39 protein-coding genes are annotated in these 52,254 nt (G+C 72.7%); 21 read left to right on the forward strand and 18 right to left on the reverse strand.

What is annotated here, in order from left to right; translation table 11 throughout:
• Positions 1-445 precede the first annotated feature (445 nt).
• From EMA17_RS48475 to pssA, 3 genes are all read left to right on the forward strand, one after another.
• Positions 446-2,146, forward strand: coding sequence for an N-acyl-D-amino-acid deacylase family protein (locus EMA17_RS48475; RefSeq protein WP_126643636.1), 1,701 nt, complete (start codon positions 446-448; stop codon positions 2,144-2,146).
• Between the two features lie 394 nt (positions 2,147-2,540).
• Positions 2,541-3,203, forward strand: coding sequence for a phosphatidylserine decarboxylase (locus EMA17_RS48480; protein ID WP_078977923.1), 663 nt, complete (start codon positions 2,541-2,543; stop codon positions 3,201-3,203).
• On the forward strand, positions 3,190-4,038 hold the full coding sequence (gene pssA / locus EMA17_RS48485) for a CDP-diacylglycerol--serine O-phosphatidyltransferase (protein ID WP_078977922.1): 849 nt from the start codon (positions 3,190-3,192) through the stop codon (positions 4,036-4,038). Before EMA17_RS48480 ends, pssA begins: the two co-directional genes overlap by 14 nt.
• Positions 4,039-4,133: 95 nt before the next feature.
• Here pssA and recD2 read toward each other — a convergent pair whose 3' ends face one another.
• Positions 4,134-6,389, reverse strand: coding sequence for an SF1B family DNA helicase RecD2 (gene recD2 / locus EMA17_RS48490; RefSeq protein ID WP_126643637.1), 2,256 nt, complete (start codon positions 6,387-6,389; stop codon positions 4,134-4,136).
• 170 nt (positions 6,390-6,559) lie between these two features.
• Between recD2 and EMA17_RS48495 the strand changes: the two genes are divergently transcribed.
• The 3 genes from EMA17_RS48495 (at position 6,560) to EMA17_RS48505 (ending at position 9,839) form a co-directional block, all read left to right on the forward strand.
• Positions 6,560-6,988 carry a type II toxin-antitoxin system Rv0910 family toxin gene (locus EMA17_RS48495; protein WP_160161847.1) on the forward strand — a complete coding sequence of 143 codons (429 nt, stop codon included), beginning with the start codon at positions 6,560-6,562 and terminating at the stop codon, positions 6,986-6,988.
• 149 nt (positions 6,989-7,137) lie between these two features.
• Positions 7,138-8,475 (forward strand): M16 family metallopeptidase, encoded by a 1,338-nt coding sequence (locus EMA17_RS48500; protein ID WP_170222381.1) that lies wholly within the window; start codon positions 7,138-7,140, stop codon positions 8,473-8,475.
• Positions 8,472-9,839: a M16 family metallopeptidase gene (locus EMA17_RS48505; RefSeq protein ID WP_126643638.1), complete on the forward strand. Its 1,368-nt coding sequence runs from the start codon at positions 8,472-8,474 to the stop codon at positions 9,837-9,839. The genes EMA17_RS48500 and EMA17_RS48505 overlap by 4 nt, the downstream gene beginning before the upstream one ends.
• 40 nt (positions 9,840-9,879) lie before the next feature.
• Here the strand turns inward: EMA17_RS48505 and EMA17_RS48510 are convergent, their stop codons facing one another.
• A complete protein-coding gene (locus EMA17_RS48510; protein WP_126643639.1) occupies positions 9,880-10,554 on the reverse strand; it encodes a hypothetical protein in 675 nt (224 codons plus the stop codon).
• 77 nt (positions 10,555-10,631) lie between these two features.
• The gene (locus EMA17_RS48515) at positions 10,632-11,057 is read right to left on the reverse strand and encodes an ankyrin repeat domain-containing protein (RefSeq protein ID WP_126643640.1); all 426 of its coding nucleotides are present in this window, start codon (positions 11,055-11,057) and stop codon (positions 10,632-10,634) included.
• Between the two features lie 168 nt (positions 11,058-11,225).
• Between EMA17_RS48515 and EMA17_RS48520 the strand changes: the two genes are divergently transcribed.
• Both EMA17_RS48520 and EMA17_RS48525 read left to right on the forward strand, forming a co-directional pair.
• Positions 11,226-12,071: an arylamine N-acetyltransferase family protein gene (locus EMA17_RS48520; RefSeq protein WP_126643641.1), complete on the forward strand. Its 846-nt coding sequence runs from the start codon at positions 11,226-11,228 to the stop codon at positions 12,069-12,071.
• Between the two features lie 3 nt (positions 12,072-12,074).
• The gene (locus EMA17_RS48525) at positions 12,075-12,746 is read left to right on the forward strand and encodes an O-methyltransferase (protein ID WP_126643642.1); all 672 of its coding nucleotides are present in this window, start codon (positions 12,075-12,077) and stop codon (positions 12,744-12,746) included.
• A 99-nt stretch (positions 12,747-12,845) separates the two neighbouring features.
• Here EMA17_RS48525 and EMA17_RS48530 read toward each other — a convergent pair whose 3' ends face one another.
• On the reverse strand, positions 12,846-15,674 hold the full coding sequence (locus EMA17_RS48530) for a DUF6493 family protein (protein ID WP_126643643.1): 2,829 nt from the start codon (positions 15,672-15,674) through the stop codon (positions 12,846-12,848).
• Positions 15,671-17,119, reverse strand: coding sequence for an SWIM zinc finger family protein (locus EMA17_RS48535; protein ID WP_246127387.1), 1,449 nt, complete (start codon positions 17,117-17,119; stop codon positions 15,671-15,673). Before EMA17_RS48535 ends, EMA17_RS48530 begins: the two co-directional genes overlap by 4 nt.
• 499 nt (positions 17,120-17,618) lie before the next feature.
• On the opposite strand from EMA17_RS48535, the gene EMA17_RS48540 reads away from it, so the two are divergent.
• Positions 17,619-18,485: a Sco1979 family transcriptional regulator gene (locus EMA17_RS48540; RefSeq protein WP_126643644.1), complete on the forward strand. Its 867-nt coding sequence runs from the start codon at positions 17,619-17,621 to the stop codon at positions 18,483-18,485.
• A 51-nt stretch (positions 18,486-18,536) separates the two neighbouring features.
• On the opposite strand, the gene EMA17_RS48545 is transcribed toward EMA17_RS48540, so the two are convergent.
• The 3 genes from EMA17_RS48545 to EMA17_RS48555 all read right to left on the reverse strand — a co-directional run bounded on the left by EMA17_RS48545 (position 18,537) and on the right by EMA17_RS48555 (position 21,118).
• The gene (locus EMA17_RS48545) at positions 18,537-18,773 is read right to left on the reverse strand and encodes a DUF397 domain-containing protein (protein WP_020554482.1); all 237 of its coding nucleotides are present in this window, start codon (positions 18,771-18,773) and stop codon (positions 18,537-18,539) included.
• A gap of 435 nt (positions 18,774-19,208) precedes the next feature.
• Positions 19,209-19,664 carry an ATP-binding protein gene (locus EMA17_RS48550; protein WP_126643645.1) on the reverse strand — a complete coding sequence of 152 codons (456 nt, stop codon included), beginning with the start codon at positions 19,662-19,664 and terminating at the stop codon, positions 19,209-19,211.
• Positions 19,665-20,047: 383 nt separating this feature from the next.
• A complete protein-coding gene (locus tag EMA17_RS48555) occupies positions 20,048-21,118 on the reverse strand; it encodes a hypothetical protein (protein WP_126643646.1) in 1,071 nt (356 codons plus the stop codon).
• A gap of 289 nt (positions 21,119-21,407) precedes the next feature.
• Here EMA17_RS48555 and EMA17_RS48560 point away from each other — a divergent pair, with 289 nt between their 5' ends.
• The 6 genes from EMA17_RS48560 to EMA17_RS48585 all read left to right on the forward strand — a co-directional run bounded on the left by EMA17_RS48560 (position 21,408) and on the right by EMA17_RS48585 (position 32,025).
• On the forward strand, positions 21,408-22,424 hold the full coding sequence (locus EMA17_RS48560; RefSeq protein ID WP_160161848.1) for an acyl-CoA dehydrogenase family protein: 1,017 nt from the start codon (positions 21,408-21,410) through the stop codon (positions 22,422-22,424).
• The gene (locus tag EMA17_RS48565; protein ID WP_126643648.1) at positions 22,424-23,581 is read left to right on the forward strand and encodes an acyl-CoA dehydrogenase family protein; all 1,158 of its coding nucleotides are present in this window, start codon (positions 22,424-22,426) and stop codon (positions 23,579-23,581) included. The genes EMA17_RS48560 and EMA17_RS48565 overlap by 1 nt, the downstream gene beginning before the upstream one ends.
• 195 nt (positions 23,582-23,776) lie before the next feature.
• Entirely contained in the window at positions 23,777-26,275 is a 2,499-nt protein-coding gene (locus EMA17_RS48570) for a serine/threonine-protein kinase (RefSeq protein WP_160161849.1), read from the forward strand.
• A 97-nt stretch (positions 26,276-26,372) separates the two neighbouring features.
• On the forward strand, positions 26,373-28,232 hold the full coding sequence (locus tag EMA17_RS48575) for an extracellular solute-binding protein (RefSeq protein WP_126643650.1): 1,860 nt from the start codon (positions 26,373-26,375) through the stop codon (positions 28,230-28,232).
• 256 nt (positions 28,233-28,488) lie between these two features.
• Entirely contained in the window at positions 28,489-29,652 is a 1,164-nt protein-coding gene (locus tag EMA17_RS48580; protein WP_126643651.1) for a globin domain-containing protein, read from the forward strand.
• 96 nt (positions 29,653-29,748) lie between these two features.
• Positions 29,749-32,025 carry an FdhF/YdeP family oxidoreductase gene (locus EMA17_RS48585; RefSeq protein WP_126643652.1) on the forward strand — a complete coding sequence of 759 codons (2,277 nt, stop codon included), beginning with the start codon at positions 29,749-29,751 and terminating at the stop codon, positions 32,023-32,025.
• A gap of 223 nt (positions 32,026-32,248) precedes the next feature.
• Here EMA17_RS48585 and EMA17_RS48590 read toward each other — a convergent pair whose 3' ends face one another.
• A complete protein-coding gene (locus tag EMA17_RS48590; RefSeq protein ID WP_126643653.1) occupies positions 32,249-33,427 on the reverse strand; it encodes an FAD-dependent oxidoreductase in 1,179 nt (392 codons plus the stop codon).
• A 94-nt stretch (positions 33,428-33,521) separates the two neighbouring features.
• On the opposite strand from EMA17_RS48590, the gene EMA17_RS48595 reads away from it, so the two are divergent.
• Both EMA17_RS48595 and EMA17_RS48600 read left to right on the forward strand, forming a co-directional pair.
• Positions 33,522-34,730 (forward strand): carboxylate--amine ligase, encoded by a 1,209-nt coding sequence (locus EMA17_RS48595; RefSeq protein ID WP_126643654.1) that lies wholly within the window; start codon positions 33,522-33,524, stop codon positions 34,728-34,730.
• Between the two features lie 18 nt (positions 34,731-34,748).
• Positions 34,749-35,564 carry a glycoside hydrolase family 16 protein gene (locus EMA17_RS48600; RefSeq protein WP_246127388.1) on the forward strand — a complete coding sequence of 272 codons (816 nt, stop codon included), beginning with the start codon at positions 34,749-34,751 and terminating at the stop codon, positions 35,562-35,564.
• A gap of 34 nt (positions 35,565-35,598) precedes the next feature.
• On the opposite strand, the gene EMA17_RS48605 is transcribed toward EMA17_RS48600, so the two are convergent.
• The 7 genes from EMA17_RS48605 to EMA17_RS48640 all read right to left on the reverse strand — a co-directional run bounded on the left by EMA17_RS48605 (position 35,599) and on the right by EMA17_RS48640 (position 44,770).
• The gene (locus EMA17_RS48605; RefSeq protein ID WP_126643656.1) at positions 35,599-36,438 is read right to left on the reverse strand and encodes a polysaccharide deacetylase family protein; all 840 of its coding nucleotides are present in this window, start codon (positions 36,436-36,438) and stop codon (positions 35,599-35,601) included.
• A complete protein-coding gene (locus tag EMA17_RS48610) occupies positions 36,435-36,779 on the reverse strand; it encodes a hypothetical protein (RefSeq protein WP_126643657.1) in 345 nt (114 codons plus the stop codon). Before EMA17_RS48610 ends, EMA17_RS48605 begins: the two co-directional genes overlap by 4 nt.
• Positions 36,776-39,526 (reverse strand): glycosyltransferase family 2 protein, encoded by a 2,751-nt coding sequence (locus tag EMA17_RS53645; protein WP_218043272.1) that lies wholly within the window; start codon positions 39,524-39,526, stop codon positions 36,776-36,778. The genes EMA17_RS48610 and EMA17_RS53645 overlap by 4 nt, the downstream gene beginning before the upstream one ends.
• Positions 39,523-40,905: a lipopolysaccharide biosynthesis protein gene (locus tag EMA17_RS52400; RefSeq protein WP_160161850.1), complete on the reverse strand. Its 1,383-nt coding sequence runs from the start codon at positions 40,903-40,905 to the stop codon at positions 39,523-39,525. Before EMA17_RS52400 ends, EMA17_RS53645 begins: the two co-directional genes overlap by 4 nt.
• Entirely contained in the window at positions 40,902-42,380 is a 1,479-nt protein-coding gene (locus EMA17_RS48630; RefSeq protein WP_126643659.1) for a glycosyltransferase family 2 protein, read from the reverse strand. The genes EMA17_RS52400 and EMA17_RS48630 overlap by 4 nt, the downstream gene beginning before the upstream one ends.
• Positions 42,377-43,186 carry a glycosyltransferase family 2 protein gene (locus EMA17_RS48635; protein WP_126643660.1) on the reverse strand — a complete coding sequence of 270 codons (810 nt, stop codon included), beginning with the start codon at positions 43,184-43,186 and terminating at the stop codon, positions 42,377-42,379. Before EMA17_RS48635 ends, EMA17_RS48630 begins: the two co-directional genes overlap by 4 nt.
• Positions 43,187-43,471: 285 nt before the next feature.
• Positions 43,472-44,770: a DUF5685 family protein gene (locus EMA17_RS48640; RefSeq protein WP_126643661.1), complete on the reverse strand. Its 1,299-nt coding sequence runs from the start codon at positions 44,768-44,770 to the stop codon at positions 43,472-43,474.
• A 148-nt stretch (positions 44,771-44,918) separates the two neighbouring features.
• Between EMA17_RS48640 and EMA17_RS48645 the strand changes: the two genes are divergently transcribed.
• The 3 genes from EMA17_RS48645 to EMA17_RS48650 all read left to right on the forward strand — a co-directional run bounded on the left by EMA17_RS48645 (position 44,919) and on the right by EMA17_RS48650 (position 46,774).
• Positions 44,919-45,461, forward strand: a complete 543-nt coding sequence (locus EMA17_RS48645; protein WP_160161851.1) for an arsenate reductase/protein-tyrosine-phosphatase family protein — start codon at positions 44,919-44,921, stop codon at positions 45,459-45,461.
• A gap of 265 nt (positions 45,462-45,726) precedes the next feature.
• On the forward strand, positions 45,727-45,864 hold the full coding sequence (locus tag EMA17_RS52405; RefSeq protein WP_160161852.1) for a hypothetical protein: 138 nt from the start codon (positions 45,727-45,729) through the stop codon (positions 45,862-45,864).
• A gap of 28 nt (positions 45,865-45,892) precedes the next feature.
• Complete coding sequence (locus EMA17_RS48650; RefSeq protein WP_126643663.1) at positions 45,893-46,774, forward strand: acyl-CoA thioesterase; 882 nt, start codon at positions 45,893-45,895, stop codon at positions 46,772-46,774.
• Between the two features lie 14 nt (positions 46,775-46,788).
• Here EMA17_RS48650 and EMA17_RS48655 read toward each other — a convergent pair whose 3' ends face one another.
• Positions 46,789-48,168 (reverse strand): NADP-dependent succinic semialdehyde dehydrogenase, encoded by a 1,380-nt coding sequence (locus EMA17_RS48655; protein ID WP_126643664.1) that lies wholly within the window; start codon positions 48,166-48,168, stop codon positions 46,789-46,791.
• Between the two features lie 149 nt (positions 48,169-48,317).
• Between EMA17_RS48655 and EMA17_RS48660 the strand changes: the two genes are divergently transcribed.
• A complete protein-coding gene (locus EMA17_RS48660; RefSeq protein ID WP_126643665.1) occupies positions 48,318-48,653 on the forward strand; it encodes a glyoxalase superfamily protein in 336 nt (111 codons plus the stop codon).
• 17 nt (positions 48,654-48,670) lie between these two features.
• Here the strand turns inward: EMA17_RS48660 and EMA17_RS48665 are convergent, their stop codons facing one another.
• Entirely contained in the window at positions 48,671-51,685 is a 3,015-nt protein-coding gene (locus EMA17_RS48665) for an NACHT domain-containing protein (protein WP_160161853.1), read from the reverse strand.
• Positions 51,686-52,254: the final 569 nt, after the last annotated feature.

The following is a 52,254-nucleotide window of genomic DNA, read 5'->3' on the forward strand; positions in this document are numbered from 1 at the left end:
GGTGAGCAACACGGCCGTCTCACCGCAAGCCCGGAGTCTCGGAACCCCGCACGCCGCCGCCGGCCCACCCCGCGACCCGGACCAGCCCCGCACCGGCCACCCGCAACCCAAAGCCCAACGCCCGCCGAAAAAGACCCGACCCACCCGGAAACGCACGCCCGGCGAACCCGACCCGACCGCCCACCCCGCCCGCCGCTGCAGGCCGCTTTTCAGTGAGCGACGCGCCCGTCTCGCCGAAAGCCCCCGCCCCGGAGCCCCGCACGCCGCCGGCGGCCCACCCCACGACCCTGGCCGGCCCCGCTCCACCCCTCCCTCCCGCCCCCGTGCCAACCGTTCGCCTCCCTTGAATAGTTCACCAGGTTAAGTTACAACACGTAACGTAAATCCACAGGGGCGCTGGCAATCCGGCACAGGTAATCCGGCACAAGTGATAGGGAGAAGGCCCATGGCCGATCTGCTCGTACGCGGAGGCACTGTCGTCGACGGGACCGGAGCGCCTCCTACCCCCGCCGACGTGCGGATCAGGGGCGGCGTGATCGTCGAGGTCGGGCCCGGGCTGGTCCCGGTCGGGAACGGTGAGCGGGTCGTCGAGGCGGACGGGGCCTATGTCGCCCCCGGGTTCATCGAGGCGCATACGCACGTCGACGGGGCCATGTGGTGGAACCCGGATCTGGATCCGCTGCCCGCCTACGGCACCACCACCGTCGTGTTCGGCAACTGCGGGATGTCGGTGGCGCCGTTGCGGGAGAGTGCACGTGGGCCCGTGCTCGATCTGTTCTGCTTCCTGGAGGACCTTCCGCTCTCCGCCTTCCAGGACAAGGTGCCGTGGACGTGGGAGCGCTGGCCGGAGTACCGCCGCGCGGTCGAGGGGCAGGCGGTATCGGTCAACGTGGCCGGGTTCGTCGGGCATCTGACCCTGCGCACCACGGTGATGGGCGCGGAGGCGTCCTGGGCGCGTGCGGCGACCGCCGAGGAGATCGCCGAGATGGCCGCGCTGCTTGACGAGTCGTTGACTCATGGAGCTATCGGCTTGTCGACCAATGTCTTCGACAAGGACCGCTACCTCGAGCCCGTGCCCACGCGGCTCGCCGAGGACGCCGAGTTCGAGGCGCTGGCCGACGTACTCGCCCGGCACCCCGGGGCCACCCTCCAACTGATCACCCGGTTCAACGAACCGGACAACATCGACGCCGACGTGGAGCGCTTCGCCCGCATCTGCAAGCCGCGCGGGATCCGGGCCCAGTGGACCGCCATCCCGTCCACCGTTCGGGAGGACTACCTGCGCGAACAGACCATCGCGCTGCACCGCAGGCTGCGCGCCGAGGGCGTCGACTTCTGGCCCAACGTGCCGCACAAACCGCTGGAGCCGTTCTTCAATTTCGAGCGTGCGCTCACCTTCCAGCGGGTCGCCGCGTGGAACCACTGGATCAACGGTCCGGCCGAGACCAAGCTCGCCACCCTGGCCGATCCGCAGTGGCGGGCCCAGGCCCGCGAGGACTGGGACAACCGGGTCTCGTCGTCGACATCTCGACTGGATCGTCCCGAGTCGCTGATCCTGGCCATCTCGGAGACCGGGCACGGCCCGCTGGGCATCTCGCTCAAGGAGTACGCCGACCGGGAGGGGCTGCACATCTCCGACGCGCTGGCCACCTGGATCGGCCACAACGGGATCCTGTCCTGCCTGCGCGGCATCCCGGACGCGTTCGACGAGCCGGTCGTGGCCGGCCTGTTCGCCGAGCCGCACACGCTGACCAACATCAACGACTCCGGCGCGCACCTGCAACTGTTCTGCGGTTCCGGCGAGAACGTCTACCTGCTCACCCGCTACGTGCGCGACACCGGCCTGCTGAGCGTCGAGCAGGCGGTGCACAACCTCACCGGCAAGCTCGCCGGCTTCTTCGGCCTGGGCGACCGGGGCGTGATCGCCCCCGGCCTGGCCGGCGACCTCGTGGTGTTCGCGCTCGACGAGATCGAGGTGCGGCCCGAGGAGAAGCGCTACGACAATCCGGACGGCTCGTGGCGCTTCACGCGCGGACCGGCCGGGGTACGGGCCACCATCGTGCGCGGCGTGCCCACCGTGCTCGACGCCGAGCCCACCGGGGAGCGGCCGGGCACGATGGTCGGACTTGTCTCGTTGCCCGACTGACGGAACGTCACATAACTCCCCTTACCCTTGGAACACGGCGGCGGGTCACCGATCCTCCGCCGTGTCACGGTTTTGTGACGATCCGGCCTGGCCTTCACCATGGGGCAGGCGCCACAGGGACGCTACGGCCAACGTGATCGATGCCACGGACCGCGTACGGGGAGCGGGACCCGGGGCCTCTTCACAGCGGGCATGCGCGGAGGGCAACCTTGTGGATACGGGCAACCGGTTCCACGACCGAAAATGGCTCGATCAGCGTCCGAAATACGCTGGTTTGGGCAATGTCGGTACGTCGTGAGCAATCACCGCCGGAAGCGCGATGGCCCTCCGTCTAGGTAGCATCCGCCGAGTGCCGCCCGTTACCGACGGGCACGCCCCCCGACAAAGGTTCTCGATGAGTGACGATTCCCCCTCGCCGGCTTCGGCGGGGTTCGTGCCGACGCAACGGCCGCGCCTGGCCAAGGGAGCTTCTCCCTGGCTGGTGCCGACGGCCGTGACCGGCGCGTTGACCGGTTTGGCCGCACTGCGCAACCGGCGCTGGGCCCTCGCGGCCGTGCCGACGCTGGCGCTCACCGGTGGCATGCTGTGGTTCTTCCGTGACCCGGAGCGCGTCATCGGCGACGGCGTGATCGCCTCGGCCGACGGCGTGGTCCAGAGCATCGACCCCTGGCCCGACGGCCGCACCCGGGTCGCGACGTTCATGAGCCCGTTGAACGTGCACGTGAACCGTGCGCCGCTCGACGGCGTCGTGAAGTCCGTGGAGCACAAGGCCGGCGGATTCGTTCCGGCGTTCAACAAGGAAAGCGAACACAACGAGCGCGTTGTGTGGATCTTCGACACCGCGATCGGCGACGTGGAGCTGGTGCAGATCGCCGGCACCGTCGCACGGCGCATCGTGCCGTACCTGGAGCCGGGTACCGAGGTCGCCCGCGGCGACCGCATCGGCCTGATCCGGTTCGGCTCGCGCGTGGACGTGTACCTGCCGCCGGGCGTCGAGCCCGCGGTGACCGTGGGACAACGGACGACGGCGGGAGAGACACGTCTTGACCGGGACTGACTACGACGATACGGCCGACCTGGATGTCGCCGAGCTGAACATCCTGGGCACCCCGGTCGAGGACGATCCGCAGGCGTGCCTGTCCTCGCGGATCTCGGTCGCCGACGTGCTCACGCTGGGCAACGCGGCCTGCGGGTTCATGGCGATCTACTTCCTCGCCTGCTCGGTGATGGCGCAGCGCGGCGGCGACGTCGGCGTCTCGGCCGAGCGCGGCATGGCGGCGGCCGTCGTGCTGATGCTGGTCGGCGCGTTGTGCGACCTGTGTGACGGCATGGTCGCCCGCAAGCTGCGGATGTCCTCGCTCGGCGCGCAGCTGGACAACCTCGCGGACGTGATCACCTTCGGTGTCGCGCCGGCGTTCTTCGTGGTCACCTGGGCCGCCGTGCCGGTGAACGCGGGCCAGGCGCCGGCCGCGGTACTGGTGGCGCTGTCGGTACTGATCGCCGGTGTCCTGCGGCTGGCCAGATTCGCGACCACGCCGGGACGCCCGGGGGTGTTCCAGGGCATGCCCATCCCGATGGGCGCGATGACGGTCGTCTCGATCGTGCTGCTCGACCTGCCGTTCACGCCGGCCGCGGTGCTGATCGTGGCCGTGTCCGGGCTGATGGTCAGTCGGATCGAGTACCCCAAGCCGCAGGGCAACATGGCGATCCTGGTCATGGCCGGGATCGGGCTGAGCATGAGCTGCCTGATCGCCTGGGCGGCCGACGCGCCGGGCAGCGAGTGGATGCTCAACATGGGCGCGACCACCCAGGTCACCCTGGCCCTGCTCGTGCCCGCGATGGCGATGGCCCGCAAGGGCGTGGAGCGCATCGGCCTGCGGATGATCCGCTAGCACCCGCACCACCGCTTCGGACGCCGTCACCCCTCGGGGTGGCGGCGTCCGGCGTTTCCGGGCCCGGAGCCCGGCCACCGGGGCCCGGCCCACCCCTACCGCAACCGGTGCGCCAGCCCCGTGAACCGTTTGCCCGCCGACACCGTCCGCACCGCCTGGCCGAGCGCGCGCCGCGAGCCGACCAGGACCACCAGGCGCTTGGCGCGGGTGATCGCGGTATAGAGCAGATTGCGCTGGAGCATCATCCAGGCGCCCGTGGTCACCGGCACCACCACCGCCGGATACTCGCTGCCCTGGGAGCGGTGGATGGTCACCGCGTACGCGTGCGACAGCTCGTCGAGTTCGGCGAAGTCGTAGTCGACCTCCTCGTCCTCCTCGGTGCGCACCACCAGCTTCTGCTCTTCGGGGGACAGCGCGATCACCACCCCGCCGGTGCCGTTGAAGACGCCGTTGGCGCCCTTGTCGTAGTTGTTGCGGATCTGGGTGACCTTGTCGCCGACCCGGAAGACGCGCCCGCCGAACCGCTTCTCCGGCAGGCCCTCGCGCGAGGGGGTGAGCGCCTGCTGGAGCAGCAGGTTGAGCGCGCCGGCGCCGGCGGGGCCGCGGTGCATCGGGGCGAGCACCTGGATGTCGCGGCGCGGGTCCAGACCGAACTTGCGCGGGATGCGCCGGGCGACCACGTCCACGGTCAGCGTGGCCGCGTCCTCGGTCTCCTCGGCCGGGAACAGGAAGAAGTCGCTCAGCCCGTCGGTGAGCGGCGGGCGGCCGGCGTTGATCCGGTGTGCGTTGGTCACCACGCCCGACTGCTGGGCCTGGCGGAAGATCTGGGTCAACCGCACCCGGGGCACCCGCTCGGCCGCGAGCAAATCGCGGAGCACCTCGCCGGCGCCGACGCTGGGCAACTGGTCCACGTCGCCCACGAACAACACGTGCGCGCCGGCCGGTATCGCCTTGATCAGCTTGTTCGCGAGCAGCAGGTCCAGCATCGACGCCTCGTCGACCACCACGAGGTCGGCGTCGAGCGGCTTGTCCTGGTCGTAGGCCGCGTTGCCGCCGGGCTGGAGCTGCAACAGCCGGTGCACGGTGGCCGCTTCGCACCCGGTCAGCTCGGCGAGCCGCTTGGCGGCCCGGCCGGTGGGCGCGGCCAGGATCACCTTCGCGCCGCGCGCGCGGGCCAGTTCGACCACGGATCGTACGGTGAAGCTCTTGCCGCAGCCCGGGCCGCCGGTGAGCACCGCGACCTTGCCGGTCAGCGCGAGCCGTACGGCCTGCTCCTGCTCGGGCGCCAGCGCCGTGCCGGTCCGGCCGCGCAGCCAGGTCAGCGCCCGGGGCCAGTCCAGGTCGGCGAACGCGGCCAGCCGGTCCTCGCGCGCGCCCAGCAACGCGCGCACCCGCCCGGCGAGGGAGAGTTCGGCGCGGTGGAACGGCACCAGGTAGACCGCCTGGACCGGATCCCCCTGGGTGCCGGACACGGTGACCGGGCCGGGCAGTTCCTCGCAGACCACGCCCTCCTCCCCGATCAGGTCGTTCAGGCAGCGCACCACGAGGTCGGAGGGCACGTCGAGGATCTTCACCGCCTCGGCGACCAGGACGTCGGCGGGCAGGTAGCAGTGGCCGCTGTCGGAGCCCTCGGACAGCGTGTACTGCAGGCCGGCCTTGATCCGCTGCGGCGCGTCGTGCGGTATCCCGACCGCCTTGGCGATCGCGTCGGCGGTCTTGAAGCCGATCCCCCACACGTCGGCGGCGAGCCGGTAGGGCTCGGTGCGCACCACGGTGATCGACGCGTCGCCGTACTCCTTGAAGATCCGCACCGCCGGGGAGGTGGAGATGCCGATGCCCTGGAGGAAGACCATCACCTCCTTGATCGCCTTCTGCTCCTCCCACGCGGCGGCGATCAGCTTGGTGCGCTTGGGACCCAGGCCCGGGACCTGGATGAGTTGGCCGGCGTCCTCGTCGATCACGTCGAGCGAGCGCACCCCGAAGTGCTCGACGATCCGGTCGGCGGTCTTGGGGCCGATGCCCTTGATCAGCCCGGAGCCGAGATAGCGGCGGATGCCCTGCACGGTGGCCGGCAGCACGGTGCTGAACGATTCGACCTGGAACTGCTTGCCGAACTGCGGATGACTGCCCCACCGGCCGCGCATCCGGATCGACTCGCCGGGCTGCGCGCCGAGCAGCGCACCGACCACGGTGAGCAGTTCGGTGCCGCCGCGGCCGGTGTCCACCCGGGCGACGGTCCAGCCGTTCTCGTCGTTCTGGTACGTGATGCGCTCCAGCACGGCCTCGAGGACGGCCCCTCCTTCGGCCCCGGTTTCCGGGCCGGGCGGTATCCCCGGCAGCGTGCTCGTCATGCCGCCCGAGCGTAGTCAACGGGGGCGACATGAGAACTAGAACACGTTCTCTTTTTGCTTCCCGACACCATTGACTGTGTCACATATCGGCGGTACGTTCCGTGCACTCCATGCTCCGAGCCGCAAGCTCTCCGCAGATCGAAACAGATCGAAACCGTGAGGACACACGCATGCCCGTCATCAACGAGCAGGTCGAGGTCGCTGCCAGTCCCGAGGCCGTGTGGGCGAAGCTGACCGACTACAGCGTCTTCGGCGAATGGATGGTCCCGCACGTCGAGTTCCCGAACGGCGCCCCGGAGAAGCTCGAAGCCGGCGTGGCGTACGACGAGAAGATGAAGCTGATGGGCTTCCCGGCGGACATCAAGTGGACGATCAAGGACGTCGAGGCGGGCAAGTCCCTCGCGCTCGACGGCAAGGGCCCGATGGGCGTGATCATGACCGAGATCTTCATCGTCGAGGCGTCCGGCGACGGTTCGATCCTGCGGATCGAGTCCGAGGTCAAGGGCGGCGCGGTGCAGATGATGGCCGGCAAGGTCACCAAGGCCACCCAGGAGGCGCTGATCGAGTCGCTGGCCAAGTTCGCCGCGCTCGTCAAGTAACTCCCCGCACACCACGCACGACGACCACCCGCCCCGGACACGCACCCGGGCGGGTGGTCGTCGTGCGTCCTGGGTCGCGCCCGCTCGCGGCGCCCGCCTGGAACAATGGCGGTCCGTCGTCGATCGCCGCACCCCCGGAGGAACCTGACGTGCCGTCAACTTCCGCCCACTTCCCGTGGGCCCTGCACCGGACCAGGCTCGCCAACGGTCTGCGTGTGGTGGTCTGCCCCGACACCACGGTGCCGCTCGCCGCGGTCAACCTCTGGTACGACGTGGGTTCGCGGCACGAGGTGGAGGGCAAGCACGGCTTCGCCCACCTCTTCGAGCACCTGATGTTCGAGGGCTCGGCACACGTCGACAAGGGCGGCCACTTCGCCGCCGTCGAGGGCTGCGGCGGCGACGGCATCAACGCCTCGACCAACCCGGACCGGACCAACTACTACCAGACGGTGCCCTCGGGCCGGCTCGACCTCGCGCTGTGGCTGGAGGCCGACCGGATGGGCTCGCTCGCGCTGACCCAGGAGACCCTGGACAACCAGCGCGAGGTGGTCAAGAACGAGCGCCGGCAGCGCTACGACAACGTGCCGTACGGGACCTGGAGCGAGGAGATGACGGCCCTCGCCTACCCGGCGGGCCACCCCTACGCGACGTCCACGATCGGTTCGATGGAGGAGTTGGACAGCGCCGAACTGGCCGACTTCACCGCCTTCCACGAGACCTACTACGCGCCGGACAACGCGGTGCTGACCGTGGTCGGGGACGTCGATCCGGAGCGGGTGGTCGCGCTCGCCGAACGCTACTTCGGCGGGATCGCCCCGCGCGGCTCCTTCCCGCAGCCCTCCCCCGACCCGCTGCCCGCCCGCTTCGGCGCCGGGCGGCACGTGACGGTGTATCGGGACGTACCCACACCGCGCCTGTTCCTGTGCCACCGGGCACCGCGCTTCGGCACCCCGGACGGGCCCGCCTCGACCGTGCTCGCGGCGGTCGTCGGGCGCGGCCGGGGCAGCCGGCTGTACCGCGAACTGGTCACCGCCCGCAACCTGGCCCAGTCCACCGGCGCGTTCCTGTCCGCGTGGGGCTACCTCAACCACGAGTCGGTCCTGATGGGCTCGTGCGCGCCGAGCGAGGGCACCGACCCCGGCGAACTCCTCGACGCGTATGTCGCGGTGTGCGACCGGGTGGCGGACGAGGGGGTGACCGAGGCCGAACTCGACCGGGTCCGGGCGATGCTCGCCGGCGACTGGCTGCGCGAGTTGTCCACCGCCGGCGGCCGGGCCGACGCGATCGGCCGCTTCACCACACGATTCGGCGACGCCGAGTCGATCCGCGACCACCTCGACCACCTGCTCGCGGTCACCACCGACGACGTGCGCCGCGTCGCCCGCGAGATCCTGCACGCGGACAACCGCATCGTGCTGGAGTTCCTGCCCGAGGCCGCCGAGGCGGGCGCCGGGATCGACACGGACGAGCCGGAGGCCGCCGCATGAGCGCACACGTCGGGACCCGACACACCCTGGTCGCCGAGCGGCCCACCGGCACCGAGCCGCGCCCGTACCGCTTCCCCGAGGTCCGCCGGGTCACCGTGGCCGGCGGCGAGGTGGTCGGCGCGCACCTGCCCGGACACCGCCTGGCCTGGGCCAAGTCGGTCATGGAGAGCGGCGCGCTGCACGAACCGGTCGGCCTGGACGGGCTGGCCCGGATCACCTGCTCACTGCTCGACGAGGGCAGCCTGGACCGCGACGCCGACGCGTTCGGCCTGGCCGTCGAGGCGCTGGGCGCGCAGTGGCGGATCGCCTGCGGGTGGGAGACCCAGGAGGTGGGCGTCGACCTGCCCGCCGACCGGCTCACCGCGGGCCTGGACCTGGTCGCCGAGGCGATCCGCCGCCCGGCCTTCACCGACGCCGACGTCGAGCGTTTCCTCGCCGACCACGTGCGCTCCCTGAAGACCGCCTGGGCGCAGCCCGGTACCCGCGCCCAACTCGCCTTCCGGCAGGCCCTGTTCGGGCCGGGACACCGGCTCGGCGGGGTGCTCGGCGGCACCCCGGACACCGCCGCCGCGCTGACCGCGGACGCGATCCGGGCCTTCCACGCGGACCGGATGACCGCGCCCGGCACCCTGGCGGTGGTCGGCGACCTGGACACGATCGACCTGGAGGCGCTGGGCACGATCGCCTTCACGGGCGCGACCGGCACCGGACGCCCCGCCGAACTCGCCGAGTTCACCGGTGCGCCCTCGACCCGGCAGGCGATCGTGGTGGACCGCCCCGGCGCGGTGCAGTCCGTGTTGCGGATCGGGCACACCGCGGCACCGCGCTCGACTCCGGACCTGATCGCCGTCGAGTTGTGCGCCGAGGTGCTGGGCGGCAGCTTCGGCTCCCGGCTCAACCACCTGCTGCGCGAGGTCAAGGGCTACACCTACGGCGCGCACGCGAGCTTCGGACACGGTCGCCGCTCGGGCTCGTTCACGATGTCCGCCGCGGTGCACACCGAGGTCACCGCGGCGGCGGTGGTGGACACGATCGCCGAGATCCGCCGCATGCACTCCGACGGGGTCACCGCCGACGAACTCGCCGCGACGCGGGCCCACGCGCTCGGCAGCATGCCGATCAATCTGCAGACGCCGGGCGGCATCGGCGGCAGGTTGATCGAGGCGATCGTGCACGGCCTTCCGGACGACCATGTGACGCGTGAGTACGCGGAGATCGGGTCCACGGACCGGGCCGCGGTCTCTCGTGCGGCGGCGACCCATCTGCGGCCCGACGAGCTTGCCGTCGTGGTCGAGGGCGACGCCTCGCGGGTGGTCCCGGACCTGGAGGCGGCCGGGTTCGAGGTGGTGCGCTCCGAGGTGTGACGCCGGGTTTTCAGGGGGCTCGGCCGAGCGGGACCCTCGGTCAGGTGGGGGCGTCGGCCAGGTACACCTGGCGGTAGCCGCTCCATACCGCCGGGCCCAGGTCCTGTGGCACGTGCGGGGGGAGCGGCCACATCGGGCCGCTCACCTCGCACAGCAGCACGTGCAGACCGCTGCCCGCGTCGAACCAGCGCAGACCCACCGCGCCCGGTGAGCGCAGGAGTTCGGCCACCGCCTCCTCGTGCAACCAGCGGCCCATCGCGGTGCCGGAGCCGTGCGCGGTCAGGTGCAGCACCTTGTCGCCGGCCGGGAACAGCCGGCTCGCCGACACGTTGGGCCAGCGCCGCACCTCGCGGCAGTCCAGCCGGGACGAGGTGATCGCGCCGATCAGTTCGGGCGGCAGCGGGGTGCGGGCGGTGTCGTGTACGTCGTCGCCGGCGGCGGCGAGCACACCCACGTGCTTGAGGTCGTACACGGTCAGATACCGCGCGGCCGGCGGCCCGACCTCGGCCTCACCGTTGGTGAACGCGCCGCACAGCACGAAGCGGCGGGCGCGCCGAAAGCCGGGCACCTTGAGCAGGTCGTCGTGGTGTCGATCGCACCAAGGGGAAAACGTTCCGTCCAAGGCCTCGGGAAGATCCGATCGCAGGTGCAACAGCCCCGCACCCGTGGGGAATCCGTCCAGCTCGAGTCGCGGTATCGCGGCCTGGTCGGACATCGTGTGCGCCTCCCCCGACTCCCTCGCGCCCGGCTGTCCCTGGCGCAGGCGGGAACTGACGGAGGGTCATGGTTTTGTTACCCACCGGTCGCCGAAAGCATGTCCTCCTTGCCGAACATCCGCGCGGTCTCGCGCGCGCTCGGCGTGCCCGCGTCCGGGTCGGCGCCGGCCGCCAACAGCGCCGCCGCCACCTCCGGCTCGTTCTTGAACACCGCGCCCGCGAGCGGCGTCTGGCCGCGGTCGTTGGCCCGGTCCGGATCCGCGCCGCGGTCCAGCAACGCGCGTACCGCGTCGGCGTGTCCGTGGTACGCGGCGAGCATCACCAGCGTGTCGCCCCGGTCGTTGGCCAGGTTCGCCGGCAACCCGCCGTCCACGTAGCCGGCCAGCGTCTCGGCGTCGCCGACCCGGGCCGCCTCGAACATCCGCCCGGCCAATTCCTCGATGGCGCGCTCGTCCGCCGCGGACGGCGACTCCGACCCCGACTCGGGCTGTTGCTCGCTCATGACGACCTCCGTGCGCGTGACGGCCCGCACGGCGCGGGCCGGGCCGCCGTGCGACCCGATCCGAACCTATCGGGTGGCGCGCCGCGCGAGCCGTCCCACCCGCGTGGACACGCGTGTGAGAATCGGTCCACGCCCGGCCCCGGGCCCCGGATCCGAAGGAGGCGGCTCTTGCGCCGGCAACGCCATCAGCACCATCCGGACCTCGACGCGTACTTCGCCCGGATCGGCTGGTCCGGTGAGCGGGCGCCGACGTGGGCGACACTGCGTTCGCTGCATCTGGCGCACGTCGTCGGCATCCCGTTCGAGAACGTCGAGGTCGTCATGGGCGGCGTACCCTCGCTGGAGCCGGCCGACCTGGAGGACAAGCTGGTCCGGCAGGGCCGCGGCGGTTATTGCTTCGAGCACAACCTGCTGTTCGCGGGCGTGTTGGAGGCCCTGGGCTTCGAGGTGACCCGGCTGGCCGCGCGGGTGCGGATGGGCTCCGACGCGGTCCGCCCGCTGACCCACATACTGCTCGCGGTCGAGGTGCCCGGCGAGGCGCACCCCTACATCGCCGACGTCGGCTTCGGCAGCGGCGGCCTGTTGGAGCCGCTGCCGTTGCTGCCGGGGGTGTCCAGCCCGCAGGGCGCGTGGCGCTACCGGCTGGTGCGCGAGCACGACCTGTGGCTGCTGCAGACCGTGTACGGCGACGACGGGTGGTTCACCGTCTACGAGTTCACGCTCCAGCGCCGGGAGTTGGTCGACTACGAGGTGGCGAACTGGTACGTCGCCACCCATCCCGGCTCCCCGTTCCGGCACACCCTGCGGGTGCAGCGCAGCGGGCCGCACGAGCGCGCCTACGTGGTGGACCGGCTGCTGACCGTGGTGCGCAGCGACGGCTCCACCGAGGAGCGCCGGCTCGCGGACGATCACGAGGTGCTGCGACTCCTGGTCCGCGACTTCGGGCTGCTGCTGCCCTGGGACACGGCCTTCCCCGAACCGCCCGAGCGCCCGGAACGACCCGAGGAGAATTGACCGATGTCCTTCGACAAGCAGGTGCGCGTCACCCCGGAGCTGTACGACTACGTCCTGGACCACTCCCTGGCGCCCGACCCGGCGCAGCGCACGGTGATCGAACGCACCAGGGGCATGGGCGGGTTGGCCCAGTTGCAGGTGCCCGCCGAGCAGGGCGCGCTGTTGACGCTGCTCTCCGGTGTGGTCCGGCCGCGGGTCGCGGTCGAGGTCGGCACCTTCACCGGATACTCGGCGCTGTGCATCGCCAAGGGGTTGGCCGCGGACGGCCGGCTGCTGTGTTGCGACGTGTCCGAGGAGTGGACCGAGATCGCCCGCGAGACGTGGCGGGAGGCGGGCGTGGCCGATCGCATCGACCTGCGGATCGCACCGGCCCTGGAGACGCTGGACGCGCTGCCCTCGCATCCGCACATCGATCTGGCGTTCATCGACGCGAACAAGGACGGCTACATCTCCTACTGGGAGGCGCTGGTCCCGCGGATGCGGCCGAACGGTCTGCTGATCGCGGACAACGTGCTCTACGACGGGCAGGTGCTCGCGCCGAACGGCGACCCGACGCCGGCGGCGGTGCACGCGTTCAACGAGCACGTGAAGGCCGACCGTCGGGTGGAGCCGGTGATGTTGCCGGTCGCGGACGGGATCACGCTGGCCCGGGTGAAGGCGCTCGACGAGGACTGACCCGTCCCTGGCGCACGCCGGGCACCGGCCCGGCGTGCCGACGCCGCGGTGCCGGACGGATCGGGCCCGATCCGTCCGGCACCGTGCGCCCGGCCCGGCTCAGCCCGGGTCGCCGCCGAGCACCTTGCGCAGCCGCCGTGCCTCCACCACGGCCCGGGACGAGCCCTTGCGGTCGGCGAGTTCGGCCAGGCCGGGGATGGACACCCCCCGCGCGCCCGAGCCGGCCGCGGTCTCCGCGGCGAGCGCGAGCACGTCGCCGAGCCCGGTGGCCTTGGTCCCGGCCAGCAGGTCCGGCAGGAAGCCGCTCAGCGTGCCCCACACGGTGCCCGTCGCGCCCGCCCGGGCCGCGTCGCGCAGCGAGGCGACCACGCGGGTGGTCTTGAGCCCGCGTGTGCGTACCGCCTCGCCCAGATCGCGGCCCAGCGCCGCGGTGTCCCACGCGTCGTCCCGGGCGCTCAACGTCACGAACGCGTCCACCGCGCCGGTGCGGTCCTCGGCGGCCTGCGCGCCCAGCGCGTAGGCCATGGCCAACGACATGCCCGGCCCCAGCGGACCGAACGACTCGGCCAGCGCCGGCAGCACCTCCGCGCCCCGGCTCGTGCCGTCGATGCCGCGTTGGGTACAGATCGCCAGGTGCGCCGCGATCACGTCCCGGTCCCGGGGCAGCAGCAGCGGCCAGCAGTGCAGGTCGGGCCCGGAGTCCTCGGACCAGGCCGAGCTGCGGGCGGTGGCGCCCGGGTCGGCCAGGCCGTACACGGCGCGCGCGGTCTCCGGCACGGTGTCCGGGTCGCCGGGGACCACCGTGGCCAGGGGCCCGTCGCTGTGTACCCATCCGCCCTTCGGCGCGGAGTACGCGCGGTGGATCCGGTCGAATCGACCGCGTCCGACCAGCGCGGGCGCCGGGCCGCCGGCCGCCATCGTCCGGGCCACCCGCAGACCCGCCGGCGAGGCGAGTCGGTGGGCGCGGGCGATCGACGCGGGGTCGAGGTCGAACGGCAGCCGCAGCAGTGCCTGGTCGACGTCGCGCCGCCAGGGACTGTGCCCGGACGCCTCCCACGTCTCCAGGCCGGCCACCAGCGCCTCGGGATCCACGAAACCGCTCGCGTCGGCGATCTCGGCCAGGTAGGGGCCGGAGTGCGGCACTCGCAGCCGGGTGCCCACCTCGTACAACCGGGCGAGCAGGAAACGTTGGGGCGGGGCGATCCGCTCGATGTCGCGCTTCTCGCCGGGGATCAGGTCGTGCTCGGCCGCGTCGCCCTTGCCGAACAGGCTGCGGAACCAGCCCTGTCGGCCGCCGTGGCCGGTGGCGGCGGCCACCATGGCGCCGACCGCGCCCCGGACCTGCTGGGCGAACCAGTCCTGGTGCACGATGTGCCCGTGCTGCTCGGTGAGCGGGAGCAGCGCGGTGTGCAACGCCTGGCGGTCCCGGGCGTGTTCGCGCAGCAGGGCGGCCACGATCCGCTCCACCGCCAGCGGGTCGGTCGCCTGGCCGTGTGGGTTGACCCACGGGTTGGGGGTGCTCCCGAAGAACACCGCCAGTTCCTCGACCAGTTCGGCCATCGAGGCGATCGGCGGCGGCAGCTCGCGGGCCGGCGGCGGGCCGAGCGGGATCACGAACTCCGGCTCCGGCGCCCCGCTTTCGCCGATCAGCGCGGCCGCCTCCGGGCGGATCGCGTCGCCGAGCATCGGCAGCGCGTCGCGTACCTCGGTCAGCACGAGGTCGACCTGGTCGGGGGGCAGCGCGCGGACGTGTTTGGCGATCAACGCGACGGCGCGTTCCTGGAGGTCGCCGGCGGTCGAGCCGAACGTGGTGCAGGCGGTGGCGAGCAGGGTGCCGGCGTGCGCCGGGTGCCGCTTGATCGCCGTGCCCAACCAGGTGAGTTGGGCGCGTACCAGGGTCTTCTCGGCGCGGAAGAGCACGCTGCGACTCGCCTCGGCGATCCGCTCCGGATCCAGCCGATCCGCGGCGTCCACCCGGCGCAGCGCGGCCTGGGCGAGCGCGGCCACCGGGGAGGGCGCGTCGGGCAGCAGCCGGAGGTAGCCGTCGACGCGGGCGGCTAGTTCGTCGTCGGTGGGCGCCAGCGCCTCGTGCAGGCGGATGAATCCGCGCAGTGCGCCGGGTCGTTCGCCGCGCAGCAGCCTGGACAGGCAGCCGTCCAGGACCACGTCGCGCTCGATCGTCCCGGCGTCGGCGAGCGCGGCCAGCGCGGTGTCCCAGCCCGGCCGCAGGGCGTTCGGCCCGCCGGTCGGGGTGTCCAGGTTCTGCCCGACCCCGGCGACCTCGAACAGCGCGGGCAGCAGGTCCGGGAAGTAGCGGTCGGCGGCCAGGTGCTCGGCGAGCGGGCGCCCCGAGCCGCGCCACCGGCCGCCCACCTCGAACATCCACCGCAGGACGAAGCCCGGCGTGGTCGGCGTGGGCAACCCGGCGCCGCGCACCAGGGCGTCCACGACGTGCCACTGATTGCCCCAGGGATCCAGCGGCAGCCGCGCGGCCATGCGGGTGGCGATGTCGGGTGTCCAGGCCGGGTCGCGCTCGGCGAGGATCGTGTATATCGCCTCCTGGCCGAACTTCTCGGGCCAGGTCATGTCCTCGCGCAGCAGCCACTGGGCGATGCCGGCGGGGCCGCCCAGGAGCGCGACGCCGACGTGGCGCAGCGGCCGCAGCGGGCGTACCTCGGGCCTGCCGTCGCGGCGGGTGCGGACCGCCTCCTTGTAGGCGGGCAACAGCGCGCGGCGCTCGGCCTCGGTGCGGCCCGCGAACAGCGCCACGATCGGCGCGGGGTCGTCCACGTGCCGGCCCGGGTCGTCCACGACCGCGAGCACCCGCTCCCACGTCAGGGGCTCGCGCGCGGACGCGCCGCCCGTCGGGCCGGCGCCGGTGGGGGGCGTGCCCGTGGGCCGGGTGCCGGTCGGGGTGGTGCCGGTCATCGGTTCGCCTCCTGGGCTGCGTTCTCGGTCGCGCCGCCGTTCGCGGTGCCGGTGGTGATCGCGGAGCCGGTGCTCGTGCCGCCGCCCGCGTCGGCCCCGGCCCGGCCGCGCACGATCTGCGTGGCGAGCAGATGTTTGCAGGGCCCGCGCCCGCCCCGATACTCGGCCCACCACTGACACGTGCAGCTGCCGTCCCCGGCCAACCGCAGGCCGTAGGTACGGTCCCCGCTGCGCACCGCGGCCTCCTCGCCTCCGCCGGTGAGCGTGACGGCGCCGGCCGCGACCAGGGCGTGCGCGTCGCGCAGGCGCGGGTTCATCCGCTCCACACTGCCGGTGTCGTAGGGCAGCTCGCGGTGGTAGTAGGCCGCCTCGGCGACGTCGTAGCCGATCCGGCCCGAGGTGCCCAGGCGCACCAGCGCGGCCCGCACCCGCTCGGTGTCCAGGCCCGAGCGGGCGGCCAACTCGCCGATCTCGACCCGGGGTTCCCAGGCCAGCAGGGCGGAGATCAGGTCCGCGTCCGCGCCGCTCGTCCGGGTCGCCAGGCCGGTGAGCACCGCGCCCTCGCCGGAGAAACCGCGGGCCGGGTCCGGGGACAGCGTCAACGTCAGCCGCATGCCCGGCAGTTCGACCTCCCAGGCGGACGAGACGGCCGCGCTGCGCGCCTGTACGGCGGGTCCGTATATACGGAGTGCCGACGCGTGCCGCAGCAGCCTGGTGAGCGCCTGGAGGCGATCGGGCCCGGGCAGGCACACCGCGCCCGGCACGGGGCGCGCGGTCAGCCGCAGCGAGCGCCCGGCCGGGACGGCCCACAGCGCCTGCCGGGAGCCGCGCGGCAGCGCCCGCAGGAAGCGCACCGCCTCGCCCGCGCCGACCTCGGCGCGCAGGTCGAACCCGCCCGAGATCACCTGGACTTCGGCGAAGCCGCGCAGCCAGCGCTCGGGCAGCGGCACCTTCTTCTCCACCACCGGGCCGTCGAAGGTGGTGACGGTGACGTCGTCGGGGCCGACCGCCAGGTGCAGCGGATCGGCGCCGCCGACCCGGGCCAGCGCCTCGCGCAGCGGCGCGTTGACGTCCACGTTGGTGGTGCCGGTGCCGAACATCTCGCCGTCGATGCCGGCCGGCAGCACGTCCAGGCGCGCGTGCACCCCGCAGCAGGCGGAGAACGACTCGAAGCGCAGCCGGTCCCCGTTGCCGGTGACCACCGGGTCCAGCGAACCCGGTCGCAGCGGCTGGTAGTAGCGCGCCGCCGCGACGTCGGCGACCGCGAGCAGGCCGCCGGCCGCCGCCTCGGGCGCGGTCAGGAAGCCGGAGAAGAAGCGCGGGAAGGGGGTCAGGCCGCGCGAACCGAGCCCGCCGCAGGTCTGCAGGCCGAGGGAGGGGGAGCCGTCGACGGCGCCGAGCGCGGACGGCCGCAGATAGGTGAAGGAATGTACCGGGGAGGACATGTGAAGACCGTAGACAACCCGTCCGACAGCGGGAATCGGATGTTGTCGGGTCCTCTCGGGTGGTCTCCCGGGCGGTCTCGGCCCGGGCGCCGGGGCGCTTTCGTGCCGCCTTCGGCGGTGAGTTCGGCCGAAAGGAGGCGGACCGGTTCACCCGAGTGCACGAGTGCGCCCACGTCACTCGGTCGGCGCATGATGCGACGCGTGTCACCAACCGCGCGCGTAGCGTGCGTATCGGGCCGTCGGTTCGTCGGAAACTTCCGGATTACCCGGCAGTAGAGGGGGATTCGCGGTGCCGCGGCATCGATTAGGTGGTATCACCTGTGCGAGCATGGGCGGCTGGGGCTCGGAGCCCGAACATGACAAGCCGAGTGTGCGGCACATGGTCGATCCGGGTGGGTGGTGGCACATCGTCAAGAGAGTGCTGTTGTAACCATGATCCGAGGACGCGTGGCAACGCGCCGGCATACTATGCGCTGGTCCATTCAGCCGGAGGTAGCAGATGCCCGCAACGCAGCCGGGGAGCGGCTCGACGGTTCGCCGTATTCTCCTCGGTTCCCAGCTTCGCCGTCTGCGCGAAGCGAAGGGCATTACGCGGGAGGAGGCCGGTTACGAGATCCGCGCCTCCGAATCGAAGATCAGCCGAATGGAACTGGGGCGCGTCAGCTTCAAGGAGCGAGACGTGGCTGATCTGCTGACCATGTACGGCGTGGGCGACGAGACCGAGCGGGCGGCCCTCCTGGGCCTCGCGGCGGAGGCCAACGCCCAGGGCTGGTGGCACAACTACAACGACATCCTGCCGAGTTGGTTCCAGGTCTACGTGGGCCTGGAGGAGGCCGCCTCGGTGATCCGCACCTACGAGGTGCAGTTCGTCCCCGGCCTGCTCCAGACCCCGGAGTACGCGCGGGCCGTGGTGATCGCCGGACAACCCTCGGCGTCGGCGGCCGAGGTCGACCGGCGCGTCGGTCTGCGGATGCAGCGCCAGTCGATCCTCTACCGCGACAAGCCGCCCAGGCTCTGGGTGGTGCTGGACGAGGCGGCCCTGCGTCGCCCGATCGGCGGTCGGGACGTGATGCGCGATCAGGTCCGGCATCTGATCGAGATGGCCGCCCTGCCCAACGTGACGATCCAGATCATGCCGTTCAGGTTCGGCGCGCACGCGGCCGAGGGTGGTCCGTTCCTGCTGCTGCGCTTCCCGGAGAGCGACCTCCCCGACGTGGTCTACCTGGAGCAGCTCACCAGCGCGCTCTATCTGGACAAGCGGGACGAGGTGGACGCGTACACCGAGGTGATGGACCGGTTGAGCGTGGACGGCATGCCGCCGGACAAGAGCGTGGATCTGCTCCAGCGCATCCTGAAGGAGAACTGACCGACACACCGTCGGGTACGCCCACCCGGGTGAAGCACCCCGGGCGGGTCGTCACGCCAGCAGGTTGTCGAAGTCCCCGTCCTTGACCCCGAGGATGAGCGCCTCGATCTCGGCGCGCGTATAGATCAGCGCCGGCCCGTCGGGGTGGCGCGAATTGCGGACCGCGACGTCGCCGTCCGGCAGCGCGGCCATTTCGACGCAATTTCCCTGCGAGTTGCTGCGGCGACTCTTCTGCCAGGTGACCCCGTCGAGCGCGGTCGCCGATACCCCGTTGTGCGTTGCCTGCATGACGCTTCTCCTGGACCTCTCGCCGAGCGACCCGACGGCGGTCGCCCGCCCCCCGGTTGCGGCACGTGTCGTTCCTTCGTCCCGGTCCGTCGCAATTTCTTCCAAAACCGGTCCGACTTACGCATGCACGTGCATCTGACCATGCATTTGCAGCGTACAACGGCGATGATAGCGCAGCCGGAGTTCACCCACACGGGAGGGCTCATGCATTCCTCAAGGTTTCAAAGGAAGCGTAAAAGCTGCTTAAGCCGCCGGGGACGAAACGGGCGTAAGAATGCAGAAAACCCGTCGACGGGATCGACGGGTAAACGCTTGGCGCCGTGACTCGGATACCGCCGCATTCGTTGCCGCCGGCGAATGTGAATTAAAACTCGCCGCTTCGCTGCAACACAATGTCGCCACGCAATGCGGTCCCCATATTGCGGAACGTGTGGATCAGCCGCGGATCTCGAACATGGCCCAGACGACCTTTCCGGTGCGTCGGCCCATACCGTTCAACGGGAACCAGCCCCAGGAATCACTGAAGCAGCCCACCAGATACAGCCCGCGGCCCGATTCCTCGTCCTCGCCGCCGGCCTGGGTCTCGGGCAGACTCTCGCCCGGATCCTGCACCGCGCACATGACGCGTTCGCCCTTGCGCAGAAGCGCCAGTTGGATGTTGTGCGCGACGTCCGTCGCGTCGTCGCGGCCCGCACCCAGACCGTGACACAGTGCGTTCGTGACGAGCTCGGACACGACCAGGGCGAGGTCGTCCTCGAGACAGGCGGCGCCCCAGCCGGCGAGCACCGACTGCGTGAAGTCACGGGCGGCCTTGACCGACTCGCGACGTGCGGCGAGGGCTTGTATCGCGATATCGGATGTTGGGCCCATATCCCCGGCCAGAGGCTCCATCCACTGAAACGTCGACGTCCGGAACCCTGCGGGACTCGCGACGGTCATCCGTGCCTCCGAGCGGGTACTGGTCCCCGGCCTGTTGGGAACGCCGCCAGAGGACTCGCCTCACAGAGCGTCCATGCACATGCGCGTGCACATGCACACACTTCATTATGAGGATGCCGACCCCAACTGCAAGACCGGATGCACGTGCATCGACGATTTCTGCGTCTGCACCGCGCCGATGCACGTGCATTTCGATCGACCAAGGGCCGCTTTACACCCGGTTCCCGGACATTCAGGGAACCAGTCTTTTCTTTCTTTTGGTCCTACATCAGGAATAATCCGGACAACCTAGACACACGGTTGACGGACGGTTCCGCTGTGTGGCCGTCGAGCGGTCAGACCGCCGCACCGGACGGTTGCCTCGGCGCCCCCGCGTTCGGGTCGGTGGAGCCGTTGCCGCGCCCTGTGAATTGGATCACCAGCGCGACGCCGGACAGCAGGAAGACCGCCGCGCCCGGGCCGAGCAGCAGCCACGGCATGACCGAGACCTCGGTGTCCTTGTTGGGGATGCTGTCCGCCTTGTCGAAGGTGTCGATGTTGGCGCCGATGTTCTCCACCAGGGCGTTGAACTTGGCCAGGATGCGGTCGGTCTCCGCGAGGCCCTTGCCGACCTTGGGGTACTGCGTGGCCAACTCGGCGGTGAACTGCGGGACGGGCTTGCGCAGGAGCGCGGCCATCGACGGGATGGACTTGGTCTTCATCCCGACGGCCATCTTGCCCAGCGTGTCCAGGTCGTCGTGCGCCTGCTTGTACCCGGCGTCGGTGAAGGTCGGCCGGAACGCGGTGAACATCTTCTCGGAGGCCTTGGTCTTGCCGATCACGCCGGTGGCGAGGGTGCCCACCACCATGCCGAGGCCGACCACCGCGGCGAGCGCCAGGCACACCGTGCTCACCACGGCCCGCGATCCGACGAAGGAGAACAGCAGCCCGCCGGCGCCCACCACGAGCAGCACGATGCCCGGGATCAGATAGAGATAGGTGACCGCGGTGTTCGGCGCGTCCGCGGTGGGGATGTCGTCGGCCTGGCGGAAGTTCCCGGCCTGCGCGTCCATCGTGCCCGCGAGCTTGTTGAACCGCGGCATGATCGTCGGGATCTCCTTGAGCCCCTTGCCGACCTCGGGCGCGGTGGTGCCCATCAGGTTGATCAGCGAGGGGGTGGGAATCCCGGCCTGCTGGGCGAGTCCGGGCAGCGTCTCCGCCTGGAGCTGCTCCAGCATCTCGTTCATGGTCTTCAGGTCGGTGCGGCTCTGCTCGATGGCCTGCGGCGTGAAGGCGGGCCGGAAGGCATTGGTCAGGTCGTCGACGGCCTGCGTCTTCTTCGGCAGGCCGGCGGCCAGCGGGAAGATGATCAGGGCCGCACCCAGCAAGGCGATCAACACCAGCGCCACGTGGCGGTATGCACGCACAGCGGGCTCTCCCTTCGCTTTCCGTTATTCCTCGGATCGTATGGGTGATCGGCTCGATCCCCCAGGACCCGCACGGCGGAAAGCAGCTGTTCTCGTCGGATGTCACTCGGGCAGCCGATCTTCGCAAAGAGCAACCCGCCAGTCAGCTACCGGCAAGTAATGTCATGGGATCGAGATCTCCGGCACATCGGTCACTTCGCCCCCGCGATGCCATGGAAGGGTGCGGCGACACCGGCTAGCGTGCGCCGGCCGGCTCGTGCGAGCGGTGAGGTGTGAACGGAGGTCGCCGGTGGATCTTGAACCGACGGAAGATCAAAAGGCGGTACGGAGCGCCTTTTCGGAGTTCTTCACGGACCGATGCCCGATTTCCGTGGTGCGCGCGGCCGAACCGCTCGGCTTCGCGGCCGATCTGTGGCGGCGCCTGGCCGCGATGGGCGTACCCGGAATGGCGCTGCCCGAAGATGCCGGCGGCGGTGCGAGCCGAGCCGATCTGATCCTGCTGTTGCACGAGGCCGGTCGGGTGCTGGCGCCGGTGCCGTTGAGCGCGCACCTGGCCGCGTCCCGACTGTTGCTCGACACGCCGTGGTGCGCGGGGGTCGCCGACGGCACGCTGATCGCGGCGCCGGCCCTGCGGCCGACCGTGGACGGCCTGGCCCGACTGGTGCCCGGCGGCGCGGTGGCCGATGTGGTGGTGGCGCTCGACGAGGACGAACTGGTCGCGGTACGGGGCGAGGCGCCGATGACCGCGCCGGTCAACCACGCGGCGGCGCCGCTGGCCGACCGATACGTGCGCGACGACCGGGGCGGGCGGGTGGTCCTGGCCCGGGGCGAGGACGCGGCCCGGCGACACGCCGCGCTGCGCCGGGAGTGGCAGTTGTATACGGCCGCCACACTGACCGGGCTCGCCGAGCGGGCGCTGGAGTCGGCGGTCGCGTACACGCTGGAGCGCGAACAGTTCGGCAAGCCGATCGGCGCTTTCCAGGCGGTCCAGCAGGGGCTGGCCGATCTGGTCGGGCCGCTGGACGGGATCCGGCTGCTGACCGCGCGCGCCGCGTGGTGCGCCGACGAGGGCGACCCGGCCGAGGCGGGCCGGCTCGCGGTGATGGCGTTCCTGGCCGCGACGGAGGTGGCCCGGACCACGACCTATCGCGCGGTGCACTTCCACGGCGGATACGGCGTCACCCTCGAATACGACATCCAGCTCTACTTCCGGCGCGCGCGGGGCTGGCCGCTGGTCCTGGGCGATCCGGACGAGGAGTACCGGGCGTTGGCCGACGATCTCTTCGGAGCGGTGGGAGGCGTCTGATGGACTTTCGACCCAAGGAATCGGTCGAGGAGTTCCGGCGATGGATCCGGGGCTTCGTCGCCGAACACCTGACCGAGGACATGATCGAGCGGGCCCGGCGCACCGGCACCTTCCACGACTGGGGGTTCCACCGCGCGCTGGCCGCGACCGGGGTGATCGCCGAGGGCATGGCCGGGCCCGGGCGGGCCGGGGGGCGCGACCCGTTGGAGCTGTACGTCTTCTTCGACGAACTGGGGCTGGCCGACGCGCCGTTCTACGGGCTGGCCAACACCATGCTGGTGGCGGGAGTCGTGGAGCAGATCGGCAGCGCGTTCCATCTCGCCGAGGTACTGCCCCGGTTCCATCGGGGCGAGGCGATCGCGGCGCTCGGCTACAGCGAACCCGGCTCGGGATCGGACGTCGCGGCGGCGGCCACCCGCGCGGAGCGGGTGCCCGGGGACCCGGAGGACGAGCCGGTGTGGCTGGTGAACGGGCAGAAGATGTTCACCACGCTCGTGCACGAGGCCGGCTACGTGATCCTGCTGACCCGCACCGACCCGGACGTGGCCAAACATCGCGGCCTGACCATGTTCCTGGTGCCGACCGACCTGCCCGGCATCTCCTTCCAGGCGGTGGAGACGATGGGCGGCGACCGCACCAACATCACCTACTTCGCCGACGTCCGCGTCCCCGACCGCTGGCGGCTGGGCGAGGTGCACGGCGGGTGGGACGTGATGAAGGTGGCGCTGGCCTACGAGCGGGGCGTGTTCGGCAACATGAACCAGGGCGTGTCGCTGCTGCGCCGGTTCACCCGGTGGGCGACCGAGACCGGGGCGATGGACGACACGGCGGTGCGCAAGCGGCTGGCCCGGATCGCGATCGACAACGAGATCACCGCGCTGCTGGCGCTGCGTCCGGCGCTGATCGCCAGTGCGGGCGGCCTGCCCACCACCGAGGGTTCGATCGCCAAGTTGTACGCGAGCGAGGCGTACAACCGGGCTGCCGAGGCGTGCCTGGACATGGCCGGACCCGAGGGACTATTGGGCGAGCCGGGCGACGCGTGGTTCGTCGACCACGCCGCGCGGGACGCGCCGGTGACCACGATCTACGGCGGGACCAGCGAGATCCAGCGCAACAACATCGCGGAGCACCGGCTGGGGCTGCCCCGGTCGCGATAGGTACGGCGGGACCCGCGCGCGGCGTCGCGCGGGTCCCGTGCCGCGCGGGCGGGCCGCTCCGGGGGCGCGGCGCCCGGTGTTTTACGGATATGACGGGCTCGGCGGGGGTGCCGCCGAACGGGTGGCCGGAAGCGGGCGCGCTTCATGGCAGACTTCGGCACCGTTCACACCGGTGAGCGAAACGGAGTTTCTGCCATGCGGCCGCTGCACGACGAGGACCCTTCGAGCGTTGGCGCCTACCGATTGGTGGGCCGGCTCGGCGAAGGGACCACGGCTCGGACCTATCTGGGCGCCGCGCCCGACGACGCCCCCGTCGTGGTGCGGGTGATCCGGGCCGACCTCGGGCGTGATCCCGCCTTCCGCGTCCGCTTCGGCGAAGAGGTGGACGCCGCTCGGCGGTTGCCCGGTCCGGGCACCGCCGTGGTCCTGGACGCCGACACCACCGGCCGGCAACTCTGGTACGCCACCACGCACGTGCCCGGTCCGACGCTGGCCGAGACGGTCCGTCGGCACGGTCTGCTCCCCGGTCACTCGCTGCGCACGCTGGCCGGTGAACTCGCCGCCTCGCTCGGCCTGTTGCACGCCGCCGGGCTGTACCACGGGCGGCTCGACCCCGGTGCGGTGCGGCTGGATCCGAACGGCCCCCGGCTGCCGCACGTCGGGATCGCGCACGCCTCGCTCGGCTCGTCGGTGACCGCCGACGGCGTGGTGATCGGCACCGTGCTCGACTCCCCCGGCTTTCGTTCGCCGGAGCAGGTACGGGATCTGACGGTGGGTCCGGCGAGCGACGTGTTCTCGCTCGGGTCGGTGCTGGTGTTCGCCGCGACCGGCGCGGGCCCGTTCGACCGGGGCGACGAGCGCTCGCCCGCCGATCGGGTCGCCGAGGGCGAGCCGGAACTGGGCGACGTGCCCGCCTCGTTGCGCGACCTGATCGCGGCCTGCCTGGTCAAGGACCCGGACCGGCGGCCGAGTCCGGACGAGGTGGCCCGGGTCGCGGCCGGCACCGCCGGCCCGAGCTGGCTGCCCGCGGCCACCGCGACGTGGGTGGCCGAACGGGTGGCCAACCCGTGGGAGCCACCCGAGCCGATGCCCGGCAGCGAGCCGTACGCGGCCGACACCGTACCGGCCCCGCCGCCCGGCGCGACCCCGCCGCCGGAGCCGGAGCCCACGACCACGACCGTCGCCTCCCCCGCCGCGCCGCCCGTCCCCGAGCCGGAGTCCGCGCCGCCCGCCACCCCGGCCCGGACCCACCGCGCGGCCCGGGCCGAACCCGCCGTGCCGCCGGCCGGGGGCGAACCGCCCACCCGCGCGCACCGGGCCGCCGGCTCGTCCCGGGCCAAGTCCCGCCGCGGCTTCCTCGCCGTCGCGGCCGGTGCCGCCGTCCTGGGCGGCGGCGGTGCGGCATGGGCGCTGAGCCGGGGCGGCGACAAGACGCCCAAGGCCACCCCGAAGCCGTCGGCGCCGGCGTCGAGTTCGGCGGCACGCACGCCGGGACCGGCCGTGCCCGGCACGGTCCGCGAACTCACCGTGTGGACCACGGAGAGCCTGGTGCCCGCCGCGCTGCTGGGCGAACTGGGCCTGGAGTTCGGCAAAATGGGCACCTCCGGCGCCGGGGTGCGGATCGGCAGTCGGGTGCAGCCGAAGGCCGGCTACACCCAGGCCCTCGAACAGGCGCTGCGCGCGGGTCGCGGGCCCGACGTGTTCGAACTCGACCTGCTCGCCCTGGCCCGGTTCAAGGCCGCCGACCTGGTGATGGACCTGACCCCGTTGCAGAGCCGGTTCGACGGCGGCAGCTGGTTCCCCGCCGTGCGGGCCGCGGTCACCTCGGGGGGCCGGATCATGGCGCTGCCCCTGGGCGCCGGCGTGCCCGTGGTGCTCTACGACAAGGGGCTGTTCCAGGCCGCGCAGGTGGGCGTGCCGACCGACCGGGTGACCTGGGTCGCGGACCTGGAGAAGTTGCGCCAGGCCAACGCGACCAACCCCGACTACCGCGCGCTGTACGTACCCGGCGGGGCCTGGCCGGTGTTGGCCTCGTGCGTGTGGGAGGACGACGGGACCATCGCGGTGCAGGAGGGCGACGCCTGGCGCGGCACGCTCGACCTGCCCGGATCGGTCGAGGGGGCCCGGTTCTTCCGACACCTCCAGTCGTACGCGCCGGACGCGGTCGGGGTGGGCAACGACGACCCGGCGACCACGGCCCGCGTCGCCAAGGGCGGGGTCGCCTCGGTGATCGCCGACGCCTCGCTGTACGACGCGGTGGTGACCGCGAATCCGGCGCTGCGCCCGGTGCTGGGCGCGTTCGCGATCCCCGGCCGCACGGCGGGCAAGCCGGCCGCCGTCGGGGTGCACGGCACGGTCCTGGCGGTGTCGGCCGCCAGCCTGTTCAAGGAGGCGGCGATCGACCTGCTCTCCCTGGTCGCCACCGACCGCTGGCGGGCCCGGATCGCGACGGAGGCCCGGCTGGTCCCGGTCCGCAGCGGCCTGGATCGAGCGGTGCCGTCGGACAATCCGATGATCCAGGCCGCGCTCTCCGCGCTGCCCGTGGGCGGTCGGGCGTATCCGGTCGCCCCGGGGTGGTCGGAGCGTCCGCTGGCCGAACTCTCCCGGCAGACGCTGGCGGGCACCGATCCGCTGGTGGCGGCGGCCGCCGCGAACACGATCGTGGCCCGCGAGTTCGGCGTCGACCCCACCTGACGGATCTCCCTGGCGGCAGAGATCACCGCGCGGCCTAGGGTTTGCGCAGGCATGGCATCCGGCCATGCCTGTCGCCCACTCTCGGAGGAGCCGCACCGTGTCGTCGTGGAACGAGGAACCACCCGCGTCGAGGGACGACGACCCGTCGGCCGAACCACCGCCTCGGCCCACGTACGCCCCGATGGCCGTGCCGCCGCCCCCGGGACAGCCGGCCGGACCGCCCGCGCAGCACCGGCCGGCCGGACCGCCGCCGGGGTACCCGGCCGGGCAGCGGCCCGGACCACCCCCGGCGGGTGGGGCACCGCAGCCGCCGGCCGGTCCCGCGCCCGGCTACCCGGCCGGGCCGCCTCCGCAGTACGCGGCGGGCCAGGCCCCGCGATACTCGCCGGGGCAACCTCCCGGCCAGGCACCGCAATACCCGAACCAGGCACCGCAGTACCCGGCCGGCCAGGGGGCGCAATACGCGGCCGGCGGGCCGTATCCGGGTGCACCCGCCCAGTACCCGGGCGGGCCGCAGTACCCGAACACGCCGCCGGGGAGCCGGGGTCCGCAACCCCCGCGGCCCGACGGCGGGACCTCCCGGCGCCGGGTGATCGTGGCCGGTTCGGTCGCGGCGGCCGTCGCGGCCGGCGGCGGGGTCGCGGCCTGGCTGCTCACCCGGGGCGACGACAAGAGCGCCGCCCCCTCGCCCAAGCCGAACCCGACCACCCCCGCGCCGGTACCGCCGGGGCCGCCGACCGACCCCGAACCGCCCACCACCGAGAGCGGTCCGTACACGCTCACCATGTGGCTGGACAAGCTCTACACCCCGGGCGTCGACCAGGCGAAGACCAACTCCGACCTGGCCGCCGCGCTGGTCAAGGTGGATCCACTCGGCACCGTGCGCGGTGAGGTCCAGGAGTACATCGACCAGACGAAGCTGGACACCGCGCTCGCCGCGGGCAACGGCCCCGACCTCTTCCAGGTGGACAGCCTGGGCCTGGCCCGCCGGGTCAAGCAGGGCACCCTGCTCGACCTGACCCCCTACGCGAAGCGGTTGAACGCGGACGCGTGGCATCCGGCGGCCCGGGCCGCCTGCACCGTCGACGGCAAGCTCTACGCGCTGCCGATGGACGTGTACGCCCCGGTCGTGCTGTACGACAAGCGGCTGTGCGATCCGGCCGGGTTCGTGGTGCCCACCACGCGCGACGAGTGGATCACGCAGTTGGACAAGCTCAAGCAGCACTACGCGAGCGACCCGAAGTTCGAGGCGCTGCACCTGGTCGGCCGGGCCTGGCAGACGATCGCCGCGTGCCTGTACGCGAACGGCTGCGAGATAGCGGTGCGGCAGAACGAGCGCTGGGTCGGGCGACTGAACACCGACGCGGGCCGCGCGGGCATCGCGTTCTTCCAAAAGCTCCAGTCCTATTCGAGCGCGCCGAAGAACGTCGAGGAGTACAAGGACCCGGCCGGCAACATCACCGCCGTGCTCACCGCCGGCAAGGCGGCGATGGCGATCCAGCCGGACTGGGTGGTGGCCGAACTGCTGCGCACCTCCCCCGAGACGGCCCGCAACCTGGGCGCCTTCCCGATGCCCGGGACCACCGCCGGCAAGCCCGCGACGGTCGGCGTGTGGGCCGGTGTGCTGGCCGTGTCGGCGAAGACCGGGCATCCGGTGGGGGCGACCAACCTGCTGCGGGTGATGTCCTCGTCGGTGTGGCAGGAGCGCTGGGCGAACGAGAACGAGACGGTGCCGGCGCTCGGCGGGCTGACCACCACGTCGGGCGCCGCCAACCCGGCCCGGGCCGCGACGCTGACCGCGCTCGCCCAGGGCAAGCCGTACCCGGCCGCGCCGGGCTGGACGGCGGGTCCGCTCAAGGACTTCGCCGAGAACGTGCTGGGCGGCGCCGACCCGGTGGCCGTCGGCGCGGACCAGGACGCGAAGATCGCGGGCACCTTCGTCCGTTACCAGCCCTGACCCGTACCGGATCCCACCGCTCCTCGACCGGGCGGCCGGACGCCGGCCGTCGTGTCACCCACACGGCGTAAGAAATCCTCAAGCGTAAGCCCGTCGCGGTTCCCCGCGGCGGGCTTACCGCATTACCCACCCTCCGCAATCGGACCGGCGCATACCGTCGGGTCACTTCCCCTTCGGGCGACCGGCGGTTTCCGGCTTCGGTGGTACATGTCCGGCCGATCGGTCGCTCTCCGAGCACACGAGGATGCGGTCCGTCATGTCCGGAAGTCCCGACCCCTCCCGGGCCGATCTGCTCCGCGGCAGCCTCGAGGCCGTCGCGCCCGTCGCGCACGATCTGGTCTCGCACTTCTACGCGCTGCTGTTCCTGCGCCGCCCCGACCTGCGCGCGTTGTTCCCGCCGGCCATGGACCACCAGCGCGACCGCCTCCTCGCCGCGCTGCTGCGGGTCGGCGCGGCCGGCGACGAACCGCACGAGTTGCGCCGCTATCTGCGCGGATTGGGCCGGGACCACCGCAAATACGGGGTACTGGACGAGCACTACGACGCGGTCGGCGGCGCGCTGATCGGCGCGCTGGCCCGCTACCTGGGCGAGCGCTGGACGCCCGAACTCCAGGCCGCCTGGGTGGAGGTGTACACGTGGGCGGCGGCGGTGATGATCGAGGCCGCCGCCGACGACGCCGAGGACGCGCCCGCGTGGTGGGACGCGGTGATCACCGCCCACGAGCCGCGCGGCCGGGACATCGCGGTGATCACCGTCGAGCCGGATCGCCCGCTGCCCTACCACCCCGGCCAGCACGTCACGGTGGAGACCCCCTGGTGGCCCCGGGTGTGGCGGCACTACTCGATCGCCAACGCCCCCCGCGTCGACGGCCGGCTGGAGCTGCACGTGCGCGCGGTGCCGGCGGGGTGGGTGAGCAACGCGCTGGTACACCGGGCCCGGGTCGGCGACCGGATCCGGCTCGGCCCGGCGCGCGGCGGCCTGGTGTTGCGCGGCGAGACGCTGCGCCGGACGTTGTGCGTGGCCTACGGCACCGGCCTGGCGCCGATCAAGGCGCTGGTGGAGCACATGGCGCAGCGTCAGCTGGCACACCGTGCGCACGTGTTCATCGGCGCCGAGTATCGGGCGGACCTGTACGACCTGGGCGCGCTGTCCGCCATGGCCGACGTGTACCCGTGGTTGAACGTGATCCCCGCGGTCACCCACGACCGCTCGTTCACGGGCGTCCGGGGCGCGCTGCCCGACGTGCTGGCCAGGTACGGCGACTGGGCGGACCACGACGTGTTCGTCAGCGGGTCGGCGGCGTTGGTCCGGGCCACCGCGCACCGGCTGACCGGCGAATTGGGGGTGGCCCCGCAGCGGCTGCACACCGAGAGCCTGGACGGGTCCGCTCGCGGGACGGTACTGCTTCGGGGCCGCTGAGCCGCGGCGCGTCGGAGCCGGGGGCGTAACGTACTGGTCATCAGGGTCGTGTCGAGTCGTGTCGATACGACCGCTTCGAGCCGCAGGAGCACCCGCATGGTCAGCAAGCCGCCCGTGGACGACGTCGGCGACGAGGGGCTTGTGGTCGGGCCGCCCAAGGAGTACGCGGCCGGGCTGCCGGCCGTCGCCTGGTCGCTGCGCCACGCCGGCCGCCAGATGGGGGTCAAGCGCAGCCTGCTGACCCTGGTCCAGGTGAACCAGAAGCAGGGCTTCGACTGCCCCGGGTGCGCCTGGCCCGAGCCGGACCACCGCAGTGTCGCCGAGTTCTGCGAGAACGGCGCGAAGGCGGTCGCCGAGGAGGCCACGGTGCGCCGGGTGGGCGCCGACTTCTTCGCCGCGCACCCGGTCGCCGAGTTGGCCGACAAGTCGGACTACTGGCTGGGCCAGCAGGGTCGGTTGACCGAGCCGATGTATCTCGCCGAGGGCGCCTCGCACTACGCGCCGATCTCGTGGGAGGACGCGTTCGGCGTGGTCGCCGAGGAGTTGGCGGCGCTGGACTCGCCGGACGCGGCGGCGTTCTACACCTCGGGCCGCACCAGCAACGAGGCCGCGTTCGTGTACCAGCTGTTCGTCCGCGCGTTCGGCACCAACAATCTGCCGGACTGCTCCAACATGTGCCACGAGTCCAGCGGTTCGGCGCTGACCCAGACGCTCGGGGTCGGCAAGGGCAGCGTGTCGCTCGAGGACCTGTACCGGTCCGACCTGATCTTCGTGGTGGGTCAGAACCCGGGGACCAACCACCCCCGGATGTTGTCCGCGCTGGAGAAGGCCAAGCAGGCGGGCGCCTCGATCGTGGCGGTCAATCCGCTGCCTGAGGCCGGGTTGTTGCGGTTCAAGAATCCGCAGAAGGTCTCCGGGATGCTCGGGTCCGGCACCCCGCTGACCGACGAGTTCGCGCAGATCCGGGTGAACGGCGACCTCGCGCTGTTCCGGGCGCTGAACCGGCTGCTGCTCGAAGCCGAGGACGCCGCGCCCGGCACCGTGCTCGATCGCGATTTCATCGACGAATACGCGCACGGGTTCGAGGAGTTCGCGGCCGACGTGCGGACCACGCCGTGGGCCGACGTGCTGGAGGCGACCGGGCTTTCCCGCGAACAGATCGAGCGCATCCACCGGCGGGTGCTCGGCTCGCGGCGGATCGTGGTGTGCTGGGCGATGGGCCTGACCCAGCACAAGAACTCGGTGCCGACGATCCGTGAGGTGGTCAACTTCCTGCTCCTGCGCGGCAATGTGGGCCGGCCGGGCGCGGGGGTGTGTCCGGTGCGCGGGCACAGCAACGTGCAGGGCGACCGCACGATGGGCATCTACGAGAAGCCCGCGCCGGCGTTCCTGGACGCGCTGGAGCAGGAGTTCGGCTTCGCGCCGCCGCGCGCGCACGGGCACGACGTGGTGGACACGATCCGGGCGATGCGCGACGAGAGCGTGAAGGTGTTCGTCGCGGTGGGCGGCAACTTCGTCTCCGCGACGCCGGACACCGCCGCCACCGAGGCGGCGCTGCGGGCCACCCGGCTGACCGTGCAGGTGTCCACCAAGCTCAACCGTTCGCACGCGGTCACCGGGCGGCGCGCGCTGATCCTGCCCACCCTGGGTCGGACCGAGCGGGACCAGTTCGTCACGGTCGAGGACTCGATGAGCGCGGTGCACATGTCGCGCGGCAAACTGCCGCCGGCCTCGCCGCGGTTGCGCTCGGAGGTGGCGATCGTCTGCGGGCTGGCCGAGCGGGTGCTCGGTGACCGGGTGTCGGTGCCGTGGCGCGACCTCGCGCGCGACTACGACCTGATCCGGGACCGGATCGAGCGGGTGATCCCGGGCTTCACCGACTTCAACCGCCGGGTGCGCGAGCCCGGCGGGTTCGTGTTGCCGCACGGGCCGCGCGACGCGCGGCGGTTCCCGACCACCACCGGGAAGGCCAACTTCTCCCGCAACGAACTCGCCGTGCTGCGGGTGCCCGAGGGTCGGTTGATCCTCCAGACGGTGCGCTCGCACGACCAGTACAACACCACCATCTACGGCCTGGACGACCGGTATCGCGGCATCAGGCAGGGTCGCCGGGTGGTGTTCGTCAACCCCGTCGACCTGAGCACGCTGGGCCTCGCCGACGGCGCGCTGGTCGACCTGGTCAGCGAGTGGCACGACGGGTCGGAGCGGCGGGCGGAGGCGTTCCGGGTGGTGTCCTACGACACCGCCGCGGGCTGCTGCGCGGCCTACTTCCCCGAGACCAACGTGCTGGTGCCGCTGGACAGCACGGCCGACGAGAGCAACACCCCGACGTCCAAGTCGATCGTGGTCCGGTTGGAGCCGCACGCGCGCTGATTGTTGGGCGCTTCGCGCCGGCTCGCGAGGGACCACTTTTTCTTTCCCCCGCTTCGCTCCTCCAAGAAAAAGCGGCCCCTCGCTCGGGGCCGTGCGCCCCTCCGCTTCGCTCCGGGTCGCCCAGCCCACACTTCGCGGCTCCGCCGCTCTCCGCGCTTCGCGCGTCGATCTCCAGGATGGGACCGGGTCGGGGGCGCTGACGCGCCACGGGGTCCGGTGGCGGTCAGTCCTGGAAGCGGGCGGCCAGTACTGCCGCGAGTCGGCGGGAGGCGAAGTCGCCGCCGTGGACGAAGCGCATCGCCGGGCCGAAGGTGGCGGCGGCGGGCGGGCCGGTGACGTACAGGCCGGGCACGCTCGTCTCGAACGAGGCGTCGAGCGCGGGCAGTCCGCCCACCGTGGCGATCCGGCGCCGCAGCGACGGCGGCAGGAAGCCGAGGGCGGCCAGGTCGACCCGGTAGCCGGTCGCGGCGAGCACGTGGTCGGCGTGTACCTCGCGCTGGTGGCCGGACCGGTCCCGCAGCCACATCCGCACCCGCCCGTCGGGCTCGCGCCGGGCCCGGGTGACGGTCTGCGCGTCCCGGACCGGGACCCGCCCGTCCAGCCGGTCACGCAACCACCACGCGGCGGACGGGCCGAGGATGCGCCGGGCCAGGTCGACCCGGACGCGGGCGGGCAGCAGCCGGAACGCGGCCGGGCCCCGCGCGGCGGCGGCGATCGTCCAGCCGGATCCCAGCGGCGAATCCGGGGTGAACCGCCGGGCCCGGGGCGGGGCGGCGAACCGGATGCGCTCGGCCCGGCCGAACACCCGTACCCGTGCGGCGCCGCCCTCGTGCAGCAACGCGGCGCTCTCCAGGGCCGATTGGCCGGAGCCGATCACCACGATGTCCCGATCCGCGCCGAGTTCGGCCAGGTCGGGGCGCTGGGCGGGGTGCGATACCAGGTCGTCGCCGAGGTGTTCGAGCACGGCCGGCACGTAGCGATGTGCGGCCAGGCCGGTGGCCAGCACCACCGCGTCGACCGCCAGGTCCGGCCCGCCGTCCCGGGCGAGTACGAAGCCGGGGCCGGCGGGCTCGATGCCGGTGACCCGCTCGCGCTCCACGTCCGGGACCAGGTGGTCGGCGAACCACCGCCCGTAGGCCACGAACAGTTCCAGGGGCACCGGCTGATCGCCCGTCAGCGGGCGCTCGCCGCGGGCGCGTTGGAAGCAGGCCAGGGTGAATCCGGGCCCGGGCGCGGCGATCGAGGAGGCGGCCGGCCTGGATTTCAGCAGCATGCCGATCGGCATGTGCCGCCGCCAACCCTCCAGCGGTTCGCCGAACACCCGGGCGGTCACTCCGAGTTGGCGCAGGTGGGCGGCGAGCGAGAGGCCGTAGGGGCCGGCTCCGACGATGGCCACGGTCATGGCGGTGCCCTTCGGATATTCGAGTGGATTGTTGGCTTATCCGGTGAAACGTCGGTTCGCGCTGCTAGAAAGGTCCGGACGGGGAGGCGACGAAATGGTTGTCCGAGGAGTCGAGCTGGATCGTTCGGTGCCCGCGCTGCTGTTCAAGGTCGGCCGCTATCCGCTGCACCAGGGCTCGGTCGGCGCGGTGCGCTCGCTCGGGCGCGCGGGCGTGCCGGTGCACGCGGTGGTCGAGGACGCGTACACCCCCACCGCCGTGTCCCGGCACCTGAGTCGGCGGCACGTGTGGCCCACCACCGGCCTGGAGGACCCTCGGGCGCTGGTGGAGCGACTGCTCGGGATCGGCCGCCGACTGCCCGCCCGCGCGGTCCTGATACCCACCGACGACGAGGCGGCGCTGCTGGCCGCCGGCGCCCGGGACCGCCTCGCGGAGTGTTTCCTGCTGCCCAAGGTCGACCCCGGTCTGCCCGCCGGGTTGGCGGGCAAGCGCGGGCTCTACCGGCGCTGCCTGGCCCACGGGGTGCCCGCGCCGGACACCCGCTTCCCCGCCGACCGTGAACAACTGACGGCGTTCGCCGCCGAGTTGGGCTATCCGGTGGTGGTCAAGAACCTCGCGCCGTGGGACCGACTGCGGGCGCCGGTGGTGCCGGGCACCACGCTGGTCCGCGACCGGCGCGCGCTGCTCGCGCTGGTCGGCGAGCCGCGCGCGGTGTTGTTGCAGGCGTATGTGCCGCGCGAGGCCGCGCAGGACTGGATCGTGCACCTGTACGCCGCGCCGGACGGTCGGTGCGCACCGGTGTTCACCGGCCTCAAGCTCCGCTCCTGGCCGCCGCACGCGGGGGTGACCACGTACGCCCGGGCGCTGGCCAACCCGGGTCTCGCCCGCCGTTCGGCCCGGTTGTGTCGGGCGCTCGGCTACCGGGGTCCGGCCGATCTGGACTGGCGGCTGGACCTGCGCGACGGGCGCTACAAGCTGGTCGACTTCAACCCCCGGGTGGGCGCCCAGTTCCGCATGTTCGAGACCGCGGGGGGCCTCGACGTGGTGCGTGCGCTGCATCTGGACCTGACGGGACGGCCGATCCCCTCGGGTGGTCAGCGCGAGGGTCGGCGCTATGTCGCCGAGCATCTGGATCCGGCCGCGTTCGTGGCCTACCGGGGGCGCTGCGGCGTGGCCCGGCCACCCGGCCGCGCGCCGGGGCACGGCGGGGTGGAGGCGGCCTGGCTGGCTCTGGACGATCCGCTGCCGGCGGTGGTCACGGCGGTGCGCGTGCTCGCCCTGGCCGTGCGCCGGCGGCGGCACTGAGGAGAGTGGGTGGCTTCGATGAGAACGGGTCGAGCGACGCGGGTCCGCCGACGGCTCGCCGTGGTGTTGCCGGTCGTGGTGCCGGTGCTGCTGCTCGCCGGGTGCGAGTCCGCGCCGCCGGCCGGGCCCCGGCTGCTGTTCGCCGACGACTTCACCGGGTCGGCGCTCGCCGCCGAGCGCTGGGTGACGTGCTACGACTGGAACGTGGCCGGCTGTACCAACGCGGGCAACCACGAGCAGCAGTGGTACCTGCCCGAGCAGGTCCGGGTGCGGGACGGGCAGGCGATCCTGACCGCCGCGCGCCGGCCCACCACCGGCTCGGACGGCGTGGCCTACCCGTGGGTCTCGGGCATGTTGTCCACCGGGCGGCCGAATTGGTCGGGCCGACCGAGGTTCACCTTCACCTACGGCCGGGTCGAGGCCGAACTGCGGCTGCCTCGCGAGCCGTTCTCGTTTCCGGCCTTTTGGTTGATGCCGGCCGCCAAGCGCACCCCTCCCGAACTGGACGTGGTCGAACTGATCGGCCCGGACGGCCTGGCCCGGGCCACGGTGCACTGGACCGGGCCCGACGGCCGTCCCGACGAGGAGACGCGCACCTCCCGCGAGCGCGACTGGTCCGGCACGTTCCACCGGTTCACCCTCGACTGGCGGCCGGATCGGGTGACCTGGTCGATCGACGGCGAGCAGGTGTTCGCCGTGACCGACCGGGCGCGTGTCCCGCACGAGCCGATGGAGGTGCTGTTCACCCTCGCGATGGGCTACCCGGAGCCGGTCCCCGACACGGTGACCGGCGCGGAGATGCGGATCCGGGCGGTGCGGGTCTGGGAGCGCTGAACCCGCGCGCGCCGGCCTCGGTCGGACGATCACCTCAACCGGCCCGGCCGGCCACCGCGTCGGAGTGCTCGTGCCAGGGAGCGGGCCGGCCGCGCCGGCGGGCCCGGATCCGGCGCCAGGCCCGCCAGCCGAGCGTGGGCAGCCCGTCCCGAAACGGGGCGACCCGGGAGCCGACACCGGCCAGCCAGGCGTCCAGGCGGTCGAGGCCGGTGTCCGCGCGCACCATCAGCCGGGAGATCCGCCACGGATCGTCCTCGCGCGAGCTGTGCGCGTCGCGCACCGCCATCGCGGTACGAAAGCCCGCGTGCCGCACCGCGGCCCGCACGGCGGCGTCGTTGTAGCCGAACGGGTAGGCGAACGAGGTGACCGGGCGCTCCAGTTCGGCCTCCAGGCGCTGCCGCGAGCAGGCGATCTCGCGGTGCATCGACGCGAGCGGGAGGGTGTCGAGTTCGCGGTGCGTGCAGCCGTGCGCGCCGATGGTCAGGCCCGGCGTGTCGGCGATCCGGCGCAGTTCGCGCCAGGTGAGCATGGCGGCCGGCGGCAGTACCGGGCTCGGCGTGGGCCACAGCGCGTCGGTGGTGACGTAGAGCGTCACGGGCAGGTCGCGCTCGACCAGTTGCGGCAGCGCGTACCGGGCGAAGTCGGCGTAGCCGTCGTCGAAGGTGATCAGCACGCTCTCCCGGGGCAGGTCGCGACCCCCGTGCAGGGCCTCGGTGAACCGGTCCAGGCCGATCGGGACCCGGCCGCTCGCCGACACCCGGTCCAGGTGTCGGCCGAACTCGGCCGGGGTGACGGTGAACGGCGCGATCCACGGCGGCGGGTCGTCCCGTACCGCGTGGTAGAGCAGGACCGGTACCGCGGCCTCGGATCTCATCGAAGCTCCTCTCGGGAGGTGCGCGCACGCACGACGGTGCGGATCAGCACCGCGATGGTGGTCAGACCGGCGAGGGTGCCGACCACGCGCGGGGCGGAGAAGGCGCCCGCGAGCAGGTATGCCTCGGCGGTCAGCGCGCACGACGCCGCGCTGCCGGCCACCGAGGTCACCGCCGTGGTCAGGACGCTCGCGCCCTCGCCGGCGAGCGCGTAGCCGGGTCCGACGGCCAGGAAGGCGACCACGACGAGGGCCCGCAGCGGGTGTTCGGCGGGCAGTTCGAGCGCACCGAACGCCGACCACCCGGCGGCGGCGGGCCAGACGGCCCGGATCGGACCGGTCATCGTACGGGCCCCGGCCGCGGGTCGATCCGGTAGATCACCGCGTCCCGGTCGCGCAGCAGCAGGGTGAATCGGGGCGCGATGGACAGCGCGTGGTCGATGCGGCCGAGGGTGCCCGCCGGCAGCAGTCCGGTCTGCTCGCACTCGGCCCGCTGGCCGGCGGTCAGGAACAGGTAGGCCGTGTCGCCCGGATACTCGTCGGCCAGCGCGCTCAGCCCGGCCACCGGATCGCGCACCACCGCCTCGCGCAGCGCGGGCGTCTCCATCGCGAACCAGCGATGTCGCTGTTGTTCGTAGTCGGCGTAGGCGCCGGGGAAGTTGTTGCTCGCCGCCACGATCAGATCGCCGGGCGCGGACACCCGGGCCAGCCACTGCCGGGCGGCGATCTCGCCGTCGTCGAAGTGGTTCTGGCGCTCCTTGCCGTAGTAGCCGAACACGAATCCGGTGAGCAGCAGCGCGAACAGCACCGGCAGCAACACCGCGCGCGGGCGCGGGCGGCCCCGGTCGCCGAACAGTGGTGCGAGCCATCCGGCGATCAGGAACGCGGCGGCGGGCAGCGCGAACAGATAGACCCGGAAGATGATCTCGCCGCCGTACGCACCGGCCGCGAGCAGCGGCAGCGGTGCCAGCACCAGCGGTATGGCGGGCGAGCGGCGCAGGCGCGGACAGCGGATCGGCGCGACGGCGGTGAGCAGCGCGACGCCCGCGGTCAGCGCCCGGTCCACCCGGGCGACCAGCACCTGGCCCGGTTCGGCGCTGCCCAGATTGACCATGCCGGCATGGGCGTTCGACTCGAAGTCGCCGAACTGGGCCCAGGAGGAGCCGATCTGCTCGAACAGGAAGGGTCGGGCCACGGTCAGGTCCCAGCCGAGCACGGCCACCGCGGTCAGTCCCAGAAGCGGGAGGGCGACCGGCCGATGGACGCGCGAGCAGGCCAGTGCGCCCAGCGCGACGACGAGCATCGGCGGAGTGAGCTGATGCGCCGTCACCACGGCGAGCACCAGCGGCGCGCACAGTCCGACGGTGGCGAGCGGGCGCCGGTCGCGATCCAGGACCAGCGCCAGGATGGTCACGTACAGGACGAACGCGAAGGTCTGCGGGGCGAAGTAGTCCTGGCCGACCCAGGCGGTGGCGAAGTAGATCCACACCGCCGCCCAGACGATCCGCCGGTCGCGGGTGAGCGTGCGGTAGAGCAGGACCAGGGGGCCGATCAGCAGCAGGTCGAAGGCGAGCGGCGACCAGGTCGCCATGGTCAGCGCGTCGGGCGCGCCGGACGCCCGAACGGCCGTGGCCGCGGCGGAGAAGAACCCGGGCCACTGGTGGTAGGGCGCCAATTCGCCCGCGTCCGGAAGGGTTCGGCCGGTGCGCAGGAACTGGTCCACCACCTCGACGTGTTTCCAGGCCCACGCGTAGCGCAGATGCTCGTAGAGCACCGCCGGCGTGGCGTGCAGCATGGTCACCAGGGCGCCGGTGTACAGCGCGTGGCGCCGGGACCGGGCGGTGCGGTCGAGCAGGCTCACCGCGAAGCCGAGGGTGAGCACGGCCAACGCGCACCAGTACAGGGCGGGCAGCACGTCGAGCAGCCCGAGTCCGCCCATCCGGTCCACCGCGACCGGCATCCGCATCGCCAGGATCCACAGCACCACGGCGACCGGCAGGGCGAGCAGGCCGAACGCGCGGAACCCGAGCGCGGCGGGGGTGGGCAGCGGGTCCCGGCCCAGACCGCGCGCCCGACCCGCGGCGTAGCCGAGCGCGGTGGTGAGCACGCCCAGGACCAGCGCGGGGATGGTGGCCGTGGGCGGGCGCGGCTCCGGGGCGAACGGGCGCACCAGGGCGCGCGGGATGGTCGAGGCCAGGTAGGAGCGTTCGGAGGCGAGCGCGCGGTCGGTGCCGGCGTGCCTGCCGACCGCCGCCTTGGACAGGCCCTCGGCCCAGCAGCGGGCCCGGAAGTAGCGCCAGGTGGTGCGCGCGGCGGGCACGCGGTGGCGGACCACGGCGGCCGGTTCGTACCCGAGCACGCCCCCTCGGTGTCGGGCCGCGGCGCGCAGGCACAGCTCGGTCTCCTCGCCGCCGAGCGGGCGGGTGCCGACGCGGCCCAGGTCGGTGCGGAAGCCGCCGACGTCGAGCAGCACGCCGCGCCGGAAGGACATGTTGGCGCCGATCAGGTTCCGTACCGGCGCGGCCTGTTCGGGCATGCCCCGGTAGGTGCAGCCGACCACCCAGTCGAATTCGGCGGGGAACCAGGTCGGGCGGTCGGTGTCCCAGTTCGGCCGGATCCGGCCGCCGACGCCGAGCACGTTCGGGTCGGCGTAGCCGTCGAGCAGGCGCATGGTCCAGTCGGGTTCGGCGACGGCGTCGTCGTCGAGGAAGGCCACGATGTCGCCCCGCGCGCCCTCGACGCCGGTGTTGCGGGCGCCGGAGAGGCCGCGTCGGCCGCGGTTGCGCAGCACGGTGACGTCGGGGAACACGGCGCGCGCCCGGGCGGCGAGTTCGTGGCAGTGATCGGCGACCAGGATGACCTCGGCGGGCGGTTCGTCCTGGGCCCGGAGCGAGCCGAGCGCGGCGGTGAGGTCGTCCCAGCGGTCCATGGTGTAGGCGCAGACCACCACGGTCAGGGTGGGGCGGGGCGGGGTGCGCGCGACGGCGGGGCCGGCGCCGCGGGCGCGGACGAGGGCGCGCGCGGCGGCGGCCCGCTCGGCGCGGATGGCCACCCAGGCCAGGCGCCTGGTGCGCGGTGGGGTCTCCGTCATGCGGGCCTCCCGGAAACGGTGGGGAGCCAGATCCGGCGGGCCGCGAGCAGCGCGAGCGCGGTCGCGGTCTGGGCGCCGAGCCAGGCGATGCCGGCGCCGATCAGGCCGAAAACGGGCAACAGGGCGACGGTCAGGGTCAGTACGGTCGCCGCGAGGCCGGCCTGGATGGCGACCACGACGCGCATCCGGCGCAACACCCGGCAGGCGTTGATCGCGGTCGCGACCACCAGGTGCGGCAGCGCGGACAGGGCGAGGAGTCGCAACAGCGCGGCGCCGTCGCGGGCGTAGCCGGGGCCGAACACGCGCAGCACCAGCGGCGCGCCCAGGACGAGGGGGCCGATCGCGAGCAGGAGCAGCGCTCCGGTGTGGCGCAACACCCGCCGGCATCCGGCGGCGAGCCCGGCGGTGCCGCCCGCGGCCTCGACGAGCAGCGACGCCCCCATGTTGAGCCCGACCAGGTAGAGGGTGTTCGCCACCACCCAGGCCAGCGAGAAGTAGGCGCTCTCCCGGGCGCCGACCCGCTCCAGCACGATGATCGGCGGCACGGTGGTCGCGGCCAGCCAGCACAGCGTGCCGAGGTAGTCCGCGCCGGCGTACCGCACGAGCCCGGGGCCGGGCCGAAATCGCGGCCCGGGGTGGGGGGTTCGGGGCCGGGCCGGCCGGCGCGGACCGTCGCCCTCGGCCGGCCCCGGGGGGACGCGTGGGTCGGGGTCGGGGGCGATGCCCGCCGCCCGCGCGGGCCCGCGGGCGGGCGGCAGTCGCGCGAACAGCCGGGTCTCGACGACCAGCAGGGTCGACACCAGGGCCAGCGTCCAGGACATCAGGATGCCGAGCGTGGGCGAGACCGCGGCCAACGCGGCGACCAGGACCAGCTTGGCGACCGCGAAACCGCTGTTCTTGCCCACCACCAGGCCGGGTCGCCGCAGGCCGGTGAGCGCGCCGTCCTGGAGCGCGAACAGCGCGTAGGCCACCGTGGTGGCCACGAAGCAGCAGCCGGCCGCCGGTTCGCGCAGGAAGCCCAGGCCGGGCGCGCACAGCGGGATCAGCGCGAGGAAGCCGAGGACGGCCACCAGGGTCGCGCCGAACGCGGCGGTGTACGCGGTGCGGATCAGCCCGCGCCGATCCGCGCCCGGCTGTGGCAGGAAGCGCACGAGCACGTTGGCCAGGCCGAGTTGGCCGAGCCCGGAGAGCAGCATCATCGCGGACACCGCCGCGTAGGTGCGCCCCACCGTCGCGTCCCCGTACCAGCGGGTGGCGAGCGCCCAGTAGCCCGCGCCGAACGCCGAGGTCACCAGCGAACCCGCGGTCAGCACATGCCCGTTGCGCAGCAGCGGGTCCACCCGGGGTCGGGCCGACCGGCGCGGCCCGGCCTGGATCACCGGCCGGACTCCGCCTGCTCCCAGGGCGCGCGCACGCCGTGCATCCGCACCCGCGAGCGCAGGTACGCGAGCGGACCGGCGGCCAGCGCGCGGCGCGCCGGCGTGGCCAGTCGGGCGGGCCAGGGGATGTCGGGCCGCCCGGGAGCGCGGGTCCGGGCGAGCGCGTACCGGATTCCGTCGGGGGCGCGTCTGGCGAGCGCGCCGAGGGTGCGCGGCTCGCGCAGCACGGCGGCGGTCAGGTAGGCGCCCAGGCCGGTGCCGTAGCCGCGCACCTGGGCGGCCACCGCGGCCCGGTCGGCCCGGTGTCGGTGCCAGATCAGCGCGCCGGGTTCGTAGCCGATCCGGTGTCCGCGCACGATGGTGCGGAAGAAGGCGAGCAGGTCGTCGCCGCCGCGCGCCGGGGTACCGACGCCGGTGGCCGGGTCGAAGCCGCCCATGGCGCGCAGTACGTCGGCTCGGAAGGCCATGTTGGCGCCCGAGCCGAAGCGGCCGGCGGTGAACGGGAACAGCGGGTCGGCGGGCGGCGTCCGGGGGTCGTACAGGATCGGCTCGAAACCCTTGGCCAAGCCCGCGTGGTGATGGAGCATCAGTTGCGCGGGGGTGCGCAGTTCGGCGGGCAGGATCAGGCCGGTGACGCACGCGGGCCAGCCCGCGCGGGCGAAGCCGGCGACCAGGGCCGCGACCCAGCCGGGGTCGGCCAGGACGTCGTCGTCGGTGAACGCGAGCAACTCGCCGGTGGCCACCGCGATGCCCCGGTTGTGCGCGAGGGCCAGTCCGGGGCGCGGCTCGCGCACGTAGCGCACGAGGCCGGCGCAACCACCGCGGACCACGCTCGCGGTGCGGTTGGTGGTGGGGGCGTTGTCCACCACGATCAGTTCGATGTCGGGGTAGGTCTGCCACAGCAGGGTGCGCAGGCACGCGGCGAGCAGTTCGGGCCGCTCGCGGGTGGCCACGATCACGCTGACCCGGGGCGTGCCGCGCGGGGCGGGCGGCCCGGGCGGCCCGGGGGCGTGGTCGGGCGCGGCGGGGGTGCCGAAGCGGGCCGTCGCGCAGGCGATCAGCGGTTCCGGGCCGGGTGCGCGCAGTTCGAGGTCGAGCAGGCCGACGGGGGTGCCTGCGTGCCGGACCAGGGCGAGCACGGCGCCGGCGGGGCAGTCGGCCGGGGTGCCGTCGGGGGTGCTCAACCTCGGCCCGGCGTCGGCGACGAGGTCGAGGACCCGGACGTGCACGAGGTCGGGGGGCGGGCCGGGTGGGGCGGCGGCGGGCGCGGCCGACTCGGCGGGTGACGCGGGCCGTTCGTCCGCGGGCGTGGCGGCGGTCGGCGTGGCGGCGGTCGGCGCGGCCGGGCGCGGGATGGCGATCGGGGTGGGCGTGGCCGGTGGGTGCGGGCCGGGCGGCGGGGCGGCGGGTTCGGCCGGGCGCTGCCTGGGGATCAGCGGCCTCGGGTCGGGTTCGGGATCTCGGCGGGGCGTCAAGCGTCCTCCCCCGCTCGCTTCGGGCGGGCGCCGGCGTGCTCGCGCAGGACGGTGCGCAGCACCCGGTGTCCGTCGCGGAGCGCGTTGAGGTTGGATCGGCCGCTCCGGCGCGGCAGTTCGAGACTGGGTACCTCGGCGATCCGCAGTCCGGCGCGCAGGGCCCGGACGATCATCTCGGCCTCGATCTCGAAGCCGGTCGAGCGCAGGTCCAGGTGTTCCAGGAAGCATCGGCGGAACGCGCAGAACCCGTAGCACAGGTCGGTGAGCCGATATCCGTACAGCCGGCTGACCAGGGCCATCAGCACGTGGTTGCCGAGGCTGCGGACCGCGGTCAGGTCCAGCGATCCGCCGCCGCCGACGAACCGGGAGCCCTTGACGAAGTCGTAGCCGTTGCCCAGGAAGTGCACGTAGTGCGGGATCTCGTGCGGCGACATGCTGCCGTCGGCGTCGATGGTGACGATGATGTCGCCGGTGGCGTGCCGGAATCCGGTGCGCAGGGCGCTGCCCTTGCCGGCGCCGGATTGCGGGATGACCCGGGCGGCCGGCAGGTAGCGGCGGGTGATCAGCGAGGTGGCGTCGGTGGAGTCCCCGTCGATCAGCAGGACTTCGTCGACGCCGTCGGGTATCTGTTGGAGCACCCAGGGCAGATTGCGGGCCTCGTTGCGGGCCGGCACGACCAGGGTGACCCGGTCCCGGGCCACCGATTCGGCCGGTGCCTGCCCCGCTCGTACCGGTGCGCCGGCGGGCGGTTCGTCAATCCGGGGCAATGGGCGTTTCGCGTGCGTCGCGTGCGTCGTGTCGTGCATGAACGGCCCCCTCCCGTCTGCCGCGTGCCCCGGAGAGCACACGGCATCGGGCCGGCGGAACCGGCCCGAGATCGGTGACGCCGGGTGTCGATCGCACGACACCCGGTCATCGCTGATCGTGGTTGGGCGGCGAAAGCAGGGTCAATCGGACCGAAGATGCTTTACCAAGACGTTACGGTTGGGTGTTTTTCCCGTCGAATGCCAGTTCGGGGATTTTCTCGGCTTTCCGACATCTTGTCGGATACGGCGCGCTCGGCGGGAGCGCCCGCGTGCGTTCGGGCGTGCTCAGCAACCGCAGTCGCACGAGCAACATTCGCCGCATTCACAGCAGTTGCCGCAGCAGTCGCATCCGTCGCAGCAGTCCCCGCAGTCGCACTTGTGGCAACACCCCTGCCGCTGTTGGCCGGTGCACGGATCCTCGAAGGTCTCCCGGCAACACCACTGGCAGGTACAGCACAACCCGGCCCAGATCGCGCAGGCGACGAACACGTTGTGCCCGCCGGGCGGCGGCGGGGGCGGGGTGGGGCCGCCGGGCGGACCCCACGGGCTGTTCGGGTCGTACGGGCTGCCGGGCGGCGGCTGGGTGGGCGTCTGGTTCGGCGGCTGATTCGGCCAGGACCCCTCGGGGCGCGCGGCAAGCCGGGGTTCGGCCCGCTCGCCGTGCTTGGCGCAGCCGCCGCCGTGTTTGCCGCCGACCGAGCAGGAGGGGTTCTCGACGGGGAAGCCCGCGTGCCGGAACGACCGGTCTATCGCCTCGTCGACCTCGTGCACGAGCAGCCGGTGGGCGAGCGCGCCCGTGACGAACTCGACCTCGGCCAGGGCCAGTCGCATCCCGGTCGCCGCGTCGCGGCACAGCCGGTACGCCTCGTCCGGCCCGGTCCCGGTGGCCAACAGCGGGTTCCACGCGCCGGCCGCCCGGTCGGCGTGGATGTCCTCGACCGCGTCGAGCAGGTGCGCGAGCCGGCCGAACAACCGTCCCGCCTCGGCCAACGACTCGGCGTTGTCCGGCCGTTCGGCCAGCACCGCGGTGTGCGCGAACGCCGCGCCGGTGGCCGTCTCGGTCGGCTCGGTCACCACCAGCACCGAAACGCCCGGCCCGGCCAGCGCCTCGACCTCGACCTGCCGATCCACCGCCTCGACCATCACGGCCGTGTCGAAGCCCACGTCGAGCGCGGTGCCCGCACCCTGCCGGGCCCAGCGCTCGGCGACCCGGCGCGCACCACCCGCGACCGCGCGCCGTCGGTACACCCCGTCGCCGTCGTCGATGTGGTCCCGCATCTTCGCCGACGCGAGCACCAGGGACACCGCGCCCGCGAGCCGCGCGCCCTCGCCCATCGCCACCTCGGCCCGGCGCATCGCGCGCAGCGGACAGGGACCGGCCTTGCGCCGCCCGTCCGCGGTCGGTCGGGCGGACTGCGCCTCGACCAGGACCGAGATGATCAACCCGTCGTAGTTGGTCGCGACGCGCGCCGCCTGCCCGTGGTCGTCCCGCAGCGCCAGACACATGCCGCACAGGTGCGCCATCCACTCGCTCTGCAACTTCTCCGACAGTCGATGCCGGCACGGCCGGATGATCCCGAACAAGCCCTCGCCCCATTCACTGCGCCGATTCCTGGCCCCCTCAGCGCGGTCAGCCTACTGATCACCCGTCATCCCCGTACGGATCCGACCCGGGATCCGTACGGGGGGGGCGGCCCGAGGATCGCGGGTGCGGCGTTCTAGGATCCGCAGCGTGACTGCTTCGGTGCTGGTCGTATGTAGTGGGAACATCTGCCGCTCCCCCGTCGTCGAGGCCATGCTGCGCGGCCGGTTGGCCGGGTCCGCGCTGCCGAGCGAGGTGTCCTCGGCGGGCACCATCGACTGGAACGCCCGGCCGATGGCGGACAACAGCGCCCTGGTGCTGATCGAGTACGGCATCGACCCGCCCGCGCACCGCAGCCGCAAGCTCACCGCCGACCTGCTGCGCGCCGCCGACCTGGTGATCGGCATGTCCCGCGAGCACCACTGGGCGATCGACGCGCTCGCCGCCGACGCCCTGCCGCGCACCTTCCTGCTCGGTGAACTGGTGCGCCTGGGCGAGGCGTTCGGCCCGCGGGACGCACTGCCGCTCGCCGACTGGGTGGCCGGGGTGGACGCGCGGCGACCGGCGAGCCGATTGGCTCGCCCCGCCGACGAACTCGACGATCCGATGGGTGAGCCGATCGAGTCGTTCCGGACGATGGGGGCGCGGGCCGACGACCTCACGACCCGGCTGGCGACGCTGCTGACGACGTGAATCCGGGGCCTCCCACAGGCCGCCGACCGGCCCGTTCATTCGAAGACTGCGAGGGCCGCGCGTTCCCGGAAGCCGGCTTCGAGCCGGCCTTCGCCCGGTCCTGCGCCACCACCATCGCCGGCCCGTCCGACAAGCTCACCGGCGCGGACCCGTCCACCATGGCGCACGACTGCTTCGGCATCGGCGGCGACGAGGGGCACCGCGCACGCCTCGCTCGGCGGCCCGGGCGGCGACGTGGGCGCCGAGACCGGCACCGCGGAGGTCGGTGGCGGCCGGCCCGGACAACGGCTGGACGGTCGCCTGCCGCGGCGACATCGTGGTGGCGGTCGGGGTCGAGGGCGGGGTGACCGGCGGGCGGCCGGCCGGACCGATCGTGCGGGCGTTCCCGCGTGCGACGGGCTGAGCGACGGGCCGAGCGGCCGTAGTCCATCATGGGCAGGGTGAGCGAACACGATCTTGCCGACGAGGGCCCGGGCCGGGCCGAGACCTTCCTCGACCTGCTGCGGCTGGAGCAGATCGAGGAGAACATCTTCCGCGGTTGGTGCCACGCGGGCGCCCCGCTGCGCGCCTTCGGCGGCCAGGTCGCCGCGCAGGCCCTGGTCGCGGCGGGCCGCACCGTGGTCCCGGAGCGGCACGTGCACTCGCTGCACAGCTACTTCCTGCGCCCCGGCAGCACCACGGCGCCGATCGTGTACCAGGTCGACCGGGTCCGCGACGGGCGCTCCTTCGCGACCCGGCGCGTGACCGGCGTACAGCACGGCGCGGCGATCTTCACCCTGTCGGCGTCCTTCAAGGTGGCCGAGGACACCCCGGGACACCGCCGCGCGATGCCCGACGTACCGCTGCCGGAGGACCTGCCGGACCCGTACGAGAAGTTGTCCGCCGAGGAGCGCGCGCACTACGAGGAGTCGCAGACCCGGCTCCTGATGGACCTGCGCTTCGTCCCGGAGGACCGCTCGCCGGGCACCCACATGGTCGACGGCATCCCGCACCAGCGGGTGTGGATGCGCGCCGCCAAGCAGCTGCCCGACGACCCGCTGCTGCACGTGTGCGGGCTGACCTACATGTCCGACCTGACCCTGGCCGGCACCGCCGCGAAGCCGTACATCACCAACCCGGCGACGCTCCAGATGGCCTCGCTCGACCACGCGGTGTGGTTCCTGCGCCCGTTCCGGGCCGACGAGTGGCTGCTGTTCGCCCAGGCGTCCCCGTCCGCGCAGGACGCACGCGGACTGGCGATGGGCGAGTTCTACAACCACGACGGCGTGCTGGTGGCCTCGGTGGTGCAGGAGGCGGTGATCCGGCAGCGGTAGCGCCGGCGCGCCGCTCAGCCGCCGCCCACCCAGACCGTCTTGGCGTTGCAGAACTCGCGGATGCCGAGCGCGGCGAGTTCGCGGCCGTAGCCGCTGGACTTGATCCCGCCGAAGGGCAGTTCGGGGTGGGACGTGACCATGCCGTTCACGAACACCGCCCCGGCGGCCAATTCGGCGATGCAGCGGGCCTGTTCGTCCTCGTCGGTGGTCCAGGCGTTGGCTCCGAGGCCGAACGCGGTGGCGTTGGCGAGATCGATCGCCTCGTCGAGGTCGGCGACCCGGTACAGCCCGGCGACCGGCCCGAACACCTCCTCGGTGTACATCCGCATGTCCGGGGTCAGGTCGGCGACCACGGTCGGCGGGTAGTACCAGCCGGGGCCCGCTGGGCGCTCGCCGCCGCACCGGATCCGGGCGCCCTTGGCCCGGGCGTCCTCGACCTGCTCGGTGACGTCGCGCAGCCCCTGCTCCTGGGCGAGCGGGCCGACGTCGGTGTCCTCGGCGGTGGGGTCGCCGACGCGGAGTGCGGCCATGTTCGCGGTGAACGCCTCGGCGAACGCGTCGTACACGTCGGCGTGCACGATGAACCGCTTGGCCGCGATGCAGCTCTGCCCGTTGTTCTGGGTCCGGGCCGTGGTCGCGGTCCGCGCGGCGGCCTCGACATCGGCGGAGGGCAACACCAGGAACGGGTCGGAGCCACCCAGTTCGAGCACGGTCTTCTTCAACTCGCGCCCGGCGATCGCCGCGATCGACCGCCCGGCCCCCTCGCTGCCGGTGAGCGTCGCGGCCACCACGCGCGGGTCGGACAACACCCGCTCGACCGACTTCGACCCGATCAACAACGTCTGGAACGCACCCTCGGGAAAGCCGGCTCGGGTGAACAGCTCCCCCATGTACAGCGCCGTGCGCGGCACGTTCGACGCGTGCTTGAGCAGCCCGGTGTTGCCCGCCATCAACGCGGGCGCGGCGAAGCGCATGGCCTGCCACAGCGGAAAGTTCCACGGCATCACGGCCAGCACCGGCCCGAGCGGCTCATACCGCAGATAGGCCCGCCGCGCCCCCACGGCCTCGGCGTCGGCCGGCTCGTCCGCGAGAAACCCCGCCGCCCGCTCGGCATAGAACCGACACAGCCGAGCACACTTGGCCACCTCGGCCCGAGCGGCGACAAGCGTCTTGCCCATCTCGCCGGTCATCACCGCCGCAACCTCGTCCCGCTCGGCATCCAAAAGCTCCGCGACCCGCCGCATGAACCGGGCCCGGGAGTCGTACGAGTCCCCCCGATGCCCCCGAAACACCGCATCGGCCCGCCCGATCCGAGCCTCGATCTCGGCCTCCCCCATCTCGACGAACTCCTCGACCACCTCACCGGTAGCAGGATTGACGGACGCGATGGCCATGGGTCCTCCACGGATGCGGATCGTGAGTGCGACGGGCACCGAGCCGGCCGCCCGGCACCTCCGCCGAGCCGTTACCCTCTGGCTCCCGGATGACACGGCACTCGCCGAGGTTCCGGTCGGGTGTCGGGGTGGGCCGGCAGGGTGGGGGGATGAGGGAACGAGCCATTCCGATCCTGCGTGTGGTCGATGCCGCCGAATCCGTGGGCTGGTATGCCCGTCTGGGCTTCGTCAAACAGTGGGAGCACCGTTTCGAGCCGCATTTTCCGGCCTTCGTCGAGGTGGCGAGGGGTGAGGCGAAGCTGTTCCTCAGCGAACACGCGGGCGACGCGAGCCCGGACACGCTGGTGTATGTGTGGGTCGTCGACGTGGACGAGGTGGCCCGCGAGTTCGGCGTGGTGGTGGAGGAGCAGCCTTGGGCTCGGGAGGTGCATCTGCGGGACCCGGACGGGAACCGGCTGCGGGTGGCGACGCCGACGGAGGGGTAGGGCCGGCCCCGAGGAGGTCAGTCGAAGTCCGCGCTCACGTCCAGTTCGAGTCGGCCTTCGGTGACCCGTTCGGCGAGCGCACCGAGGCGATCGCGCTGTCTCTTGTCGATCCGCAGCCACCTCAGGGCCGGGAGGTCGGCCAGGGGGCTCAGGTCGGTCACCGTGCACGCGGCGATGCCCACGTGGGACAGACGTGGCAGGTCGACCAACGGGGAGAGGTCCGTCACCCGGGATCCGTCGATGAGCAACCTTTCGAGCGCGGGTGAATGGCGTAGCGCGCTCAGGTCGCCGGCCGGGGTGGAGATCATGCCCAGCAGGGTCAGGTTCGGGTACTTCGTCAGGCCCGACAGATCTCGAACGCCCGTGTCGTGCAGATAGAGGTGGCTCAGGTTCGGCGTCTCGGGCAGGACACGCACACTCTCCACCTGGAGATCACCGTTGAAGTGCAAGGCGGTGACCCACGGCAGAGCGGCCAACAGCGCCCGCTCCGCGCGCTGTGCGGGTCCGAGTGTCAACGAGGTCACCTGCGGCAGCTCGGCCAGCGGGCCGAGGTCCTTGATCGAGGTGTCGGCGACTCCGAGCGCGTGAAGCCGCGGGAGCGCGGCGAGCGCCGACGAGGGAATCCCCGACAGTTCGGCCGAGAGGTTGATGCTCCGTACGTCCCGGCGCCCCGCGAGCAGTCCGAGAGACGCCGGATCCGGGATCGGCACACGACAGTCGTCGAGCCTGACGTGGGTCAGGACCGTTTCGTAGTAGCGCTCCCGATCCGTCAGGGTCTCCCACATTCCCAACAGTTGCAGGCGGATCCGGATCGAATCCCGGTCACACAGGCGACGCAGCAGCGGGATCGTCGCCTCGCCTCCGATCCGGCGCGCCACCCCCACGATATGCGTCGCGATCTCGTCCGGGACGCGCTGCGTCCGGGTCAGGTCCGCGAGGAGATCGAGCACGAACTCCCCTGCGCCGGCCAAGTCCTCCGCCGCGCTCGCGTCCCGCGGCGGCAGGAGCTTGGCCGTCTCCTCCCGGAACCGGGCCGCGGACTCCGGGTCCACCATGCCCGCCCCCGACACACACGCGACGCCCAGCAGCCACAACCGTGCCCGATGCTCCTCGTCCGCCTCCGCTCGTGCGATCAACCCGGCCAGCAGCTCCCGCTGTCGCGACGGGTCGTCCTGGGTGCGGGCGACCGCCATGATCAACACGTCGTGGTAGAGCGGGTCGTGTGCGTGGTTGATCAGATGGTCGAGATGCTCCGCCCGGACGATCTCCAGTGCCGCCAGGTAGTCCTGGAAGCTCGCGTGGCGGAACTCGAGGACGCCCGACTCCGGTTCCTGGAGCAGGCCGCTGCGGTCGATCAGGCTGTCCAGTACCTCCCGAGCGGTGTAGGGCGGTTCGGTCGTCTGTCGGAAGCGGGTCAGCGCGTCGGTCACGCACGACACCGCGACCCGATCCGGGATCGACCGGCGGCCGTTGAGCGTCATCCACATCGCCAACGCCGCGAGGATCTTCTCCATCTGTGTCGGCTGGAGCCGCACCCGGCTCGTGGAGATGCGCCGCGCTCGTTCCCGGCCGCCGAGCAGCATCGCCATCGCCGAGCGGTACAACTCGGTCCGGCCCTCGGGCAGGGCCTGGTCGGCGTGTCGATGCAGGGCGCACATCAGTGCGCACAGCAACGGGTTCGTGCCGAGTCGGGCCAGGTCCCGGCGGCTGTCCAGGGTGCGTTTCAACTGCTCGGCGCAGGCCGCGAGATCGTCCGGGTCCCCGGGCTGGGCGCGGTGCCAGCGGTCGACGAACAGTTCGACCTGCGCGCTCGACATGGGCTGGAGTTCACCGGCGACGAAGCCCGCCTGCCGGAATCGTCGATGCCGCCGCTCGGACAACACCCGGGGCCGGGAGGTGAGCAGGTAGGCCGCGTCCGGATAGTCCACACACAGCTGTTCCACCCAGTCGAGGGCGTCCGCCCGGTGCTCCTCGGGCAGTTCGTCCAGGCCGTCGACGAAGACCACGGCCCGCCCCGCGCGCAGCCGACGGGCCGCCCACCCCGGCGGCTGCTCGCCGCCCAGCGTCGACCCGGACGCGGTGACGAAGTCGGCGACATCCGGCAGCACCAGCCGGTCGTCCACCACCATCGCCCGCAGCTTCAACAGGAACGGCACCCGCCCGGCCCAGGACGCCAGCCGGTCCGGCAGATCGCCCGAGGCCACGTGCACCGCGAGCCGGCGCAGCAGGGTGCTCTTGCCGGATCCGGCGGGGCCTTCGAGGACCATCCGGTCGCGGCGGGCGAGGGCGTCTTCGAGGAGGCTGCGCGTGGTGTCCGCCTGCGCCGCCTCGTCGTCCCACCGCCGCAGCGGCCTCGGGTCGCGACGGGTCCGCACCACGAGGCTCACGTAGGCCGTGGTCAACTCGTATGTGCTGTCCTCCGGGTCGAGTTCGGTGACCCCGAACAGCCTGGCCCGGTCCAACTTCGCCCGCAGGCCGGCGCGGTAGTGTCGGGCGAACTCCTCGTCCACCGCTTCGGTTTCCGGAACTCTGCGTAACAACTCCGCCTGTCCCGACGCCTGTTCGACCATGGTCCGGGCCAGGAACTCAGGCTGCTTGGTGAAGAAGTCGACGATCTGCAGGCAACACTCGTCGAGCAACACGCCGTACAGCGGCGCCGCGCACTCCGCCGACGCCTCGGCACGGACCTCCATCCGGACCCGCAGCGCGGCCGGATCCAGGCCCGCGGCCTGGACGTCGTCCATGGTCACCGCGCCGCCGAGGGTACGCACCACGGCCGCGACGATGCGCTCGCCCTCGACCGGCGCCAGGCGGGCGAAGTCCGGCTCGACGTCGGCCAGTCGCAGGGTCAGCGTGCGGGTCAGCCGATCCACGTCGGCCGTACGCACCTCGCGCCGCTCCCGCCGCCGCGCCACCCGCCCACCCATCCGCACGGGCGCATCCACGAGCCGCGCCCCCGGCGGCGGCGCCGTCAACCGCCGCAACGCACCCCCGATCGCCGTCGCCAACAACCGCCCCTGCACCGGATCCACCGCGCTCCGCCCCGATCCCCACATCGACCGTGCACCCAAGCCGTGACACCCAGTATGAGCGCCCAACGCTCGGGTCGCCTGACCCGGAGGACCAGGCCCTCACCCTCGGTCGTCGACTCGACCGAGGACGCGACGGGCAGTCGACGGGCTGCCCGTCGGGGGGGTTGGAACGTCTCGGCACCGATCCGCGCGTCGCCTTGGCGGGTGGCTGGGGCGGGGGGTGGATGTGGCGCGGGCGGGGGGCGGGGTCGCGGCGCGGGCGAGAGGGGGAGGCGGGGTCGCGGCGCGGGCGAGACGGGGAGGCGGAGTCGCAACGCCGGCGAGACGGGGAGGCGGAGTCGCAACGCCGGCGAGACGGGGAGGCGGAGTCGCGACACCGGCGAGACAGGCAACCGAAGTCGCGACACCGGCGAGACAGGCAACCGGAGTCGCAACGCCAGCGAGACAGGCAACCAGAGTCGCAACACCAGCGAGACAGGCAACCAGAGTCGCAACGCCGGCAAGACAGGCAACCAGAGTCGTGTTCGCAGCGTTGCTTCTTATTGGGCGCTCCGCGCCGGCTCGCGAGG

Source organism: Embleya hyalina (assembly GCF_003967355.1).
Classification (GTDB): Bacteria; Actinomycetota; Actinomycetes; order Streptomycetales; family Streptomycetaceae; genus Embleya; species Embleya hyalina.

Coding starts and splice junctions, on each gene's coding strand:
- EMA17_RS48660 (WP_126643665.1), top strand. CDS start 48,318: ATGAGGGAACGAGCCATTCCGATCCTGCGTGTGGTCGATGCCGCCGAA.
- EMA17_RS48655 (WP_126643664.1), bottom strand. CDS start 48,168: ATGGCCATCGCGTCCGTCAATCCTGCTACCGGTGAGGTGGTCGAGGAG.
- EMA17_RS48595 (WP_126643654.1), top strand. CDS start 33,522: ATGGTTGTCCGAGGAGTCGAGCTGGATCGTTCGGTGCCCGCGCTGCTG.
- EMA17_RS48515 (WP_126643640.1), bottom strand. CDS start 11,057: ATGAGCGAGCAACAGCCCGAGTCGGGGTCGGAGTCGCCGTCCGCGGCG.
- EMA17_RS48585 (WP_126643652.1), top strand. CDS start 29,749: ATGGTCAGCAAGCCGCCCGTGGACGACGTCGGCGACGAGGGGCTTGTG.
- EMA17_RS48570 (WP_160161849.1), top strand. CDS start 23,777: ATGCGGCCGCTGCACGACGAGGACCCTTCGAGCGTTGGCGCCTACCGA.
- EMA17_RS48505 (WP_126643638.1), top strand. CDS start 8,472: ATGAGCGCACACGTCGGGACCCGACACACCCTGGTCGCCGAGCGGCCC.
- EMA17_RS48650 (WP_126643663.1), top strand. CDS start 45,893: ATGGGCAGGGTGAGCGAACACGATCTTGCCGACGAGGGCCCGGGCCGG.
- EMA17_RS48600 (WP_246127388.1), top strand. CDS start 34,749: ATGAGAACGGGTCGAGCGACGCGGGTCCGCCGACGGCTCGCCGTGGTG.
- EMA17_RS48510 (WP_126643639.1), bottom strand. CDS start 10,554: ATGTCCGACCAGGCCGCGATACCGCGACTCGAGCTGGACGGATTCCCC.
- EMA17_RS48580 (WP_126643651.1), top strand. CDS start 28,489: ATGTCCGGAAGTCCCGACCCCTCCCGGGCCGATCTGCTCCGCGGCAGC.
- EMA17_RS48635 (WP_126643660.1), bottom strand. CDS start 43,186: ATGCACGACACGACGCACGCGACGCACGCGAAACGCCCATTGCCCCGG.
- EMA17_RS48550 (WP_126643645.1), bottom strand. CDS start 19,664: ATGGAGCCTCTGGCCGGGGATATGGGCCCAACATCCGATATCGCGATA.
- EMA17_RS48530 (WP_126643643.1), bottom strand. CDS start 15,674: ATGACCGGCACCACCCCGACCGGCACCCGGCCCACGGGCACGCCCCCC.
- EMA17_RS48545 (WP_020554482.1), bottom strand. CDS start 18,773: ATGCAGGCAACGCACAACGGGGTATCGGCGACCGCGCTCGACGGGGTC.
- EMA17_RS48605 (WP_126643656.1), bottom strand. CDS start 36,438: ATGAGATCCGAGGCCGCGGTACCGGTCCTGCTCTACCACGCGGTACGG.
- EMA17_RS48565 (WP_126643648.1), top strand. CDS start 22,424: ATGGACTTTCGACCCAAGGAATCGGTCGAGGAGTTCCGGCGATGGATC.
- EMA17_RS48610 (WP_126643657.1), bottom strand. CDS start 36,779: ATGACCGGTCCGATCCGGGCCGTCTGGCCCGCCGCCGCCGGGTGGTCG.
- EMA17_RS48480 (WP_078977923.1), top strand. CDS start 2,541: ATGAGTGACGATTCCCCCTCGCCGGCTTCGGCGGGGTTCGTGCCGACG.
- EMA17_RS48525 (WP_126643642.1), top strand. CDS start 12,075: ATGTCCTTCGACAAGCAGGTGCGCGTCACCCCGGAGCTGTACGACTAC.
- EMA17_RS48590 (WP_126643653.1), bottom strand. CDS start 33,427: ATGACCGTGGCCATCGTCGGAGCCGGCCCCTACGGCCTCTCGCTCGCC.
- recD2 (WP_126643637.1), bottom strand. CDS start 6,389: ATGACGAGCACGCTGCCGGGGATACCGCCCGGCCCGGAAACCGGGGCC.
- EMA17_RS48475 (WP_126643636.1), top strand. CDS start 446: ATGGCCGATCTGCTCGTACGCGGAGGCACTGTCGTCGACGGGACCGGA.
- EMA17_RS53645 (WP_218043272.1), bottom strand. CDS start 39,526: ATGACGGAGACCCCACCGCGCACCAGGCGCCTGGCCTGGGTGGCCATC.
- EMA17_RS48540 (WP_126643644.1), top strand. CDS start 17,619: ATGCCCGCAACGCAGCCGGGGAGCGGCTCGACGGTTCGCCGTATTCTC.
- EMA17_RS48495 (WP_160161847.1), top strand. CDS start 6,560: ATGCCCGTCATCAACGAGCAGGTCGAGGTCGCTGCCAGTCCCGAGGCC.
- EMA17_RS48535 (WP_246127387.1), bottom strand. CDS start 17,119: ATGTCCTCCCCGGTACATTCCTTCACCTATCTGCGGCCGTCCGCGCTC.